The 57,671-nt window shown below is 42.2% G+C and carries 62 protein-coding genes (2 of these 62 only partly in view); all 62 read left to right on the top strand.

What is annotated here, in order from left to right; translation table 11 throughout:
• Nucleotides 1-514, top strand: the 3' portion of a protein-coding gene (gene xerC, locus BSI_RS11555) for a tyrosine recombinase XerC (RefSeq protein ID WP_003238557.1). Its footprint begins 401 nt before the window's first position; 514 of the gene's 915 nt are visible here — the last part of the coding sequence; the start codon falls outside the window, past its left edge; its stop codon occupies nucleotides 512-514.
• Between the two features lie 12 nt (nucleotides 515-526).
• Nucleotides 527-1,072 (top strand): ATP-dependent protease subunit ClpQ, encoded by a 546-nt coding sequence (gene clpQ / locus BSI_RS11560; RefSeq protein ID WP_003238555.1) that lies wholly within the window; start codon nucleotides 527-529, stop codon nucleotides 1,070-1,072.
• A 16-nt stretch (nucleotides 1,073-1,088) separates the two neighbouring features.
• The gene (gene hslU, locus BSI_RS11565; RefSeq protein ID WP_003238553.1) at nucleotides 1,089-2,492 is read left to right on the top strand and encodes an ATP-dependent protease ATPase subunit HslU; all 1,404 of its coding nucleotides are present in this window, start codon (nucleotides 1,089-1,091) and stop codon (nucleotides 2,490-2,492) included.
• Nucleotides 2,493-2,531: 39 nt separating this feature from the next.
• Nucleotides 2,532-3,311, top strand: coding sequence for a GTP-sensing pleiotropic transcriptional regulator CodY (gene codY, locus BSI_RS11570; protein ID WP_003238551.1), 780 nt, complete (start codon nucleotides 2,532-2,534; stop codon nucleotides 3,309-3,311).
• 380 nt (nucleotides 3,312-3,691) lie between these two features.
• Nucleotides 3,692-4,081 (top strand): flagellar basal body rod protein FlgB, encoded by a 390-nt coding sequence (gene flgB / locus BSI_RS11575; RefSeq protein WP_003238548.1) that lies wholly within the window; start codon nucleotides 3,692-3,694, stop codon nucleotides 4,079-4,081.
• Nucleotides 4,081-4,533 (top strand): flagellar basal body rod protein FlgC, encoded by a 453-nt coding sequence (flgC, locus tag BSI_RS11580; protein ID WP_003238546.1) that lies wholly within the window; start codon nucleotides 4,081-4,083, stop codon nucleotides 4,531-4,533. The genes flgB and flgC overlap by 1 nt, the downstream gene beginning before the upstream one ends.
• A gap of 11 nt (nucleotides 4,534-4,544) precedes the next feature.
• Entirely contained in the window at nucleotides 4,545-4,865 is a 321-nt protein-coding gene (fliE, locus tag BSI_RS11585) for a flagellar hook-basal body complex protein FliE (RefSeq protein ID WP_003238544.1), read from the top strand.
• A 45-nt stretch (nucleotides 4,866-4,910) separates the two neighbouring features.
• Nucleotides 4,911-6,521 (top strand): flagellar basal-body MS-ring/collar protein FliF, encoded by a 1,611-nt coding sequence (gene fliF, locus BSI_RS11590; protein WP_080030825.1) that lies wholly within the window; start codon nucleotides 4,911-4,913, stop codon nucleotides 6,519-6,521.
• Between the two features lie 12 nt (nucleotides 6,522-6,533).
• A complete protein-coding gene (gene fliG, locus BSI_RS11595; RefSeq protein ID WP_003231981.1) occupies nucleotides 6,534-7,550 on the top strand; it encodes a flagellar motor switch protein FliG in 1,017 nt (338 codons plus the stop codon).
• Nucleotides 7,543-8,295 (top strand): flagellar assembly protein FliH, encoded by a 753-nt coding sequence (gene fliH, locus BSI_RS11600; RefSeq protein WP_003238540.1) that lies wholly within the window; start codon nucleotides 7,543-7,545, stop codon nucleotides 8,293-8,295. Before fliG ends, fliH begins: the two co-directional genes overlap by 8 nt.
• A complete protein-coding gene (gene fliI / locus BSI_RS11605; protein ID WP_032732054.1) occupies nucleotides 8,292-9,608 on the top strand; it encodes a flagellar protein export ATPase FliI in 1,317 nt (438 codons plus the stop codon). The genes fliH and fliI overlap by 4 nt, the downstream gene beginning before the upstream one ends.
• Nucleotides 9,609-9,610: 2 nt before the next feature.
• Entirely contained in the window at nucleotides 9,611-10,054 is a 444-nt protein-coding gene (fliJ, locus tag BSI_RS11610) for a flagellar export protein FliJ (protein WP_003238536.1), read from the top strand.
• Between the two features lie 11 nt (nucleotides 10,055-10,065).
• Nucleotides 10,066-10,680, top strand: coding sequence for a MotE family protein (locus BSI_RS11615; RefSeq protein WP_003238534.1), 615 nt, complete (start codon nucleotides 10,066-10,068; stop codon nucleotides 10,678-10,680).
• Nucleotides 10,681-10,692: 12 nt separating this feature from the next.
• The gene (locus tag BSI_RS11620) at nucleotides 10,693-12,150 is read left to right on the top strand and encodes a flagellar hook-length control protein FliK (protein ID WP_003238532.1); all 1,458 of its coding nucleotides are present in this window, start codon (nucleotides 10,693-10,695) and stop codon (nucleotides 12,148-12,150) included.
• Entirely contained in the window at nucleotides 12,147-12,569 is a 423-nt protein-coding gene (gene flgD, locus BSI_RS11625) for a flagellar hook assembly protein FlgD (RefSeq protein WP_003238531.1), read from the top strand. The genes BSI_RS11620 and flgD overlap by 4 nt, the downstream gene beginning before the upstream one ends.
• 20 nt (nucleotides 12,570-12,589) lie before the next feature.
• On the top strand, nucleotides 12,590-13,384 hold the full coding sequence (gene flgG, locus BSI_RS11630) for a flagellar basal body rod protein FlgG (RefSeq protein WP_003238530.1): 795 nt from the start codon (nucleotides 12,590-12,592) through the stop codon (nucleotides 13,382-13,384).
• 39 nt (nucleotides 13,385-13,423) lie between these two features.
• Nucleotides 13,424-13,639 carry a swarming motility protein SwrD gene (gene swrD, locus BSI_RS11635; protein WP_003220876.1) on the top strand — a complete coding sequence of 72 codons (216 nt, stop codon included), beginning with the start codon at nucleotides 13,424-13,426 and terminating at the stop codon, nucleotides 13,637-13,639.
• On the top strand, nucleotides 13,636-14,058 hold the full coding sequence (fliL, locus tag BSI_RS11640) for a flagellar basal body-associated protein FliL (protein WP_003238529.1): 423 nt from the start codon (nucleotides 13,636-13,638) through the stop codon (nucleotides 14,056-14,058). Before swrD ends, fliL begins: the two co-directional genes overlap by 4 nt.
• Nucleotides 14,059-14,091: 33 nt before the next feature.
• Complete coding sequence (fliM, locus tag BSI_RS11645; protein ID WP_003220879.1) at nucleotides 14,092-15,090, top strand: flagellar motor switch protein FliM; 999 nt, start codon at nucleotides 14,092-14,094, stop codon at nucleotides 15,088-15,090.
• The gene (gene fliY, locus BSI_RS11650) at nucleotides 15,080-16,213 is read left to right on the top strand and encodes a flagellar motor switch phosphatase FliY (RefSeq protein ID WP_003238528.1); all 1,134 of its coding nucleotides are present in this window, start codon (nucleotides 15,080-15,082) and stop codon (nucleotides 16,211-16,213) included. Before fliM ends, fliY begins: the two co-directional genes overlap by 11 nt.
• Before the next feature lie 25 nt (nucleotides 16,214-16,238).
• A complete protein-coding gene (cheY, locus tag BSI_RS11655; protein WP_003220882.1) occupies nucleotides 16,239-16,601 on the top strand; it encodes a chemotaxis protein CheY in 363 nt (120 codons plus the stop codon).
• Nucleotides 16,602-16,615: 14 nt separating this feature from the next.
• The gene (fliZ, locus tag BSI_RS11660) at nucleotides 16,616-17,275 is read left to right on the top strand and encodes a flagella biosynthesis regulatory protein FliZ (protein ID WP_003238527.1); all 660 of its coding nucleotides are present in this window, start codon (nucleotides 16,616-16,618) and stop codon (nucleotides 17,273-17,275) included.
• Nucleotides 17,268-17,933, top strand: a complete 666-nt coding sequence (gene fliP, locus BSI_RS0121135; RefSeq protein WP_019258404.1) for a flagellar type III secretion system pore protein FliP — start codon at nucleotides 17,268-17,270, stop codon at nucleotides 17,931-17,933. Before fliZ ends, fliP begins: the two co-directional genes overlap by 8 nt.
• A gap of 14 nt (nucleotides 17,934-17,947) precedes the next feature.
• Nucleotides 17,948-18,217: a flagellar biosynthesis protein FliQ gene (gene fliQ / locus BSI_RS11665; protein WP_014113798.1), complete on the top strand. Its 270-nt coding sequence runs from the start codon at nucleotides 17,948-17,950 to the stop codon at nucleotides 18,215-18,217.
• A 7-nt stretch (nucleotides 18,218-18,224) separates the two neighbouring features.
• Nucleotides 18,225-19,004 (top strand): flagellar biosynthetic protein FliR, encoded by a 780-nt coding sequence (gene fliR / locus BSI_RS11670; protein WP_003238525.1) that lies wholly within the window; start codon nucleotides 18,225-18,227, stop codon nucleotides 19,002-19,004.
• Nucleotides 19,004-20,086, top strand: a complete 1,083-nt coding sequence (gene flhB / locus BSI_RS11675) for a flagellar biosynthesis protein FlhB (RefSeq protein WP_003238523.1) — start codon at nucleotides 19,004-19,006, stop codon at nucleotides 20,084-20,086. The genes fliR and flhB overlap by 1 nt, the downstream gene beginning before the upstream one ends.
• 32 nt (nucleotides 20,087-20,118) lie before the next feature.
• Nucleotides 20,119-22,152 (top strand): flagellar biosynthesis protein FlhA, encoded by a 2,034-nt coding sequence (gene flhA / locus BSI_RS11680; protein ID WP_003238521.1) that lies wholly within the window; start codon nucleotides 20,119-20,121, stop codon nucleotides 22,150-22,152.
• A complete protein-coding gene (flhF, locus tag BSI_RS11685; protein WP_003238520.1) occupies nucleotides 22,152-23,252 on the top strand; it encodes a flagellar biosynthesis GTPase FlhF in 1,101 nt (366 codons plus the stop codon). Before flhA ends, flhF begins: the two co-directional genes overlap by 1 nt.
• Complete coding sequence (gene flhG / locus BSI_RS11690) at nucleotides 23,243-24,139, top strand: flagellum location/number ATPase FlhG (protein WP_080030824.1); 897 nt, start codon at nucleotides 23,243-23,245, stop codon at nucleotides 24,137-24,139. The genes flhF and flhG overlap by 10 nt, the downstream gene beginning before the upstream one ends.
• Nucleotide 24,140: 1 nt before the next feature.
• On the top strand, nucleotides 24,141-25,211 hold the full coding sequence (gene cheB, locus BSI_RS11695; RefSeq protein ID WP_003238518.1) for a protein-glutamate O-methylesterase CheB: 1,071 nt from the start codon (nucleotides 24,141-24,143) through the stop codon (nucleotides 25,209-25,211).
• Nucleotides 25,212-25,216: 5 nt separating this feature from the next.
• A complete protein-coding gene (cheA, locus tag BSI_RS11700) occupies nucleotides 25,217-27,226 on the top strand; it encodes a chemotaxis protein CheA (RefSeq protein WP_032732053.1) in 2,010 nt (669 codons plus the stop codon).
• A 21-nt stretch (nucleotides 27,227-27,247) separates the two neighbouring features.
• On the top strand, nucleotides 27,248-27,718 hold the full coding sequence (gene cheW, locus BSI_RS11705) for a chemotaxis protein CheW (protein ID WP_003238516.1): 471 nt from the start codon (nucleotides 27,248-27,250) through the stop codon (nucleotides 27,716-27,718).
• Nucleotides 27,719-27,736: 18 nt separating this feature from the next.
• Nucleotides 27,737-28,366 carry a CheY-P phosphatase CheC gene (cheC, locus tag BSI_RS11710; RefSeq protein WP_003220907.1) on the top strand — a complete coding sequence of 210 codons (630 nt, stop codon included), beginning with the start codon at nucleotides 27,737-27,739 and terminating at the stop codon, nucleotides 28,364-28,366.
• Complete coding sequence (cheD, locus tag BSI_RS11715; RefSeq protein ID WP_003238513.1) at nucleotides 28,363-28,863, top strand: chemoreceptor glutamine deamidase CheD; 501 nt, start codon at nucleotides 28,363-28,365, stop codon at nucleotides 28,861-28,863. Before cheC ends, cheD begins: the two co-directional genes overlap by 4 nt.
• Before the next feature lie 22 nt (nucleotides 28,864-28,885).
• Nucleotides 28,886-29,650 carry an RNA polymerase sigma-28 factor SigD gene (gene sigD / locus BSI_RS11720; RefSeq protein ID WP_003220911.1) on the top strand — a complete coding sequence of 255 codons (765 nt, stop codon included), beginning with the start codon at nucleotides 28,886-28,888 and terminating at the stop codon, nucleotides 29,648-29,650.
• 28 nt (nucleotides 29,651-29,678) lie between these two features.
• On the top strand, nucleotides 29,679-30,182 hold the full coding sequence (locus tag BSI_RS11725) for a hypothetical protein (RefSeq protein ID WP_003238512.1): 504 nt from the start codon (nucleotides 29,679-29,681) through the stop codon (nucleotides 30,180-30,182).
• Between the two features lie 143 nt (nucleotides 30,183-30,325).
• Nucleotides 30,326-31,066 carry a 30S ribosomal protein S2 gene (gene rpsB, locus BSI_RS11730; protein ID WP_003220918.1) on the top strand — a complete coding sequence of 247 codons (741 nt, stop codon included), beginning with the start codon at nucleotides 30,326-30,328 and terminating at the stop codon, nucleotides 31,064-31,066.
• 100 nt (nucleotides 31,067-31,166) lie between these two features.
• The gene (gene tsf / locus BSI_RS11735) at nucleotides 31,167-32,048 is read left to right on the top strand and encodes a translation elongation factor Ts (RefSeq protein WP_003238511.1); all 882 of its coding nucleotides are present in this window, start codon (nucleotides 31,167-31,169) and stop codon (nucleotides 32,046-32,048) included.
• Between the two features lie 145 nt (nucleotides 32,049-32,193).
• On the top strand, nucleotides 32,194-32,916 hold the full coding sequence (gene pyrH, locus BSI_RS11740) for a UMP kinase (protein WP_003238510.1): 723 nt from the start codon (nucleotides 32,194-32,196) through the stop codon (nucleotides 32,914-32,916).
• 1 nt (nucleotide 32,917) lies between these two features.
• On the top strand, nucleotides 32,918-33,475 hold the full coding sequence (gene frr, locus BSI_RS11745) for a ribosome recycling factor (RefSeq protein ID WP_003238508.1): 558 nt from the start codon (nucleotides 32,918-32,920) through the stop codon (nucleotides 33,473-33,475).
• Nucleotides 33,476-33,605: 130 nt separating this feature from the next.
• A complete protein-coding gene (uppS, locus tag BSI_RS11750) occupies nucleotides 33,606-34,388 on the top strand; it encodes an undecaprenyl pyrophosphate synthase (RefSeq protein ID WP_003238507.1) in 783 nt (260 codons plus the stop codon).
• A 3-nt stretch (nucleotides 34,389-34,391) separates the two neighbouring features.
• Nucleotides 34,392-35,201: a phosphatidate cytidylyltransferase gene (gene cdsA, locus BSI_RS11755; RefSeq protein WP_080010796.1), complete on the top strand. Its 810-nt coding sequence runs from the start codon at nucleotides 34,392-34,394 to the stop codon at nucleotides 35,199-35,201.
• Nucleotides 35,202-35,262: 61 nt separating this feature from the next.
• A complete protein-coding gene (gene dxr, locus BSI_RS11760) occupies nucleotides 35,263-36,414 on the top strand; it encodes a 1-deoxy-D-xylulose-5-phosphate reductoisomerase (RefSeq protein WP_003238505.1) in 1,152 nt (383 codons plus the stop codon).
• A 6-nt stretch (nucleotides 36,415-36,420) separates the two neighbouring features.
• The gene (rseP, locus tag BSI_RS11765) at nucleotides 36,421-37,689 is read left to right on the top strand and encodes an RIP metalloprotease RseP (protein WP_080030823.1); all 1,269 of its coding nucleotides are present in this window, start codon (nucleotides 36,421-36,423) and stop codon (nucleotides 37,687-37,689) included.
• 32 nt (nucleotides 37,690-37,721) lie between these two features.
• On the top strand, nucleotides 37,722-39,416 hold the full coding sequence (gene proS, locus BSI_RS11770; protein WP_003238503.1) for a proline--tRNA ligase: 1,695 nt from the start codon (nucleotides 37,722-37,724) through the stop codon (nucleotides 39,414-39,416).
• Between the two features lie 108 nt (nucleotides 39,417-39,524).
• Nucleotides 39,525-43,838, top strand: coding sequence for a PolC-type DNA polymerase III (locus BSI_RS11775; RefSeq protein ID WP_003238501.1), 4,314 nt, complete (start codon nucleotides 39,525-39,527; stop codon nucleotides 43,836-43,838).
• Nucleotides 43,839-44,168: 330 nt separating this feature from the next.
• Complete coding sequence (gene rimP, locus BSI_RS11780) at nucleotides 44,169-44,639, top strand: ribosome maturation factor RimP (RefSeq protein WP_003220940.1); 471 nt, start codon at nucleotides 44,169-44,171, stop codon at nucleotides 44,637-44,639.
• A gap of 34 nt (nucleotides 44,640-44,673) precedes the next feature.
• Entirely contained in the window at nucleotides 44,674-45,792 is a 1,119-nt protein-coding gene (gene nusA, locus BSI_RS11785; protein ID WP_003220941.1) for a transcription termination factor NusA, read from the top strand.
• Between the two features lie 13 nt (nucleotides 45,793-45,805).
• Nucleotides 45,806-46,081, top strand: coding sequence for an RNase P modulator RnpM (gene rnpM / locus BSI_RS11790; protein ID WP_010334283.1), 276 nt, complete (start codon nucleotides 45,806-45,808; stop codon nucleotides 46,079-46,081).
• A 1-nt stretch (nucleotide 46,082) separates the two neighbouring features.
• Nucleotides 46,083-46,385 (top strand): YlxQ family RNA-binding protein, encoded by a 303-nt coding sequence (locus BSI_RS0121130; RefSeq protein ID WP_003220946.1) that lies wholly within the window; start codon nucleotides 46,083-46,085, stop codon nucleotides 46,383-46,385.
• 19 nt (nucleotides 46,386-46,404) lie between these two features.
• Nucleotides 46,405-48,558 (top strand): translation initiation factor IF-2, encoded by a 2,154-nt coding sequence (gene infB / locus BSI_RS11795; RefSeq protein WP_003238494.1) that lies wholly within the window; start codon nucleotides 46,405-46,407, stop codon nucleotides 48,556-48,558.
• Nucleotides 48,555-48,833, top strand: a complete 279-nt coding sequence (locus BSI_RS11800; RefSeq protein ID WP_003238492.1) for a DUF503 domain-containing protein — start codon at nucleotides 48,555-48,557, stop codon at nucleotides 48,831-48,833. The genes infB and BSI_RS11800 overlap by 4 nt, the downstream gene beginning before the upstream one ends.
• 16 nt (nucleotides 48,834-48,849) lie before the next feature.
• Nucleotides 48,850-49,203 carry a 30S ribosome-binding factor RbfA gene (gene rbfA / locus BSI_RS11805; protein ID WP_019258420.1) on the top strand — a complete coding sequence of 118 codons (354 nt, stop codon included), beginning with the start codon at nucleotides 48,850-48,852 and terminating at the stop codon, nucleotides 49,201-49,203.
• 83 nt (nucleotides 49,204-49,286) lie between these two features.
• Nucleotides 49,287-50,216, top strand: a complete 930-nt coding sequence (truB, locus tag BSI_RS11810; RefSeq protein WP_003238488.1) for a tRNA pseudouridine(55) synthase TruB — start codon at nucleotides 49,287-49,289, stop codon at nucleotides 50,214-50,216.
• Nucleotides 50,217-50,234: 18 nt separating this feature from the next.
• The gene (gene ribF / locus BSI_RS11815) at nucleotides 50,235-51,185 is read left to right on the top strand and encodes a bifunctional riboflavin kinase/FAD synthetase (protein WP_003238486.1); all 951 of its coding nucleotides are present in this window, start codon (nucleotides 50,235-50,237) and stop codon (nucleotides 51,183-51,185) included.
• Between the two features lie 156 nt (nucleotides 51,186-51,341).
• Nucleotides 51,342-51,611, top strand: coding sequence for a 30S ribosomal protein S15 (gene rpsO / locus BSI_RS0121125; RefSeq protein WP_003154182.1), 270 nt, complete (start codon nucleotides 51,342-51,344; stop codon nucleotides 51,609-51,611).
• Between the two features lie 172 nt (nucleotides 51,612-51,783).
• Nucleotides 51,784-53,901 (top strand): polyribonucleotide nucleotidyltransferase, encoded by a 2,118-nt coding sequence (gene pnp / locus BSI_RS11820; RefSeq protein WP_003238484.1) that lies wholly within the window; start codon nucleotides 51,784-51,786, stop codon nucleotides 53,899-53,901.
• A gap of 116 nt (nucleotides 53,902-54,017) precedes the next feature.
• Nucleotides 54,018-54,977, top strand: coding sequence for a polysaccharide deacetylase family protein (locus BSI_RS11825; protein ID WP_003238482.1), 960 nt, complete (start codon nucleotides 54,018-54,020; stop codon nucleotides 54,975-54,977).
• 39 nt (nucleotides 54,978-55,016) lie between these two features.
• Nucleotides 55,017-56,246 carry a M16 family metallopeptidase gene (locus BSI_RS11830; protein ID WP_003238480.1) on the top strand — a complete coding sequence of 410 codons (1,230 nt, stop codon included), beginning with the start codon at nucleotides 55,017-55,019 and terminating at the stop codon, nucleotides 56,244-56,246.
• Nucleotides 56,247-56,323: 77 nt separating this feature from the next.
• Nucleotides 56,324-56,581: a YlmC/YmxH family sporulation protein gene (locus tag BSI_RS11835; RefSeq protein WP_003238478.1), complete on the top strand. Its 258-nt coding sequence runs from the start codon at nucleotides 56,324-56,326 to the stop codon at nucleotides 56,579-56,581.
• Between the two features lie 189 nt (nucleotides 56,582-56,770).
• Nucleotides 56,771-57,664, top strand: coding sequence for a dipicolinic acid synthetase subunit A (dpaA, locus tag BSI_RS11840; protein WP_003238474.1), 894 nt, complete (start codon nucleotides 56,771-56,773; stop codon nucleotides 57,662-57,664).
• Between the two features lie 2 nt (nucleotides 57,665-57,666).
• Nucleotides 57,667-57,671, top strand: the beginning of a protein-coding gene (gene dpaB / locus BSI_RS11845) for a dipicolinate synthase subunit B (protein ID WP_003238472.1). Its footprint extends 598 nt past the window's final position; the window shows 5 of its 603 coding nt (coding positions 1-5); the start codon lies at nucleotides 57,667-57,669; its stop codon lies off the right edge, out of view.

Below are 57,671 nucleotides of genomic sequence, written 5' to 3'. Positions count from 1 at the left end.
GAGGGATCAAGCGCTGTTAGAGCTTCTCTATGCCACCGGAATGAGGGTCAGTGAATGTTGTTCCATAAGTGTCAACGATATCGATTTATTTATGGACACTGTACTTGTTCACGGTAAAGGCAAGAAGCAGCGCTATATCCCCTTTGGGTCTTACGCCCGCGAAGCATTGAAGGTATATATGAATAGCGGAAGACAGTGCTTGCTGATGAAAGCAAAAGAACCTCATGATCTATTATTCGTGAATCAAAGAGGCGGACCGCTTACAGCCCGAGGCATCAGACATATTTTAAGCGGGCTTGTTCAAAAAGCGTCCGGCACTTTACATATCCATCCGCATATGCTTCGACATACGTTCGCTACTCATCTGTTAAACGAAGGAGCAGATTTGAGAAGCGTTCAAGAACTGCTCGGGCATTCCAATCTGTCTTCGACACAGATATACACGCACGTTTCGAAGGAAATGTTGAGAAACACATATATGTCTCACCATCCAAGAGCTTTTAAGAAAAATTAAAGGAGGCCCTTTATGTCATCTTTTCATGCGACCACAATATTTGCCGTCCAGCATAAGGGACGAAGCGCAATGTCCGGAGACGGCCAAGTGACATTTGGTCAGGCTGTTGTCATGAAACACACTGCGAGAAAAGTGAGAAAACTGTTTAACGGCAAGGTTCTTGCTGGGTTTGCGGGTTCTGTTGCAGACGCTTTCACTTTATTCGAAAAGTTTGAAGCTAAGCTTGAAGAGTATAACGGCAACTTAAAACGAGCAGCTGTTGAGCTTGCAAAGGAATGGCGCAGCGATAAAGTGCTTAGAAAGCTTGAAGCCATGCTGATTGTGATGAACCAGGATACTTTGCTTCTCGTATCGGGAACAGGCGAGGTGATCGAACCAGATGACGGCATTCTCGCGATTGGATCAGGAGGCAATTATGCTTTGGCAGCCGGAAGAGCTTTGAAAAAGCATGCCGGTGAAAGCATGTCTGCAAGTGAGATTGCTAGAGCCGCGTTAGAAACAGCAGGCGAAATTTGTGTTTACACGAACGATCAAATCATACTGGAAGAGCTTGAATAGAAAGGACTTGAGGCGCATGGAAAAAAAACCGTTAACACCTAGACAGATAGTAGATCGGTTAGACCAATATATTGTCGGTCAGCAAAACGCTAAAAAAGCTGTCGCCGTGGCATTAAGAAACCGCTATAGAAGAAGTCTTCTGGATGAAAAGCTGAAGGACGAGGTCGTTCCGAAAAACATTTTAATGATGGGGCCTACCGGCGTTGGAAAAACTGAAATTGCCAGACGTATCGCCAAGCTTTCAGGTGCGCCATTTATTAAAATTGAAGCAACAAAATTCACCGAAGTCGGTTATGTAGGCAGAGATGTTGAATCAATGGTCAGAGACCTTGTGGAAACTTCTGTTCGGCTTATAAAAGAAGAGAAAATGACTGAAGTAAAGGAGCAGGCAGAAGAAAATGCAAACAAACGCATTGTTCGTCTGTTAGTTCCTGGGAAGAAAAAACAATCAGGCGTGAAAAATCCGTTTGAAATGTTTTTTGGCGGCAGCCAGCCGAATGGCGAAGATGAGGCGGAGAGCCAGGAAGAAGCAAACATTGAAGAAAAAAGAAAACGCATGGCCCATCAGCTGGCTTTAGGAGAGCTCGAAGACTATTATGTAACAGTAGAAGTCGAAGAGCAGCAGCCTTCTATGTTTGACATGCTGCAAGGCTCGGGTATGGAGCAGATGGGCATGAATATGCAGGACGCGCTGAGCGGATTAATGCCAAAGAAAAAGAAACGGCGCAAAATGACAGTCAGAGAAGCCAGAAAAGTCCTGACAAATGAAGAAGCAAGCAAACTCATCGATATGGATGAAGTCAGCCAGGAAGCTGTTCAGAGAGCAGAAGAGAGCGGCATTATCTTTATCGACGAGATCGATAAAATTGCAAAAAACGGAGGCGCGTCATCATCTGCCGATGTATCAAGAGAAGGCGTTCAGCGGGATATCCTCCCAATCGTTGAGGGTTCTACCGTTGTTACTAAATATGGTTCGGTAAAAACAGACCATGTGTTATTTATTGCAGCAGGAGCGTTTCATATGGCCAAACCGTCTGATTTAATTCCTGAGCTGCAGGGACGTTTCCCGATTCGTGTAGAACTGAGCAAACTCACGGTAGACGACTTCGTGAGAATTTTGGTTGAGCCGGATAATGCGCTGCTGAAACAATATCAGGCTTTATTGCAGACAGAAGGTATATCTCTTGAATTTTCTGACGAAGCTATTCATAAGATTGCTGAAGTTGCTTATCATGTGAACCAGGACACAGATAATATCGGTGCGAGACGCCTTCATACAATACTCGAACGCCTATTAGAAGATCTGTCGTTTGAGGCTCCTGATGTAACAATGGAGAAAATAACGATTACACCACAGTATGTCGAAGAAAAGCTCGGAACGATAGCCAAAAATAAAGATTTAAGTCAATTTATATTGTGAAAAATTTAATAAGAGGAATGTTTAGGAGGATTATTTATCATGGCTTTATTACAAAAAACAAGAATTATTAACTCCATGCTGCAAGCTGCGGCAGGGAAACCAGTAAACTTCAAGGAAATGGCGGAGACGCTGCGGGATGTAATTGATTCCAATATTTTCGTTGTGAGCCGCAGAGGCAAACTCCTTGGATATTCTATTAACCAGCAAATTGAAAATGATCGTATGAAAAAAATGCTTGAGGATCGTCAATTCCCTGAAGAATATACGAAAAATCTGTTTAACGTCCCTGAAACATCTTCTAACTTGGACATTAATAGTGAATATACTGCTTTTCCTGTTGAGAATAGAGACCTGTTCCAAGCTGGTTTAACAACAATTGTACCGATCATCGGAGGCGGAGAAAGATTAGGAACCCTCATTCTTTCACGTTTACAGGATCAATTTCATGATGATGATTTAATACTCGCTGAATACGGCGCTACAGTTGTCGGCATGGAAATTCTGAGAGAAAAAGCAGAAGAAATCGAAGAGGAAGCGAGAAGCAAAGCTGTCGTACAAATGGCTATCAGCTCTCTTTCTTACAGTGAGCTTGAAGCAATTGAGCACATTTTTGAAGAGCTTGACGGAAACGAAGGCCTTCTCGTTGCAAGTAAAATCGCAGACCGTGTCGGCATTACCCGCTCTGTGATTGTTAATGCACTCAGAAAGCTGGAAAGCGCCGGTGTCATCGAGTCAAGATCATTAGGAATGAAAGGTACTTATATCAAAGTTCTTAACAACAAATTCCTAATTGAATTAGAAAATCTAAAATCTCATTAATCACCGAAAGAACCCCTTAAAAAGGGGTTCTTTTTTATACTCAAATAAAGGAAATTGATAAGCTTTATTTCCTGGGTTGAAAGTCTTTCGTTGTAATAATTTTAATAAAATTTACATTTTTCTTCAAATAGACATAAAAATGACGAAAATAATGAAGAAAAAACAGAAATTCTGCTATTTTCAGGCTTATATCAAAGTGAAAACATAGTTCAAATAATCTAGGACTATATGCCTAGTTGTAAAATAGATAATTGTGAGGACATTTTTTTACACGAACTTCATAGACTTTATGCCTGTTATTTCTTACAATAAGCATATAGTTTTACAATTCTCGACAAGGATATTGAGGGTGAAAAAAACTGAAATGGAGGTAAGTGGATTTGAGCTTATTTTCTGGAACGATACAAAATCTTGAAAATGCCTTGAGCAGAGCGGATATTAAGCAAAAAGTCATAACTAATAATATCGCCAATATAGATACACCGAACTATAAGGCAAAAAAAGTCTCTTTCCAAAATTTATTAGATCAAGAATCCTCACGTCTTGATGCGACAAAAACAGACTATCGTCATATTGATTTTTCTGATACTAATTCGAATTATTCAATTGTAACAAGCGGGAATACATCGTATCAGCAAAATGGAAACAATGTTGATGTTGACAAAGAGATGACGGAATTAGCACAAAACCAAATCAACTATCAAGCTTTAGTTGAAAGAATGAACGGTAAATTTAATTCGCTGAAGACCGTATTAACAGGAGGAAAATGATGACAGCTTTTCATAGCTTAAATGTTTCAGCATCAGCTTTAACAGCTCAGCGTGTCAGAATGGACGTTGTATCGTCTAACTTGGCTAATATGGATACGACAAGAGCTAAGCAAGTGGATGGAGAGTGGGTGCCTTACAGAAGAAAAATGGTTTCCCTTCAGTCAAAAGGTGAATCGTTCTCTTCCATTCTCAATTCACAAATGAGCGGAAGCGGCAATGCAGGAAACGGTGTAAAGGTTTCAAAAATCACGGAAGATGATTCGGATTTTAATCTTGTCTATGATCCGACAGACCCTGATGCAAACGCTGAAGGATATGTACAAAAGCCTAATGTTGATCCATTAAAAGAAATGGTTGACCTTGTCAGCAGCACAAGATCATATGAGGCGAATGTGACAGCGATGAATGCCACAAAGGGAATGCTGATGAAGGCGTTAGAAATCGGAAAGTAAGGTGAATGAATGTGATTAATGCAATTTCTCCTTTTCAGGTTCAAAATACTCAAAACACTCAAAATGCAACAAATCAAGTAAACAATAGCCAAAAAACAGATTCTTCAAATCAAACAAGCTTTTCGGAGCTTTTAAAAAACTCTATTAGTTCGTTAAATGAGTCCCAAGTAGCTTCTGACAACATGACTAATGCCTTGGCAGCAGGAAAAGATGTAAATCTTGATGAGGTCATGATCGCCGCTCAAAAAGCAAGCATCTCTCTAACTGCAGCAACAGAGTTCCGCAATAAAGCTGTGGAAGCTTATCAGGAGATTATGAGAATGCAAATGTAGGGGGTCTGACGATTAAGAGAAAGAGTGGAATGACCGGGGGTTAACATGAATCGTACTCTAATGCAAATGAAAAACAAAACGAGTGAGTTTTGGAAAAATAGATCTAAGTTACAAAAGATTTTAATGATTAGTGCTTTAGCGGCAATTATTATTATTGGAATTATTATTAGTGTTTTTGCTTCCAGCACAAAAATGGCGCCGCTGTACAAAGATTTGTCTGCCGAAGAAGCAGGGCAAATCAAAGAAGAACTCGATGCGAAAAAAGTGCCAAACGAACTTTCAAACGGCGGTACAGTGATTAGCGTTCCGGAGGATCAGGTTGATTCATTGAAAGTGCAGATGGCTGCAGAAGGACTTCCTAAAACCGGATCAATTGATTATTCGTTTTTTGGGCAGAATGCCGGTTTTGGTTTGACAGACAATGAGTTTGATATGGTCAAAGTGAAAGCAACACAGACAGAACTATCAAATTTGATCAATGAAATGGACGGTATCAAAAATTCAAAAGTAATGATTAACCTCCCGAAAGACGCTGTTTTTGTCGGTGAGGAGCAGTCTGCAGCATCTGCGTCAATCGTTCTGCAGATTCAACCGGGCTATACACTTGATCAAAGCCAGATCAACGGATTGTATCATCTGGTATCGAAAAGCGTGCCGAACTTAAAAGAAGATAACATCGTCATCATGGACCAAAATTCTACATACTACGACAAGTCAGACAGCGATGCAGGGTCCTACGCGGATAGTTATTCTTCTCAGCAAGGAATTAAGTCCCAAGTTGAAAAAGATATTCAAAAACATGTTCAGTCATTGCTTGGAACGATGATGGGACAAGATAAAGTCGTTGTCTCCGTGACAGCTGACATTGATTTCACAAAAGAAAATCGCACAGAAGACATTGTTGAACCTGTTGATAAAGAAAACATGGAAGGTATTGCAGTCAGCGCGGAAAAGGTTTCTGAAACATACCAGGGTGATGGTGCAGCCAATGGCGGAACTGCCGGAACCGGCGACGAAGATATAACAAACTATAAAGCTGACGGCGAAAATACCGAAAGCGGGAACTACGAAAAGAGCAGTAATAAAATCAATTACGAAGTTAACCGCATCCATAAAGAAATCGCTGAAAGCCCTTATAAGGTCAGAGATTTAGGGATTCAAGTCATGGTAGAGCCGCCTGATGCCAAAAACACAGCGTCGCTATCAACTGAAAGACAAGATGATATACAAAAAATCCTTTCAACTGTTGTCAGAACATCACTGGATAAGGATGCAACACAAAACCAGAACCTTTCTGATGAAGATATCAATAATAAAATTGTGGTCTCCGTTCAGCCATTTGACGGAAAAGTCAACTTGGATACAAATACGGAAAAATCCTCAGGTATCCCGCTGTGGGCATATATCGTAGGCGGTGTTTTAATCGCAGCGATCATTGTTCTCATCATTATGCTAGTCAGAAAGAAACGGGCGCAAGAGGATGAATATGAGGAATATGAATATGAGGTTCCTCAAGAACCGATCAATCTGCCTGATATCAACGAAGAGGAAAATGAAACAGCGGAAACAGTCAGACGAAAACAGCTTGAAAAGATGGCGAAAGACAAGCCAGAAGATTTTGCAAAACTGCTGAGAAGCTGGCTGGCCGAGGATTAGGAGGAATTAGAAATGGCGAGACGTGATCAAGATAAGCTTACAGGAAAACAAAAAGCAGCCATTCTCATGATTTCCTTGGGGTTAGATGTGTCAGCTTCTGTATATAAGCACTTAACCGATGAAGAAATTGAAAGGCTTACCCTGGAAATATCGGGTGTTCGAAGTGTTGATCATCAAAAAAAGGATGAAATTATAGAAGAATTTCATAATATAGCCATTGCGCAAGATTATATTTCTCAGGGCGGTCTAAGCTATGCAAGACAAGTTCTTGAGAAGGCGCTTGGAGAGGATAAGGCGGAAAACATTCTAAACAGGCTGACTTCATCTTTACAGGTTAAACCATTTGATTTTGCCAGAAAAGCGGAGCCAGAACAAATTTTGAATTTTATACAGCAAGAGCATCCGCAGACGATGGCTTTAATCTTGTCTTATTTAGATCCTGTGCAAGCCGGGCAAATTTTATCCGAGCTGAATCCTGAGGTACAGGCTGAGGTCGCAAGAAGAATCGCGGTCATGGACAGAACGTCACCTGAAATTATTAATGAGGTAGAACGGATTCTGGAACAAAAATTATCTTCTGCATTTACTCAAGATTATACACAAACAGGCGGAATTGAAGCTGTTGTTGAAGTGTTAAACGGGGTAGACAGAGGAACAGAGAAGACGATCTTAGATTCATTGGAAATTCAGGATCCTGATCTTGCTGAAGAAATTAAAAAGCGGATGTTTGTCTTCGAAGATATTGTTACACTTGATAACCGCGCAATTCAGAGAGTCATTCGCGATGTTGAAAACGACGATCTGCTCCTTTCATTAAAGGTTGCGAGCGAGGAAGTCAAAGAAATTGTATTCAACAATATGTCACAGCGTATGGTTGAAACCTTTAAAGAAGAAATGGAATTCATGGGCCCTGTACGCTTGAAAGATGTAGAAGAAGCTCAATCAAGAATTGTAAGCATCGTCAGAAAGCTTGAAGAAGCCGGTGAAATTGTGATAGCAAGAGGCGGAGGGGACGATATTATTGTCTAATATCATTAAACAAGAATCATCTTTTTCTCCACAAAAGGAAAGAAGAAAACTCTCTGTACAAGAGGTGCGAATCGATCATTCTCACCTTTTGCAGGCTGAAGAGAATCCGGAAGCGCTTATCGCCCGAGTGAAAGAGGAAGCTGACCGGATTTCAGAGCAGGCCAACAGCCATATAGAAACTATTCGCCGTCAAATTGAGCAGGAAAAAAATGATTGGGCAGCTGAAAAACAAAAGCTTATTGAGGAAGCAAAAGCCGAGGGTTTTGAACAAGGTGTGGCATTAGGCAAAGCGGAGGCGCTTCAACAGTATTCCGAGCTGATCGACCAAGCAAACAGCATAACTGAAATGTCCAGAAAAGCTGTTGAGGACAAGCTTGAAGACGCTTCTGAAGAAATCGTTGAGCTTGCCGTTGCACTGGCTAAAAAAGTATGGCAGCAAAAATCTGATGATAAAGAGGCTTTTCTCCTGCTAGTGAAACAGGTTGTAAACGAAGTAAAGGAATATGACGATATCTCAATATATGTAGACCCATATTACTATGAGACAGTCTTTCAGCAAAAAGATGAAATTCTGCAGCTTCTTTATAAAGAATGCCGGCTTGGCATATATGCTGATGAAAAAGCTCAAAAAGGATCTTGTTATATAGAAACTCCTTTTGGCAGAGTGGATGCGAGTGTTGACACACAACTAATACAATTGAAAGATAAACTTCTGACAGTGCTGGAAGCGGGTGCAGCTGAATGAAGACACAGAGTCTGATAGATTGTATAGAAATGACGGACTCGTATAAACGGTACGGAAAAGTCAAGCGGGTGATCGGCCTGATGATTGAATCAAAAGGGCCTGCAAGCTCAATTGGCGACGTGTGCCTGATTTATGCAAAAGGACAATCTGGTAAAGTCATTAAAGCTGAGGTTGTCGGCTTCCAGGAAGAAAATATTTTGCTTATGCCTTATTTAGAGGCTGCAAGCATTGCGCCCGGCAGTATTGTAGAAGCCACTGGTGAATCTCTTCGGGTTAAAGTCGGAGCAGGACTGATCGGACAGGTTATCGATGCTTTTGGCGAGCCGCTTGACGGAAAACTGCTGCCGAAAGGGCTCTCGCCTGTATCGACGGAGCAATCACCGCCCAACCCGATGAAACGGCCGCCTATCCGTGAAAAGATGGGTGTAGGAGTCAGATCAATTGACAGCTTGCTGACAGTCGGTAAAGGCCAGCGGATTGGCATTTTTGCAGGAAGCGGTGTCGGAAAAAGTACATTAATGGGGATGATCGCCAAGCAGACAGAGGCTGACTTAAACGTCATTGCACTTGTCGGAGAACGCGGGCGAGAGGTTCGGGAGTTTATTGAAAAAGATCTTGGGGAAGAGGGGCTTAAACGATCGATTGTGGTCGTTGCCACCTCAGATCAGCCAGCATTAATGAGATTGAAAGCGGCATATACAGCGACGGCAATTGCCGAGTATTTCCGCGATAAAGGCAAAAATGTCATGTTTATGATGGATTCTGTTACAAGGGTGGCAATGGCACAGCGTGAGATTGGACTGGCTGCCGGAGAACCTCCGACGACAAAAGGCTATACACCTTCTGTGTTCGCTATTTTACCTCGTTTATTAGAGCGAACAGGTGCAAATGAGCACGGAACCATTACGGCGTTTTATACAGTATTGGTAGACGGGGATGACATGAATGAGCCGATTGCGGACACTGTTCGCGGAATTTTAGACGGACATATTGTGTTGGACAGGGCGCTTGCCAATAAAGGCCAGTTTCCTGCAGTTAATGTACTAAAAAGCATCAGCAGGGTGATGTCAAACATATCGACAAGACAACATCTGGAAGCAGCAAATAAATTCCGTGAACTTTTATCAACATATCAAAATTCGGAAGATCTCATTAATATCGGAGCTTACAAAAGAGGATCCTCAAGAGAAATTGATGAAGCGATACAATTTTATCCGCAGCTTATTCAATTTTTAAAACAGGGAACAGACGAATCAGCATTATTGGAAGAAAGCATTGCTGCATTAACTAGTTTGACAGGAAATGAGGAATAAACGTGGCTTATCAATTTAGATTCCAAAAGCTGCTGGAACTAAAAGAAAATGAGAAAGATCAATCCTTATCCGAGTATCAGCAATCAGTTTCTGAATTTGAAAATGTTGCTGAAAAATTATATGAGAATATGAGCAAAAAGGAATTGCTTGAACAAAATAAGGAAAAGAAATTGAAAAGCGGCATGAGTGTACAAGAAATGAGGCATTACCAGCAATTTGTCTCAAACCTTGAAAATACGATCTATCACTATCAAAAGCTTGTCATTATGAAAAGAAATCAAATGAATCAAAAACAAGAAATTTTGACAGAGAAAAATATAGAAGTAAAAAAGTTTGAAAAAATGCGTGAAAAACAGTTTAAAATGTTTGCTCTTGAAGACAAAGCTGCAGAGATGAAAGAAATGGACGATATTTCGATCAAGCAGTTTATGATTCAAGGCCATTAGGAGCGAATGTAATGTCCGGCAAAAAGAAAAAATCAGGTAAGTTCCGTTCGGTTTTGCTTATCATTATCCTTCCGTTGATGTTTCTTCTAATCGCTGGGGGGATTGTTCTTTGGGCTGCTGGTGTCAATGTCTTAAAGCCGATACAGGAAGCTGCGGCAAAAACGCCGGTTCTTAAAGAATTGGTTCCTGAAACCGAAAATAAAAAAGACACAGCATCAAATAAGGATAGCAGTAATACGGCAGCTCTGGAAAAGACCATTAAGGACCAAAAAAGTGAAATCAGTATATTGAATAAAGATTTAGAAACAAGTAAATCTGAAATCGACAGGCTCAATCAAAAGATCCGTTCACTTGAAAAGACGGCGGAGGATCAAAAAAAGTCATCAGAAGATAATCCTGAAGAAACATCAGGTTCGAATTCTTCTTCTAAGGATGACAAAGTGATCAGTGTATATAAAAGCATGGACAGCGGAAAGGCTGCTAAAATTATTGCCCAATTAAAGGAGCAAGAAGCGCTGAAAATATTGAATGGTCTAAGCAAAAAGCAGCTTGCTGACATCTTGGCAAAAATGACTCCTGAGCAAGCAGCAACCTATACAGAAAAAATTGCTGCCAGCCAAGAATAGGGGGAATTGAAGGTGAAGCTGCTTGAATTGGCGGGACCTTTGCTGCAAACCACAGCGGGTACTGCTGCTAAAACCATGAAAAGTAACCAGGGAGTTTTTCAAAACTGGCTGATGTCTGAGGCCGGATTGAAGGAAATCTCAGAACAAGGAAGTGGAACTCCTACTTCCGGTCATCTTTTGGCAGATGCGCTTAAAAAGATCAGTGATTGGCTAAATGCAAGTCCTGAAGATCAAGACAAACAAAAAGCGGAACTTCTGCAAACATTAAACAAACTAACAGGGGAGCAGTTGGATGAAACTGCTCAGCGAATGCTGCAGAATCTGTTGCAAGCAGTTGAATCAAAAGTGTCCGGCGGGACAGATCAATTACTCGTAGAAGCAGACAAAATCATTTCAGAAAGTAAAACGGCTTTGGCAACCAATGATTCTGCTGCTGACATTAATGGAGAACTGAAGTCTGATACAGAGCAATCAAATCAGGAGAATGAAGGATCTGAGGATGATAAAGAACTTATCCTTATCCAGATGTTCATTAGTCAGCTGCTAGAAGGGAATAAGCTAGCTGACCGCGGGAAGGGAAATGAAGCTCATGTCATTTACCAGAATGGTGATCAATTTCTTTCTGCATTAGAAAAAAAGGGCGTATCTCAACAGCTCATTCAGGATCTTAAACAGCAAATATTCACTAAAGATGAGTCTAGTTCAAAACTTTATTCGATGACAGCGTCAGAGCTGAAAAGCTTTCAAAGCTTAATGGAACAAATGTCTATGCTTCCTCAAAAAGGGACCAAAGAATGGAATTTAGCTGAAAGTCAGCTGAAAGCTTTCCTGTTATCGAAATCATCCGAATCATCGCAAGACTTTGGAAAGCGTGCCCTCTCACCGCTCTCACAGAGTTCATCCAGCAAAAGTGGACCGGATGCTTCTGGAAGTATTCAGCCTGTAGATAGTAAATCAGGACTCCAAATGCTGTTTTCAGGATACCGGAACACTGGAGTTCAAACACTGGATCTGCAGCAGCTCTCAACTGATTTACCGACTGCTGAAACAAAAACGGTGGCTGATCAAGTGATCAATGCATGGAAGCAGATGAAATATACGCCTTTCGGCAGATCGACGGGAAGTTTCACCATTCGGCTGAACCCTGAACATTTAGGATTTGTCACAATCAAGCTGACAAATGAAAATGGGATCTTTCAGAGTAAAATCATTGCATCGAGCCAATCAGCAAAGGAACTGCTTGAACAGCATCTTCCTCAGCTGAAGCAATCATTGCCGAATATGGCCGTTCAAGTTGACCGTTTTACTCTCCCGGTCCAAACCGGAGATCAGCCGATATACGGTCAGCTTGCTGATGAACAGAAACAGCAGCAAGAGGGGCAGAGACAGCAAAGACAGAAAAAGCAATCAAATGATTTCGGCGATCTGCTCGATGAAGTGTCGATGGTTGAAATGGAGGAAGAAGAATGACTTCTATAAGTTCAGAATATAAACTGCCTGAAAAAACAAGCACTGTGACGACTAGCAATAGCAGCTTGGGGAAAGATGAGTTCTTAAAGATATTAATGACTCAAGTCCAAAATCAAGATCCGCTCAACCCGGTTGATGACAAAGAATTTATCAGCCAGATGGCGACTTTTTCAAGCTTGGAGCAAATGATGAACATGAATAAGACCATGACTCAATTTGTTGAAAATCAAGATCCGTTTACTTCGTATGTTGATTGGTTGGGAAAAGAAGTATCTTGGACTGATGGTCAAAGTACAACAGATAAAACTGGCACAGTAAGCTCTGTTAAACATTCTCAAGGAAACTATTATCTCATTCTTGATGATGGGACCGAGATCAATCCGTGGAATGTAATGTCTGTAGCACAGTCTTCGAAATAAAAAATCTGGGGGAATTTATTATGTTACGTTCACTTTATTCTGGAATCAGCGGTATGAAAAACTTTCAAACAAAGCTTGACGTTATCGGCAACAACATTGCCAACGTGAATACAGTAGGATTCAAAAAGAGCCGTGTTACCTTTAAAGATATGGTAAGCCAAACAATTGCCGGCGGTTCTGCGGCTGGTGCAACTATCGGCGGTACGAACTCTAAGCAGATCGGTTTAGGTTCATCTTCTGGCACAATTGATACAATTCATTCAACAAGCGCAACACAAAGCACAGGGCGAACACTTGATTTAGCGATTGACGGCGATGGTTACTTTAGAATTGATACAGGCGACGGAACAGCTTATACAAGAGCAGGAAACTTCTATTTAGATAATACCGGAACACTGGTTACCGGTGATGGCTATCATGTGTTAAATATGACTGGTGGAACAATTCAAATCCCTCTTGATGCACAAAGCTTCAGCATTGGTTCTGATGGAAAGGTGTCAATTGTTGATGCGGGCGGTCAAACACAAGACGGCGGACAAATCGGGATTGTTACTTTTGCAAACAGTGACGGTCTGGATAAAATCGGAAGCAACTTATACCGTGAGTCTTTAAACTCTGGGACTGCCAGTGCAGCCAACCAGCCTGGTGATGGCGGTACAGGTTCCCTTAAATCAGGTTTTCTCGAAATGTCTAACGTTGATTTAACTGACGAATTTACTGAAATGATCGTTGCCCAGCGCGGATTCCAATCAAACTCGAAAATTATTACAACATCTGATGAAATCCTTCAAGAACTGGTTAACCTTAAACGTTAAGGAGGGAGGGGAGGCGAGTAATCGCTTCTCCGCTGTTTTATGATTAAAGTAACCCGTTTGAATGGGCAGCCCTTTACACTGAATGCGCTGTTTATTGAACAGATTGAATGCTTTCCGGATACTACAATCACTCTGTCAAATGGTAAGAAGTTTGTAGTAAAAGAAGATGAAGAAGCTGTTCTGGAAAAGATCGCATCTTTCTACCGAAAAATACAAATATTTTCAATGGATCAAGGAATAGAGGAACCGGAATGAAGAAAAAATTAATGATCATTTTACTAATTATTCTTATCATAATTGGTGCTCTCGGGGCGGCGGCTTATTTTGTTTTAGGCGGAAAGTCCGAAAAAAGTGAAGCGAAAAAAAGTATTGATGAAATCGTTGCATCTTCTGTTGATGTAGAAGAGATCACAACAAATTTAAAGTCTGATAACATTATCCGGCTTGCTATTAAACTTGAAACTGACTCTGATAAATCAAAAGAAGAACTTGAAAAACGTGATTTTCAAGTGAAGGACGCTGTAATATCACTGCTGGCTGATACGAATGCTAATGAGATTGAGGGAGACAAGGGAAAAGAAACCTTTAAGAAGGAACTAAAAGATAAAATAAATAGCTACCTCCAAAAAGGAAAAGTAGAAAAAGTGTATATTACCTCCTTTAATCTGCAATAAAGCATAATTTGACAGAATACGGAGGTGAGGAAAATGTCAGGAGAAGTTCTCTCCCAAAATGAAATAGATGCACTGCTTTCTGCAATATCAACTGGTGAAATGGACGCTGAAGAGCTGAAAAAAGAAGAAAAAGAGAAGAAAGTGAAGGTTTATGATTTCAAACGTGCGCTGCGGTTTTCTAAGGATCAGATCCGCAGTTTAACGAGAATTCATGACAATTTTGCAAGACTTCTTACTACTCACTTTTCTGCTCAGCTCAGAACCTATATTCACATATCTGTCAGTTCTGTTGACCAAGTCCCGTATGAGGAATTTATCAGATCTATACCGAACATGACGATCCTGAATCTGTTTGATGTCCATCCGATGGAAGGCAGGATTATGATGGAGGTTAACCCGACGATTGCTTATACGATGATGGATCGGGTAATGGGAGGTATTGGAATCAGCCATAATAAGGTTGATAGCTTGACAGAAATTGAAACAAAAATCATTTCTAATTTATTTGAAAATGCACTGGGAAATTATAAAGAAGCTTGGCAGTCAATTGCTGATATTGAACCGGAAATGACTGAGTTTGAAGTAAATCCGCAATTCGTTCAGATGGTATCTCCTAATGAAACAGTCGTGGTAATTTCACTCAATACTCAAATCGGTGAAATCAGCGGTGTCATAAATCTCTGTATCCCGCATATCGTCCTCGAGCCGCTCATACCGAAACTTTCAGTCCACTATTGGATGCAATCAGATAGAAATGAGCCGAAGCCTGAGGAAACAAAATCGCTTGAAAAACGTATCATGACAGCACAAATACCTGTCGTGGCCGAGCTCGGCACATCTGAACTGACAATAGAAGAGTTTTTAAGTTTAGAAGTCGGAGACTGCATAACTTTGGACAAATCAGTCACGGATCCTCTTACTGTATTGGTCGGAGATAAGCCGAAATTTTTAGGACAAGCCGGCCGGGTGAATCGAAAACAGGCAGTGCAAATTTTAGATCACGACATAAGAGGTGAACAAGATGGAGAATAATAGATTATCTCAAGATGAGATTGACGCGCTTCTTAACGGCACTGGCAGCACGCCGGATGAGCCAGAGGTTCCGGAAGTACTTGACTTATCGGAAATGGAGCGTGATGCGATCGGTGAAATCGGAAATATTTCATTCGGCAGTTCTGCAACAGCGCTGTCAACGCTTTTAAACCAAAAAGTCGATATTACGACTCCGAGCGTAACTGTCATACCTAAAAGTAAAATCAGCGATGCGTTTCCTGAACCGTATGTAGCGATTGAAGTAAATTATACGGAGGGCTTCAGCGGCAGCAACCTGTTGGTCGTGGAACAAAATGACGCGGCGATCATTGCTGACTTAATGATCGGGGGAGATGGGAAAGGTGCGGACCCTTCACTCGGTGAAATCCATTTAAGTGCGGTTCAAGAAGCAATGAACCAAATGATGGGATCGGCAGCCACATCAATGTCTACTGTATTCAGTAAAAAAATTGATATTTCACCGCCTCGGGTTGAATTGCTCGATGTCACTGAAGAAAAGGGAACAGACCGTATTCCTGATGATGAAATGCTGGTGAAAGTTTCTTTCAACTTAAAGGTGGGAGAATTAATAGACTCCAGCATTATGCAGCTTTACCCACTGACATTTGCGAAAGATTTAATTTCAAGCCTTATGAACACAGGAAATGCAGAGGGAGAAACAACGCCGCAGCCTGATGTTACATATGAGCAGCCGAAAGAGCCTGTGGCACCAGAGCCGCGTATTGAACCGCAGCAGCAACAGCCGCCAAAAAGGCAGGGAACGCCGAAAAAAACAGCGCCAGTTCAGGTTTCACCGGTGGAATTTTCCGCGTTTGACCCAAATGAGGCTTCGCAAGCCCCTATAAACAACCTGGATATGCTTTTGGATATCCCGCTTTCGATTACTGTTGAGCTTGGCAGAACGAAAAGAAGCGTAAAAGAGATTTTGGAGCTTTCTGCCGGAAGTATTATTGAGCTTGATAAATTAGCCGGTGAGCCGGTAGATATTTTAGTTAATCAGCGTATTGTTGCCAAAGGCGAGGTCGTTGTGATTGAAGAAAACTTCGGTGTAAGAGTCACTGACATTTTAAGCCAGGCAGAGCGCATTAATAATTTAAAATAACGAAACACAAGGAGAGAGATTGATTATGGCACACAGAATTTTAATTGTAGATGACGCAGCATTTATGCGAATGATGATTAAAGATATTTTGGTGAAAAACGGTTTTGAAGTAGTAGCGGAAGCTGAAAATGGAGCACAAGCAGTAGAAAAGTATAAAGAGCATTCTCCTGATCTTGTTACTATGGATATCACGATGCCAGAAATGGATGGGATTTCAGCATTAAAAGAAATTAAACAAATTGATGCACAGGCAAGAATCATTATGTGTTCTGCTATGGGACAGCAATCAATGGTTATCGATGCCATTCAGGCCGGCGCTAAGGATTTTATCGTAAAACCTTTCCAGGCAGACCGTGTGCTTGAAGCAATCAACAAAACATTAAGTTAAAGGGTGTACGACTGTTGAAAAAGAGTCAATATTTCATCGCTTTTATTTGTTTTTTCGTTTTATTCAGTGTACATCCGATTGCTGCTGCCGCAGCAGACTCTGATAATTCAACTGTAAACGAATGGTTTCAAAAGAAAGATGAAAAAACTGCAGATAAGTCAGAGCAAAAGGAAGAAAAAACAACACAAACTGCTGATGAGACGGAGGGAGCGGCGGCTCCTTCTGTCTCAGCTTTTGATTTTGTAAAGATGATTTTCGCTTTACTGTTTGTTATCGTGCTGATTTACGGGCTGGTTAAGCTCATGAACAAAAGAAATCGGCTCCTAAAGCCTTTTCAATATGTTGAAAATATTGGCGGCACATCGGTCGGCCAAAACAGATCTATCCAATTGATCAAAGTCGGAAAAAGTGTGCTCGTCGTCGGTGTTGGAGAGACGATCCAGCTGCTGAAAGAAATTGAGGATGAAAAAGAGATTGAAGTCATTCTCAGCCAGCATGAAGAGGCAATGTCAAGCAAGATAGAGTGGCAAAAGTTTGTGAAGCCGCTGAAGGGCTCTGAACATCAGCCGCAGCAAAAACTGCCTTCATTTTCAAAAGCTTTAAAAGAGCAGCTTGAAGAGTTAAAACAAAACCGTTCTGAAGGAAAGAAGAAAGGCCCACGTCATCATGAATGAGTTTATAAATATTTTCAATTCAAGCGATCCGGAAAACGTTAGTTCAACTGTTAAATTACTATTATTGTTAACTGTATTTTCAGTGGCGCCTGGAATATTGATTCTTATGACTTGTTTTACGCGCATCGTCATTGTTCTGTCATTTGTCAGGACTTCACTGGCGACGCAATCTATGCCGCCAAACCAGGTTCTTATCGGGCTTGCGCTGTTTTTAACGTTTTTTATTATGGCTCCTACTTTTTCAGAGATTAATAAAGAAGCGCTGACGCCATTGATGGACAACAAAATCAGCTTGGACGAAGCGTATACGAAAGCTGAGGAACCAATTAAAGAATTTATGAGTAAACACACAAGGCAGAAGGATCTGGCGCTGTTTATGAATTACGCGAAAATGGATAAACCGGAATCATTAAAGGATATTCCACTAACGACAATGGTTCCCGCTTTTGCCATATCGGAGCTCAAAACAGCGTTTCAAATAGGTTTTATGATTTTTATCCCATTTTTAATTATAGATATGGTAGTGGCGAGCGTCTTAATGTCAATGGGAATGATGATGCTCCCTCCAGTTATGATTTCTCTGCCCTTTAAAATATTACTTTTTGTTTTAGTAGACGGCTGGTATTTAATTGTGAAATCTTTGCTTCAGAGCTTTTAGGGTAGGTGCTAAACGTGAGTTCAGAATTTGTAATTTCTATGGCGGAAAAAGCCGTATACGTAACGCTGATGATCAGTGCGCCATTGCTGGCTATTGCTTTACTGGTCGGTTTAATCGTCAGCATATTTCAGGCGACAACTCAAATCCAGGAACAGACTTTGGCGTTTATTCCGAAAATCGTGGCAGTTCTTCTGGCCTTGATTTTTTTTGGTCCATGGATGCTGTCGACCATTCTTTCGTTTACAACAGAGCTGTTTTCTAATTTAAATCGTTTTGCAGGGTAATGTAGAGATGAATTCGATTATTGATTTATTTCCTGCCTTCTTATTGGTTTTTATTAGAATTTCTGCTTTTTTTGTAACGATTCCGCTATTCGGACACCGGAATGTCCCAGCTGTTCATCGTATTGGATTTGCTTTTTTTCTCGCGGTCATTTGTTTCAGCACCATTGATAAACCTCCCTCTTTGGAGATAGATGGGCAATATATGCTCTTGGCGTTTAAGGAAGCTTTGGTTGGTCTTTGTCTAGGCTTAATTGCTTATATGATGATTGCCGCAGTTCAAATTGCCGGCTCTTTTATTGATTTTCAAATGGGATTTTCAATTGCGAATGTTATTGATCCGCAAACTGGTGCACAAAGTCCGTTGATCGGCCAGTTTATCTATACGATGGCACTTTTGTTTATGCTGAGTGTCAATGCCCACCATTTGCTGCTTGACGGTATTTACTACAGCTTTCAGTATATTTCAGTTGATCAGGCATTTCCGAATTTCGGCGATGAAAAGTTTGCTTATTTTATCGCGAAAAGCTTTAATGCGATGTTTATTATTGCTTTTCAAATGTCAGCGCCGGTTGTGGCCAGTTTGTTTCTTGTTGATTTAGCATTAGGTATCGTGGCTCGAACTGTTCCGCAATTAAATGTATTTGTTGTCGGTCTGCCTTTAAAGATCGCTGTCAGTTTCATCATGCTCATTGTGTGTATGTCCGTTATCTTCGTCGTTGTGCGGAATGTCTTTAGTTTAACGATTGAAACGATGCGGAATCTTTTAGCATTGGTCGGTGTTTCTTAATGAAGCTTAGAATTGACCTGCAGTTTTTTGCGGGAGAAAAGACAGAGAAAGCCACTCCGAAAAAACGGAAGGATACGCGAAAAAAAGGGCAGGTAGCAAAAAGCGCGGATGTCAATACCGCCATTTCTTTATTGGTAGTATTCCTTTCGCTTATTGCGATTGGTCCGTTTATGAGAGACAGGCTGCTGTCATTTATAGAAACTTTTTATACCGAGTCGCTCACAATGAAGCTCTCAGAATCAAATGTGCACACACTGTTTATCAGCTTATTAGAGGATACGGGCATCATACTTGCACCGATCTTGCTTGTCGCTCTTGTTGCAGGGGTCGTAAGCAACTATATGCAGGTTGGGTTCTTGTTTTCTGCTGAAGTGATACAGCCTAAGCTTGAAAAACTGGACCCGATCAAAGGATTTAAACGAATATACAGTATGAGGGCGATTGTAGAGCTGATTAAATCGATATTGAAAATTACGGTTGTCGGTTTTGCGGCCTTCGCTGTTCTTTGGCTGCATTATGGAGAAATTCTCCGGCTCCCGCTCCTGACACCAGAAGAGGCCCTTTCTTTTGTTTCAAAGCTCACACTGTGGATGGGGCTGAGCGGTGCAGTCGCTTTGTTGATTCTTGCTGGTCTCGATTATTTATATCAGAGATTTGACTATGAGAAAAATATCAAAATGTCAAAACAGGATATAAAAGATGAGTACAAAAAATCTGAAGGAGACCCGATTATCAAGTCTAAAATTAAACAAAGACAGCGGGAAATGGCGATGAGGCGGATGATGCAGGAAGTTCCAAAAGCGGATGTCATTATCACAAACCCTACTCACTATGCGATTGCCCTGAAATATGACGAAGAAAAAATGGACGCTCCTTATATTGTTGCAAAAGGTGTTGACCACCTGGCGTTAAAAATCAGGAAAATTGCTAAAGAGCATGATGTCATGATGGTAGAAAACAGACCGCTTGCCCGTGCGTTATATGATCAGGTAGAAATTGACCAGGCAGTGCCGGAAGAATTTTTTAAAGTCTTGGCAGAAATTCTAGCTTACGTATATAAAACAAAACAAAAAGTATATTGAACTTTTCGATTTAAAAGGAGAGAAAAAACAGCATGTCAACAAGAGATTTATCCGTTTTAATAAGTGTGGTCCTCATTGTGGCGATGCTGGTGATTCCATTTCCTCCATGGCTGTTAAGTATTTTGATCATTATAAATATTTCTCTTGCGTTGATCGTGCTTCTCACCACAATGAATATGCAGGAAGCGCTTCAGTTTTCGATTTTTCCGTCACTGTTGCTACTTTTAACCCTATTTCGTTTGGGCTTGAACGTCTCAACTACCCGTTCAATTCTTTCACATGGTGAAGGAGGAAAAGTCGTCGAGACTTTCGGAAATTTCGTTGTCGGCGGAAATGTATTAGTTGGACTTGTTGTATTTATCATCCTGATTATTATTCAGTTTATCGTCATTACGAAAGGTGCTGAACGTGTTTCTGAGGTTGCAGCAAGGTTTACGCTGGACGCAATGCCCGGGAAGCAGATGAGTATTGATGCTGATTTAAACGCAGGGATGATTACCGAACAGGAAGCGAAGCACCGCCGCGAAAAAGTGGCAAGAGAAGCAGACTTTTATGGAGCAATGGACGGTGCCAGTAAATTTGTAAAAGGCGACGCGATTGCCGGAATCATCATTGTGATGATCAATATTATTTTCGGTATCATTATCGGAATGCTTCAGCAGGGCATGTCTATTCAAGAGGCCGCTTCACACTTTACGATGCTGACTGTAGGGGATGGAATTGTTTCGCAAATTCCGGCGCTGTTAATTTCTACAGCTACGGGTATTGTCGTGACAAGAGCTGCCTCTGAAGGAAACTTAGGGCATGACATTACAGGTCAGCTGTTTGCTTATCCAAAGCTTTTATACGTCGCAGCAGCTACGATTCTGCTTCTTGGTATTTTCACTCCGATTGGCATTTTTCTGACGGGGCCGCTTGCGGGGCTGCTTGCTTTCGGTGCTTATACGCTATCTAAATCAGGTAAGGAAAAAGAAGAAGTGGATGAGATTCTTGAGGAAGAGGCTGAGGTTGACGAGCTTAAAAGCCCTGAGAGCGTTGTTCAGCTTCTGCACATAGATCCGATAGAATTTGAGTTTGGTTATGGTCTGATACCGCTTGCTGATGCCAATCAAGGCGGTGATTTATTAGACCGGATTGTTATGATTCGCCGCCAGTTGGCTCTGGAACTAGGGCTTGTCATTCCTGTCGTGCGCATCAGAGATAATATAGCACTGCAGCCTAATGAATACCGATTGAAAATTAAAGGAAACGAAGTAGCAAAAGGCGAGCTGCTCCTTGATCATTATTTAGCGATGTCGCCTACGCCTGAAGACGATCTCATAGAAGGGATTGAAACAGTGGAGCCGTCATTCGGACTGCCGGCCAAATGGATTGGCGAATCGGTAAAGGATGAGGCTGACATGCTTGGTTATACAGTTGTCGATCCTGCTTCAGTCGTTTCAACCCATATTACGGAGAAAATTAAGCAGTATGCCCACGAATTGATCGGAAGACAGGAGACGAAACAGCTCATCGATCACTTGAAAGAAACGTATCCAGTCCTTGTGGAAGAGGTTACGCCGAATCCGTTGTCTGTTGGTGATATTCAGAAGGTGCTGGCTAAGCTTTTAAAAGAAAAAGTTTCAATCCGAAACTTAGTAACGATTTTCGAAACGCTTGCTGACTATGGAAAATTAACAACAGATTCTGATCTTTTGACAGAGTATACAAGACAGGCACTGGCAAAACAAATTACAGCCCAGTTTGCTAAAGAAAATGAAGTGTTGAAGGTTGTTACTTGTTCGGGCCGTGTAGAAAAGGCAATAGCAGACGGTGTACAGCAAACGGAACACGGGAATTATTTGTCGCTTGAACCAGATATTTCAGAAAGTATTGTGCGCTCTGTCGCTAAAGAAGCCGAACAGCTCTCATTGCGTCAGGAAACTGCGATTCTTCTTTGCTCGCCGCCTGTCAGAATGTATGTGAAACAGCTTCTGGAACGATACTTCCCTGATCTTCCGGTACTCTCTTATAACGAACTTGAGGCGAATGTTGAGGTACAAAGCATTGGAGTGGTGGATATTTAATGAAAATCAAAAAATTTACTGCTGCTTCAATGCAAGAAGCGGCACTTCTCATCAGAAAAGAGTTGGGTAATGAAGCGGTCATCTTAAATTCGAAAAAAATTAAAAAGCGAAAATGGTTTGGACTCGTCAACAAGCCTGCTGTTGAAGTAATTGCCGTATTGGATCAAGACTTTCTTGAGAAAAAATCGCCTCAGAAGGCAGCTGAGCCGAAACAAACATTAAAAACTCCGGTCAGCAGTCCGAAAATAGAGGAGAGGACATACCCCCCTCAATTTCCGGCGCAACATGAACCCGGTGATTTTTCAGCTTATCAATCTGTACTTCCTGAGCCGCTGCGAAAAGCAGAAAAGCTTTTGCAAGAAACGGGGATTAAAGAGGCAACGAAGATGAGCGCTCTGAAAAAATTGCTGCGCTGCTCTGTGGAAGCGGGCGGTCTTACGGAAGAAAACGTGGTCAGTAAACTTCAGGATATCCTATGTGATACGCTGCCTTCAGCAGACAAGTGGCAGGAGCCTATTCATTCAAAGTATATCGTGCTGTTTGGTTCAACAGGGGCTGGTAAAACAACAACGCTTGCTAAGCTCGCAGCCATATCTATGCTTGAAAAACAGAAAAAAATTGCTTTTATTACAACAGATACGTATCGTATTGCAGCTGTTGAACAGTTGAAAACATACGCCGAACTGCTGCAGGCTCCTCTGGAAGTTTGCTATACAAAAGAAGAATTTCAGCAGGCGAAAGAGTTATTTTCTGAGTATGATCATGTGTTTATTGATACAGCCGGAAGAAACTTTAAGGAGCAGCAATACATTGATGAATTGAAAGAGACGATTCCTTTTGAGAGCAGCATTCAGTCATTTCTCGTTTTATCCGCGACTGCAAAATATGAAGATATGAAGCATATTGTCAAACGGTTTTCATCTGTCCCTGTCAATCAGTTCATTTTTACAAAAATAGATGAGACTTCTTCTTTAGGTTCTGTATTTAATATACTGGCAGAATCAAAAATAGGTGCCGGGTTTATAACAAACGGCCAGAATGTGCCGGAGGATATACAGACTGTATCACCTCTTGATTTTGTAAGGATGCTGTGCAGATGAACAGATATGACCAAGCAGCAACTTTACGGGCGAAAATGGAAAAGCGTCAGCGTGTTCTGCCAATGGTTTATTCTCAAAAAGCGAAGACACTTGCTGTCATCAGCGGCAAGGGCGGTGTCGGAAAATCCAATATTACCTTAAACATGGCTCTTGCGCTGCAGGATAAAGGTAAGAAGGTACTGCTCATCGATCTTGATATCGGGATGGGGAACATTGATATATTAATGGGAAATTTATCGTCTTCCACGATTATCGATGTATTAACCGATCGCAAGCCTTTGATGCAGTTATTATCTGTTGGGCCAAAGGGTTTGCGGTACATATCAGGGGGAACCGGTCTTGATGTGATATTTCAGCTGGATCAGAGAAAATGGGCGTTTTTTGCCAATGAACTATCTCATGCGTTAAGCCAGTTCGATTATGTACTGTTTGACATGGGAGCGGGCTTATCAAAAGATCAGCTGCCTTTTATTTTATCGGCAGAAGATATTTTGATCATAACAACTCCCGAACCTACGGCCATCATGGACGCATATAGCGCTGTCAAGCACTTGGTTTTGACGGAAAATAAGCTATCAATGAGGGTCGCTGTCAATCGGTGCCGTGATCAAAAAGAAGGGCTGGACGCTTTTACCCGCCTTTCCCGCACGATTCATATGTTTTTGGATGTTCAGGTTCAGTTTGCTGGTTCCGTTTCTGACGATCCGATCGTAAGCAAAGCAGTTGTCGAACAGGTTCCTTTTTTCATAAAAAGTCCTCAGGCAAAAGCCAGCCGGTCAGTCCGTCTTTTAGCGGACGCCTTGTTTGAAAGAGAAGAAACAAGACACAAAGTAGAAAAACAGACATTTATTGAGAAGTTATCTTCTTTTTTAATGAGGAGGGCTTAATTTGATTCGTGTGCTTGTAGTTGATGATTCAGCTTTCATGAGAAAAATGATAAGTGATTTTCTAACCGAGGAAAAGCAGATAGAAGTAATCGGAACTGCGAGAAACGGAGAAGAAGCGCTTAAGAAAATTAAATTACTAAAGCCGGATGTTGTTACTCTTGATGTTGAAATGCCGGTCATGAATGGGACAGACACACTGCGCAAAATCATTGAGATTTATAACTTGCCGGTCATCATGGTGTCAAGCCAGACCGAGAAAGGAAAAGAGTGCACAATTAATTGTTTAGAGATCGGTGCCTTTGACTTTATCACAAAGCCATCAGGCTCAATATCTCTGGATTTGTACAAAATTAAAGAACAATTAGTTGAGCGTGTCGTCGCGGCTGGACTTTCCGGCAAGCGGAAACATCCTGCTTCACAGGCAGTTCGGCCTGACCCTATAGTACGTGCTGTAAAGCCTGAATTAAGCAAACCGAAACCCGGCACAGGCAGACAAATTGTATGCATCGGCACATCAACAGGCGGGCCAAGGGCTTTACAAAAGGTGATACCGAAGCTCCCTAAGGATTTGAACGCACCAGTGGTTGTTGTTCAGCACATGCCTGAAGGCTTTACTGCTTCTTTGGCTGAGCGGCTGAATCATTTATCCGACATTCAAGTAAAAGAAGCAAAAGATGGCGAAACAGCTCTTAACGGCTGTGTTTACATAGCACCGGGCGGAAAAAACATATCCGTTATCAAAAATAGCGGAGGACTCCAGATCGTTCTTGATAATCTCGATACGCCAAGCCGTCATAAGCCATCAGCCGATTATTTATTCCGTTCTGTCGGTAAACTGGCAGACTATGAAAAAGTAGCGGTCATCATGACCGGAATGGGCAGTGACGGCACTGCCGGCCTAAAGGACATGCTTACGGCCGGCAATGTGAAAGCCATTGCGGAGTCTGAAGAATCTTGTGTCGTATATGGGATGCCGAAAGCTGCTGTTAAAGCGGGCCTCATTCATGAGATTAAACATGTGGAAGATATCGCAGCATCCATCACAAGCTGTGTGAAAAAAGAGAGGGTGTGATTCAAATGGATATGAATCAGTATTTAGATGTCTTTATTGATGAGAGTAAAGAACATTTACAAACATGTAATGAAAAGCTTCTCCTTTTAGAGAAAGACCCGACTGACCTTCAGCTCGTTCATGATATTTTCAGGGCTGCCCATACATTAAAAGGAATGAGCGCAACGATGGGCTATACGGATTTAGCACATCTAACCCACCTGCTTGAAAACGTGCTGGATGCAATCCGAAACGGAGATATGGCAGTTACCTCAGACTGGCTGGATATCTTGTTTGAAGCTCTGGATCACCTGGAAGCTATGGTTCAGTCCATTATTGACGGCGGGGATGGTAAAAGAGATATCTCAGAAGTGAGCGCAAAGCTTGATGTAAATGGTGCGCACGCTGAAACGGCTGCCTCTGGGGAACCTGCAGTAGCAGAAAATTTAGCATCTGATTGGGGATATGACGAATTTGAACGGACTGTCATACAAGAAGCGGAGGAGCAAGGCTTCAAACGATATGAAATCAAGATTTCTCTGAACGAAAACTGTATGTTAAAAGCAGTTCGTGTATATATGGTGTTTGAAAAGCTTAATGAAGTCGGAGAAGTAGCGAAAACAATCCCAAGTGCGGAAGTGCTTGAAACCGAAGATTTCGGCACTGACTTTCAAGTTTGCTTCTTAACACATCAATCAGCGGAAGAGATTGAACAATTGATCAATGGCGTTTCAGAAATTGAGCATGTTGAAGTCATTCAAGGGGCTCCTTTAACATCAGCAGAAAAGCCGGAAGAATCTAAGCCGGCAGATTCACCAGCAGCTGTACCTGTGAAGCAGGAGAAACAAAAACAGCCTGCTAAAAACGATGAACAGGCGAAGCACGGCGGATCTAAAACAATTCGTGTCAACATTGACAGACTTGATTCTTTAATGAACTTATTTGAAGAGCTTGTCATTGACCGCGGGCGTCTCGAGCAGATTGCAAAAGAGCTTGAGCACAATGAATTGACTGAAACGGTTGAACGAATGACGAGAATTTCCGGAGATTTGCAATCGATTATTCTTAATATGAGAATGGTTCCGGTTGAAACCGTTTTTAACCGGTTCCCGAGAATGATTCGCCAGCTTCAAAAAGAGCTGAATAAAAAAATCGAACTCTCGATCATCGGTGCGGAAACTGAACTGGATCGAACAGTAATTGATGAAATCGGAGATCCTCTCGTTCACTTGATCAGAAACAGTATTGACCATGGTATCGAGTCGCCGGAAATACGTTTGCAAAAGGGAAAACCAGAATCAGGAAAAGTTGTGCTTAAAGCCTATCACAGCGGCAACCATGTCTTTATTGAAGTAGAGGATGACGGTGCAGGCCTTAATCGCAAAAAAATTCTTGAAAAAGCGCTTGAGCGCGGGGTCATTACGGAAAAAGAAGCTGAAACCTTAGAAGACAATGAAATTTACGAATTGATTTTTGCTCCAGGGTTCTCAACTGCTGATCAAATTTCTGATATTTCCGGACGCGGTGTCGGACTTGATGTTGTGAAAAATAAACTGGAGTCTCTTGGCGGTTCAGTCAGTGTGAAATCTGTAGAAGGTCAAGGCTCTTTGTTCAGCATCCAGCTTCCGCTTACATTGTCCATTATTTCAGTACTGCTGATTAAATTGGAAGAAGAGACATTTGCCATTCCGATTTCTTCAATCATTGAAACAGCAGTTATTGATAGAAAAGACATTTTGCAAACGCATGACCGTGAAGTGATTGACTTTAGAGGACACATTGTCCCTGTCGTTTATTTAAAAGAAGAGTTTAAAATAGAAGATTCAAGACAAGATGCGGAACAGCTCCATATCATTGTCGTGAAAAAAGGCGACAAACCTACTGCATTTGTGGTGGACTCCTTTATTGGCCAGCAGGAAGTTGTGCTGAAATCACTCGGAGATTATTTAACAAACGTCTTTGCAATTTCCGGAGCTACTATTTTAGGAGACGGAGAAGTAGCGCTTATTATTGATTGTAATGCACTGATTATTTAACCATTCGAGGAGGTGTCTCACATGACTGCAGAAATTAAAACAGGCGAAAAAATGATTGTCTTTGTGGTAAATGGCAAAGAATATGCTATTTCTGTCACTCAGGTGAAATCAATTGAAAAATGGCAAAAACCAACGAGAGTGCCTGGCGTCGAACCATATATTTGCGGGGTAATCAATTTGCGCGGAGTGGTGACTCCGGTTATTGATTTAAGAAAGCGCCTGAATTTGCCAGAGTATGAAATTACGGATGAAACACGAATTATCATTATTGCTTATCGCGATACTGAAGTCGGCTGGATTGTGGATGAAGCCAATGATGTGATCACCGTACACGAAAGTGAAATAGAATCCGCTCCAGAAAGCATCCAGAAAGATACGGATGTGTCGATCAAACAGATTGTGAAGCAAGAGAACAGGCTATTAAATATTATTGATGCGAACGCGGTTTTGGATAAAGAATCATCTCAGTCCGCTGTGCCCGATCAAGCTTAATCTTAAAGGGGTTATGACATGAGTATTTTTAATGGAATCAAAGAAGAGCAGATGGACATTTTGCGGGAAGTCGGCAATATTGGCGCCGGCCACTCCGCCTCTGCAATGGCCCAGCTGTTAAATAGAAAGATAGATATGGAAGTCCCGTTTGCAAAGCTGCTGTCTTTCGATGAGCTTGTCGATTTTTTCGGCGGCGCTGATATCCCGGTTGCCAGCATCTTTTTAAGAATGGAAGGCGATTTAACGGGTTCGATGTTCTTTATAATGCCTTTTTATCAGGCGGAGCAGTTTATCAGAGAGCTGATTGGAAACCCCGATTTTGATATAGAGGACTTAGGCGAAGATCATATGAGTTCATCCGCTTTGCATGAACTGGGCAATATTTTAGCAGGATCATATTTAACGGCCTTGGCGGATTTGACGAAACTACAGCTTTATCCTAGTGTTCCTGAAGTTTCATTGGATATGTTCGGCGCTGTGATCAGCGAAGGGCTGATGGAGCTCAGTCAGGTTGGAGAACACGCTATTGTTGTCGACACGTCGATTTTTGACCAAAGCCATCAGCAGGAGCTGAAAGCGCATATGTTTATGCTGCCGGACTATGATTCATTTGAAAAGCTCTTTGTCGCCTTGGGTGCATCATTATGAGTACAACTGATGCTGTTGTTGTAAAGGTAGGAATTGCTGACGTGAAGATCGCCCGCTTCCCGGACACCATCCGGACCTCTGGTTTGGGATCGTGTGTGGGGCTGGTGCTTTATGATAAAGAAAAGCAAACGGCGGGCCTTGTCCATGTTATGCTGCCGGATTCAACGTTATCTAAAACTGCCGAACTCAATCGGGCTAAATATGCTGACACCGCCGTAAAGACCACGATTGATATGCTGGTAGAAGCGGGTTGCCGGAAATTTGCATTAAAAGCAAAGCTTGCGGGCGGGTCAGAGATGTTTAAGTTTAAATCGACAAATGATTTGATGAAGATCGGACCGAGAAATGTATTAGCGATAAAGGAACAGCTGTCTTTATATAATATTCCTATTATGAGTGAAGATACGGGCGGCTCAAGCGGCCGGACGATAGAATTTGAACCGAAGTCCTGCATGCTGCATATTCGAACTGTTAAACAAGGTGAAAAAACGATTTAATTAAGGTATTAGGGGGATAACAATGCAATCCTTGAATTATGAAGATCAGGTGCTTTGGACGCGCTGGAAAGAGTGGAAAGATCCTAAAGCCGGTGACGATTTAATGCGCCGTTACATGCCGCTTGTCACATATCATGTAGGCAGAATTTCTGTCGGACTGCCTAAATCAGTGCATAAAGACGATCTTATGAGCCTTGGTATGCTTGGTTTATATGATGCCCTTGAAAAATTTGACCCCAGCCGGGACTTAAAATTTGATACCTACGCCTCGTTTAGAATTCGCGGCGCAATCATAGACGGGCTTCGTAAAGAAGATTGGCTGCCCAGAACCTCACGTGAAAAAACAAAGAAGGTTGAAGCAGCAATTGAAAAGCTTGAACAGCGCTATCTTCGGAACGTATCGCCCGCAGAAATTGCAGAGGAACTCGGAATGACGGTACAGGATGTAGTGTCAACAATGAATGAAGGTTTTTTTGCAAATCTGCTGTCAATTGATGAAAAGCTCCATGATCAAGATGACGGTGAAAACATTCAGGTCATGATCAGAGATGACAAAAATGTGCCGCCTGAAGAAAAGATTATGAAGGATGAACTGATTGCACAGCTTGCTGAAAAAATTCACGAACTCTCTGAAAAAGAACAGCTGGTGGTCAGTTTGTTCTACAAAGAGGAGTTGACATTGACAGAAATCGGACAAGTATTAAATCTATCTACGTCCCGCATATCACAGATCCATTCAAAGGCACTATTTAAATTAAAGAATCTGCTGGAAAAAGTGATTCAATAATGAATTTCATGGTTAGCGAGTGAAAAACATGTCAACACTATTATGGCTTTTAAGCTTTACGCTCCACGGCGCTCTTTTGTACGCTGTCATTATTCTGTATACGAGGCTCGCGGCTGTGAAAGAAACAGAAAAACAGCAAAAGAAGATACTTGAAGAGACGGAAAACACCTTGGCGGCATTTCTTCTTGAATTAAAAGAAGAAAATGAGAAACTGATAGAAAATACCGGTCCACCTTCAAGTCAAACTGAGGAAGAAACCAAAAAGCCAGACCTTCAGCACTCTGAAAAATATTCAGAGCGGGATGCAGTTCAAGAAGAAGAGAATCTTCCTGAACATATTGAAGGTCTGATTACTGCGGTTGAGCTTCAGGAAGAGAGCGTAAACAGCGATGTCCAATCATTTGAAGACCAGGTCATAGAATTATATGAGCAGGGGTATTCGGCCAGTCAAATTGCCCAGAAACTGAAGAGTGGGAAGACAGAAATCGAGCTATTTTTAAAATTTCGCTCCAAAGGTGTAAAGGATTCTTGATTGTCGGATAAAGCTGTGTTATATTATGTCTTGGTGTTAAATACACACGCTTAACGATTTATGCAGAGGGTGCTGCAGGCGGCAGTTCTGCACAAAAATGACCTAAGCGGAGGAAAAAAACCATTATATTAGGAGGAAATAACATGTCAGTCATTTCTATGAAGCAATTGCTTGAAGCTGGTGTTCACTTCGGTCACCAAACACGCCGTTGGAACCCAAAAATGAAGCGTTACATTTTCACGGAGCGTAACGGAATCTACATCATTGACCTTCAAAAAACAGTCAAAAAAGTAGAGGAAGCTTACAACTTCACTAAAAATCTTGCTGCTGAAGGCGGAAAAATCCTTTTCGTCGGAACAAAAAAACAAGCTCAAGATTCTGTTAAAGAAGAAGCTCAGCGCTCTGGCATGTACTATGTCAACCAACGCTGGTTGGGCGGTACATTAACAAACTTTGAAACAATCCAAAAACGTATTAAACGTCTTAAAGACATTGAAAAAATGCAAGAAAACGGTACGTTTGATGTACTTCCTAAAAAAGAAGTCGTTCAATTGAAAAAAGAATTAGAGCGTCTTGAAAAATTCCTAGGCGGAATTAAAGATATGAAGGATCTTCCTGATGCATTATTCATCATCGATCCTCGCAAAGAGCGCATCGCTGTTGCGGAAGCTCGCAAATTAAACATCCCTATCATCGGTATCGTAGATACTAACTGTGATCCAGATGAAATCGATGTTGTAATCCCAGCGAACGATGACGCTATCCGCGCTGTTAAACTTCTAACTTCTAAAATGGCAGATGCAATCTTAGAAGCGAAGCAAGGCGAAGAAGAAGCGGAAGTTGCTGAAGAAACTGCACCAGAAACAGAAACAACAACTGCGTAACCTATTCAAAAGGTGATAAGAGGGACTGCCTTTTATCACCTTTTTTCAAGAAAAATGTGTAAGATACATACTCTTGTTTAACATATAAGGAGGAATACAAATGGCAATTACTGCACAGCAAGTAAAAGAACTGCGTGAAAAAACTGGCGCGGGCATGATGGATTGTAAAAAAGCGTTAACTGAAACTGACGGAGATATGGACAAAGCAATTGACCTTTTAAGAGAAAAAGGGATTGCGAAAGCAGCGAAAAAAGCTGACCGTATCGCAGCAGAAGGGTCTACTCTTATTAAAACTGACGGCAACAAAGGTGTTATCTTAGAAGTAAACTCTGAAACTGACTTCGTTGCGAAAAACGAAGGCTTCAAAGAGCTTCTTAACACTTTAGCTGATCACCTTCTTGCAAATACTCCAGCAGATGTTGAAGAAGCAATGGGTCAAAAAATGGAAAACGGCTCTACTGTTGAAGAGTACATCACAAGCGCAGTTGCTAAAATCGGTGAGAAAATCACTCTTCGCCGCTTTACAGTTCTTACAAAAGACGAAAACTCTGCATTCGGTGCTTACCTTCACATGGGCGGCCGCATCGGCGTATTAACTGTTCTGAACGGTACAACTGACGAAGAAACTGCGAAAGATATCGCAATGCACGTTGCCGCGGTTAACCCTCGTTACATTTCTCGTGATCAAGTATCTGAAGAAGAAGCAAACCATGAGCGTCAAATCTTAACTCAGCAAGCCCTTCAAGAAGGCAAACCTGAAAACATCGTAGCGAAAATGGTTGAAGGCCGTCTGAACAAATTCTTCGAAGAAATTTGTCTTTTAGACCAAGCGTTCGTTAAAAACCCAGATGAAAAAGTAAAACAAGTTGTTGCAGCGAAAAACGCAACTGTTCAAACTTATGTCCGCTATGAGGTTGGAGAAGGCATCGAAAAACGTCAAGAAAACTTTGCTGAAGAAGTAATGAACCAAGTGAAAAAATAATGGCGAAAAGATTTCGCGGCCAAATCGCGTCTTTTCAGGCAGTATAGGGGACACACTTTGTGTTCCCTATTTTTAAAACTATATTTACAAACTTTTTTTTCTCTTGCATAATAGAAAACGGCAATGTTTACACTTGGAGGTTATCATGGAAAAACCAAAATACAAACGAATCGTATTAAAGCTTAGCGGGGAAGCATTGGCAGGAGAACAGGGTAACGGAATTAACCCAACTGTCATTCAATCCATTGCAAAGCAAGTGAAAGAAATCGCTGAGCTTGATGTCGAAGTGGCTGTTGTAGTAGGCGGCGGCAACTTATGGCGCGGAAAAACAGGAAGTGACCTGGGCATGGACCGTGCAACTGCTGACTATATGGGAATGCTGGCGACAGTTATGAATTCGCTTGCTCTTCAAGACAGCTTGGAAACACTCGGAATCCAGTCCAGAGTGCAAACATCCATTGAAATGAGACAAGTTGCTGAACCGTACATAAGAAGAAAAGCGATACGCCACTTAGAGAAAAAACGTGTCGTTATTTTCGCTGCGGGCACAGGAAACCCATATTTCTCAACTGATACGACAGCTGCACTGCGGGCTGCTGAAATTGAAGCAGACGTTATTTTAATGGCGAAAAATAATGTTGACGGTGTGTATAATGCTGATCCTAGAAAAGATGAATCAGCTGTTAAGTATGAATCACTTTCTTATCTTGACGTTCTAAAAGACGGCCTGGAAGTCATGGATTCAACAGCATCATCTTTATGCATGGATAATGACATTCCGCTTATCGTCTTTTCTATTATGGAAGAAGGAAATATCAAACGTGCCGTTATCGGTGAATCAATCGGAACGATCGTGAGGGGGAAATAACGTGTCAAAAGAAGTATTAACTCAAACAAAAGAAAAAATGGAAAAAGCAATTGCTGCTTATCAGCGCGAATTGGCTACAGTACGTGCAGGCCGTGCAAATCCATCTTTATTAGATAAAGTAACGGTTGAATATTACGGAGCACAGACACCTTTAAATCAGCTGTCTTCTATTAACGTGCCTGAAGCTCGTATGCTCGTTGTAACGCCATATGATAAATCAGCAATCGGCGATATCGAAAAAGCGATTTTAAAAGCTGATTTAGGCCTTACGCCAACAAGTGACGGCAACATGATTCGAATTGCGATTCCGGCATTAACAGAAGAAAGACGCAAGGAATTAGTAAAAGTTGTGAAAAAATATGCTGAAGAAGCGAAAGTAGCTGTCCGTAACGTTCGCCGTGATGCTAACGATGATCTCAAAAAACTTGAGAAAAACGGAGACATTACTGAGGATGAACTGCGTGCTTCAACTGAAGACGTTCAAAAACTGACAGATGAATATGTGTCAAAAATTGACAGTGTCACAAAAGACAAAGAAAAAGAAATCATGGAAGTTTAATGAAAAACTATGTACAATAGATAATAGTGAAAAGACCCTCTCATGTTTACAGGGGGTTTTTTTGTTAATACTGTTGATTACATCGGTTATCAGCAGGGAATGCAACCTTTTTGGGTGACGGAGGAATCTCATGCTCAACATACTCAAAAATTGGAAGAACCAGCAAACTGCGGCTTCCAACTTAGAACGTTATACAAAAGAAGACATACTTAAGGGAGAAATTCCCGAACACATCGCCATTATCATGGATGGAAATGGCCGTTGGGCTAAAAAACGCTCTCTTCCCCGAATTGCAGGCCACCATGAAGGAATGAAGGTGGTAAAAAGGACAACGAAGCTTGCGAACGAACTAGGTGTCAAAGTATTGACATTGTATGCATTTTCAACAGAAAACTGGAAGAGGCCGAAAATGGAAGTCGATTTTTTAATGAAGCTTCCAGAAGAATTTTTAAATACGTATCTTCCAGAGCTTGTAGAGGAAAATGTACAGGTTCGGATCATAGGAGATGAAACGGCTTTGCCGGCGCACACATTACGTGCGATTGAAAAGGCTGTAGAGGATACGGCGCAAAACGACGGAATGATCCTTAATTTTGCTCTCAATTATGGAGGCCGTACTGAAATTGTCACTGCTGCAAAAGCACTCGCGGAAAAAGTGAAGGAAGGCTCTTTGGATATTGAAGACATTGATGAATCGCTTTTTTCTAATTATTTAATGACTGAATCTTTGCAGGATCCTGAACTTTTAATTCGAACGAGCGGCGAGATTAGACTGAGCAATTTTATGCTATGGCAGGTTGCCTACAGTGAATTTGTCTTTACTGACGTCTTGTGGCCTGACTTTAAAGAAGATCACTTCTTACAGGCGTTAGCAGAATATCAGCAGAGGGGCCGGAGGTTTGGCGGAATTTAGAGGATGGTGGACATGAAACAAAGAATTTTGACAGGTGTTCTGGCAGCAATTGTATTTTTATTTTTGGTTATTGTCGGGAAATTGCCGTTCACCATATTAATTTATGCTATGGGCAGTGTGGCGCTTTTTGAGCTTTTACGGATGAAAAAGCTGAAGCTGGTTTCACTGCCGGGTTTGATCAGTCTTTTATTATTGTGGATGTTCTTATTGCCAAGCCAGTATTCGTTTTTTGAAGCGAATGGTATTTCAAAAATGGAAATCGCTTTGTTTGCGGTACTGCTTTTGCTGACTTACACAGTGTTGGTGAAAAACACCTTTACTTTTGATGAAGTCGGGTTTATTACGCTTGCAGCAATTTACATCGGAATGTGTTTTCATTATTTTATAGAAATCAGAAATCTTGACCAATACGGGTTAACATACATTTTTTACGCGTGTGTTGTGATTTGGTCCACTGATTCCGGTGCATATTTTGTCGGGAAAGCGCTTGGTAAGCGAAAACTGTGGCCTGAAATCAGTCCGAACAAAACAGTGGAAGGCTTTGCAGGCGGAATTGTCATCGCACTTGTACTGGCGACGATTTTTCAGCTTTTTGCACATCTTCCGATCCCGTATATCTATCTGCTTTTGATCACGCTGTTTTTGTCTGTTTTCGGACAACTTGGAGATTTAGTGGAATCCGCCTTGAAAAGACATTACGATGTAAAGGATTCTGGGAAGATTCTTCCCGGGCATGGCGGTATATTAGACCGTTTTGACAGTTTCTTGTTTGTCATGCCTTTCTTGTACTTTCTGCTTGCCCTTTTTTCATAAAAAAGTCTAATATGAATATGAGACTGATCATGCAGCAAAAAGAATAGGAGTAGTGGCAGCTTTGAAAAATATTTGTCTTTTAGGAGCAACAGGATCAATCGGCGAACAGACTCTTGACGTATTGCGTACGCATCAAGATCAATTTCAGCTGGTATCTATGTCGTTTGGCAGAAATATTGATAAGGCCGTACCAATGATTGAGGCCTTTCAGCCAAAGTTTGTCTCTGTCGGTGATCTGGATACATATCATAAATTAAAACAAATGTCTTTTTCTTTTGAGTGCCAAATCGGGCTGGGAGAAGAAGGACTGATAGAAGCAGCAGTGATGGAGGAGGTTGACATTGTTGTCAACGCCTTGCTCGGAAGCGTCGGTCTTATCCCGACGTTAAAGGCAATTGAACAGAAAAAAACAATTGCGCTTGCAAATAAGGAAACTCTTGTCACTGCAGGGCATATAGTAAAAGAACATGCTAAGAAATATGATGTTCCGCTGCTGCCTGTTGACAGTGAGCATTCGGCAATTTTTCAAGCCCTTCAAGGCGAACAGGCTAAAAACATTGAACGCCTCATCATTACGGCATCCGGCGGAAGCTTTCGGGACAAGACGCGGGAGGAGCTCGAATCAGTAACAGTTGAGGATGCATTAAAACACCCGAATTGGTCAATGGGTGCAAAAATTACGATTGATTCGGCTACAATGATGAATAAGGGATTAGAGGTGATCGAGGCACATTGGCTATTCGATATACCATATGAACAAATTGATGTAGTTTTACATAAGGAGAGCATCATCCATTCAATGGTTGAGTTTCATGACAAAAGTGTGATCGCACAGCTCGGAACTCCGGATATGAGAGTACCAATCCAATATGCGCTCACTTATCCTGACCGGTTGCCATTACCAGATGCGAAAAGGCTTGAATTATGGGAAATCGGCAGCCTCCATTTTGAGAAAGCTGATTTTGACAGGTTCCGATGCTTACAATTTGCTTTTGAATCAGGTAAAATAGGAGGAACAATGCCGACAGTGCTAAATGCGGCAAATGAAGTAGCTGTCGCTGCCTTTTTAGCCGGCAAGATACCGTTTTTGGCTATTGAAGACTGTATCGAAAAGGCACTATCCCGCCATCAGGTAATGAAAAAACCGAGCCTGGCGGACATTCAAGAAGTGGACAAAGATACCCGGGGATACGTCAATTCAATACTCACATAAGGTGGTATGTTCGTGAATACAGTTATAGCGTTTATCATTATTTTCGGAACGCTCGTTTTCTTCCATGAACTGGGCCATTTATTGCTAGCCCAAAGAGCGGGAATTCTCTGCCGTGAATTTGCGATCGGCTTCGGTCCAAAAATTTTTTCTTTCAAAAAAAATGAAACAGTTTATACGATCAGGCTGCTTCCGGTCGGCGGATTTGTCCGTATGGCAGGCGAAGACCCGGAAATGATTGAGGTGAAACCCGGTTACACGGTCGGGCTTCTCTTTAATAAAGATGATCAAGTTGAGAAAGTCATCATCAATCAAAAGGAAAAATACCCGGATGCTTTAGTCATTGAAGTGGAAACAGCGGATTTAGAGCATGACATGAAGATCACCGGCTATGAACAGGGGAAAGAGGATGAGCTTTCCAGCTTTACTGTCAGCGAAACATCCTTTTTCATTGTAGACGGAGAAGAGGTACAGATTGCGCCGTATAATCGCCAATTTGGTTCCAAACCTGTGTGGCAGCGGATTAAAGCGATTGCTGCAGGGCCGATTATGAACTTTATTTTAGCTTACGTCATTTTAGTAATGCTTGGACTTGTTCAAGGCGTGCCGTCAAATGAGCCTGTGCTCGGGCAGCTGACTGACAATGGAAGGGCGGCCGAGGCAGGGCTAAAAGAAGGGGATTACATTCAAAGCATTAACGGTGAGAAAATGAGGTCTTGGACTGACATTGTCTCCGCTGTAAAAGAAAACCCGGAAAAAGAAATGGACGTTGCAGTAAAAAGAGATAACAAAACGCTTCATATTTCAGTGACTCCGGAAGCTGTGAAAGATGAGAGCAAAAAGACAATCGGACGTTTCGGTTCCTATGCGCCGACTGAAAAAGGCGTTCTCTCAGCAGTTGCTTACGGCGCGACATCAACAGTTGATGTCACCAAAGCCATTTTAACCAACTTAAGCAAATTAGTAACAGGCCAATTTAAACTTGATATGTTGTCAGGTCCTGTCGGCATATATGATATGACAGACCAAGTGGCGAAAACGGGGTTAGTTAACTTATTCCAGTTTGCTGCGTTTTTAAGCATTAACCTTGGGATTGTCAACTTGCTTCCGATTCCGGCACTTGACGGAGGAAGGCTGTTATTTCTATTTATTGAAGCGATTCGGGGCAAACCGATTAACAGAGAAAAAGAAGCATTTGTTGTGTTTATCGGGGTAGCTTTCTTAATGCTTCTTATGCTGGTCGTCACATGGAACGATATCCAGCGGCTGTTCTTGTAAATGAAAAGTAAATCAATCAGAGGTGCGAAGAAATGAGACAAAGCTTGACGCTTATTCCTACGCTCCGTGAAGTTCCAGCTGATGCCGAAGCAAAAAGTCATCAGCTTCTTCTGAGAGCAGGATTTATCAGACAGAATACGAGCGGGGTATACAGCTATATGCCTCTTGCGTATAAGGTGATTCAAAACATTCAGCAGATTGTTCGTGAAGAAATGGAGAAAATTGATGCCGTAGAAATGCTTATGCCCGCATTGCAGCAGGCTGAGACATGGCAGGAATCAGGCAGATGGTATACGTATGGTCCTGAACTGATGAGACTAAAAGACCGTCATGGCCGTGAGTTTGCTTTAGGGGCAACGCATGAGGAAGTTATCACTTCACTTGTTCGCGATGAGGTTAAATCCTATAAGCGTCTCCCTCTGACTCTGTATCAAATTCAGTCTAAGTTCAGAGATGAAAAACGTCCTCGCTTTGGTTTGTTAAGAGGCCGCGAATTTATTATGAAGGATGCGTATTCTTTCCATGCATCTGAAGAGAGCCTGGATGAAACGTATCAAAAAATGTACGAGGCCTATTCTAATATTTTTGTCCGCTGCGGCATTAATGTAAGACCTGTCATCGCCGATTCAGGCGCAATGGGAGGAAAGGATACGCACGAGTTTATGGCACTGTCTGCAATCGGAGAGGATACAATTGCGTATTCTGATGAATCACAGTATGCGGCGAATATCGAAATGGCTGAAGTTCTTTATCAAGAGGTCTCTTCTGATGAAGAGCCTAAAGCTTTAGAGAAAATTCACACGCCTAACGTGAAAACAATCGAAGAACTGACTGCGTTTTTACAGGTTTCCGCTGAAGCCTGCATTAAGTCAGTATTGTTTAAAGCAGATGACCGTTTTGTCTTAGTGCTTGTAAGAGGCGACCATGAAGTCAACGATATTAAAGTGAAAAACTTGCTTCATGCAGAAGTTGTGGAGCTTGCCTCACATGAAGAGGTCATTCAGCAGCTCGGAACAGAGCCAGGATTTGTCGGCCCTGTCGGTGTCAATCAAGATGTTGAAGTTTATGCCGATCATGCTGTGAAAGCAATGGTCAATGCTGTTGCCGGTGCGAATGAAGGAGATCATCATTATCAAAATGTCAACGTGAACCGTGATGCGCAAATTAAAGAATTTGCCGATCTTCGATTTATTAAAGAAGGTGATCTTTCACCAGACGGTAAAGGCACAATCCGCTTTGCGGAAGGAATCGAAGTCGGACAAGTCTTTAAGCTCGGAACACGCTATTCAGAAGCGATGAATGCGACATACTTAGACGAAAACGGACGCGCGCAGCCAATGCTGATGGGCTGTTACGGAATCGGTGTGTCAAGAACGCTTTCTGCTATTGCTGAACAGCATCACGACGAAAAAGGGTTAATCTGGCCAAAAAGCGTTGCGCCGTACGATCTTCATATTCTTGCTTTGAACATGAAAAACGATGCCCAAAGAGAGCTTGCTGAAAAGCTGTATGCCGATTTAAAAGCGGAAGGCTATGGAGTGCTCTATGACGATCGTGCTGAGCGCGCCGGCGTAAAATTTGCTGATTCAGATCTAATCGGACTTCCAATCCGCATCACTGTCGGAAAACGGGCTGACGAAGGAATTGTCGAAGTGAAAATCCGTAAAACGGGTGAGTCAACTGAGATTTCAGTAGACGAATTATCTGCTTTTATCAGCAAGCAGTAATCACCATAACGATTTATTAAAAAACATGTTAAAATAGAAATAATAGAAGGTACCTCATTGCCTGAGGTACCTTCACTTATGATGTTTTTAGGGAGGGATACTGTCTGAATGGAACAGTTATCAGTAAACAGAAGGCAGTTTCAAATTCTTCTGCAGCAGATTAATATGACAGATGATACCTTCATGACATACTTTGAAGATGGCGAGATTAAAAAGCTGACGATACACAAAGCGACAAAGTCTTGGCATTTTCATTTTCAATTTAAATCTTTGCTGCCTTTTCAAATATATGACACATTAACAATGAGGCTGACGCAATCGTTTGCCCACATAGCAAAAGTTACATCATCAATCGAAGTGCAAGATGCAGAGGTCAGCGAAAGTCTTGTACAAGACTACTGGTCACGCTGCATTGAAGAACTGCAAGGCATTTCGCCGCCGATTATCAGTCTATTAAACCAGCAAAAACCGAAGCTGAAGGGTAATAAACTGATTGTCAAAACAAAAACGGATACGGAAGCTGCTGCACTTAAGAACAAATATAGTTCCATGATTCAAGCAGGCTACCGTCAATTTGGTTTCCCGGACCTTCAGCTTGATGCCGAAATATTTGTATCCGAGCAAGAAGTTCAAAAGTTTCGGGAACAAAAGCTTGCAGAAGACCAAGAGCGGGCCATGCAAGCGCTGATTGAAATGGAGAAGAAAGACAAAGAAAGTGATGAAGATCAAGCGCCATCTGGGCCTCTTGTCATCGGTTATCAAATTAAAGATAACGAAGAAATCCGGACACTTGACAGCATCATGGACGAAGAACGGAGAATTACGGTTCAGGGTTATGTGTTTGATGTGGAGACCCGAGAGCTGAAAAGCGGGCGCACGCTATGCATCTTCAAAATTACAGACTACACAAATAGTATTTTAATCAAAATGTTTGCACGTGAAAAAGAAGATGCGGCACTGATGAAGTCTCTGAAAAAAGGAATGTGGGTAAAAGCACGCGGAAGTATTCAAAATGACACTTTCGTCAGAGATCTCGTCATGATCGCAAATGACGTAAATGAAATGAAAGCGAAAACCCGCGAAGATACGGCTCCTGAAGGAGAAAAAAGAGTGGAATTGCACCTGCATTCCCCGATGAGCCAAATGGATGCTGTGACGGGGATTGGAAAGCTTGTCGAACAGGCGAAAAAGTGGGGGCATGAGGCCATTGCTTTGACTGACCATGCTGTCGTTCAATCCTTCCCTGATGCGTATTCTGCCGCCAAGAAGCATGGAATTAAAATGATCTACGGGATGGAAGCGAATCTTGTTGATGACGGCGTGCCAATTGCTTATAACGCTGCACATCGTCTGCTTGAGGAAGAAACATATGTTGTTTTTGACGTCGAGACGACAGGACTGTCTGCTGTATACGATACCATTATTGAGCTGGCTGCAGTAAAAGTAAAAGGCGGAGAAATTATTGATAAATTTGAGGCGTTTGCGAACCCGCATCGTCCGCTTTCAGCCACAATCATAGAGCTTACTGGCATCACCGATGATATGCTTCGCGACGCTCCGGATGTCGTAGACGTGATAAGAGATTTCAGAGAATGGATCGGCAATGATATCCTTGTCGCTCATAATGCGAGCTTTGATATGGGATTCTTAAATGTAGCCTATAAAAAGCTTCTTGAAGTCGAAAAAGCTAAAAACCCAGTCATTGATACGCTTGAGCTAGGCCGTTTTCTCTATCCGGAATTTAAGAACCACCGTCTGAACACACTCTGTAAAAAGTTTGATATCGAACTCACACAGCACCACCGTGCGATATACGATACTGAAGCGACGGCTTATTTGCTCCTGAAAATGCTGAAGGACGCAGCTGAAAAAGGCATTCAGTACCATGATGAGCTGAATGAAAATATGGGACAGTCCAACGCTTATCAAAGATCAAGACCGTATCATGCAACATTACTTGCTGTGAACAGCACGGGGCTTAAAAATTTATTTAAGCTTGTGTCACTTTCTCATATTCATTATTTTTACAGAGTGCCTCGTATTCCGAGATCTCAACTTGAGAAATACAGGGAAGGGCTTCTGATCGGTTCGGCCTGTGACAGGGGAGAGGTTTTTGAAGGGATGATGCAAAAATCGCCTGAAGAGGTTGAAGATGTCGCGTCATTCTATGATTATCTTGAGGTTCAACCGCCTGAAGTGTACCGTCACTTGCTAGAGCTTGAGCTGGTCCGTGATGAAAAGTCGCTGAAAGAAATTATTGCGAATATCACGAAACTGGGTGAAAAGCTTAATAAACCGGTTGTTGCTACGGGAAATGTTCATTACTTGAATGATGAGGATAAAATCTACAGAAAGATTTTAATATCCTCTCAAGGCGGGGCCAATCCGCTGAACAGGCATGAACTGCCGAAAGTGCATTTCAGAACGACAGACGAAATGCTTGAAGCATTTTCTTTCTTAGGCGAAGAAAAAGCGAAGGAAATCGTTGTCACCAATACCCAAAAGGTTGCTTCTTTAATTGATGACATCAAGCCGATTAAAGATGATTTGTATACACCGAAAATCGAAGGCGCTGATGAAGAGATCAGAGAAATGAGCTATCAGCGTGCAAGAAGCATTTACGGCGAACAGCTGCCTGAAATTGTGGAAGCGCGGATTGAAAAAGAATTAAAGAGTATCATTGGCCACGGCTTCGCTGTTATTTATTTGATCTCTCACAAACTTGTAAAACGTTCACTAGATGACGGGTATCTTGTAGGTTCCCGTGGTTCCGTAGGATCTTCATTAGTTGCGACGCTTACTGAGATCACTGAAGTGAACCCGCTACCGCCGCACTATGTATGCTCTGAGTGCCAGCATTCTGAGTTCTTTAATGATGGTTCTGTCGGTTCCGGTTTTGACCTGCCTGACAAGACATGTCCTCATTGCGGAACGCCTTTGAAAAAAGACGGACATGATATTCCGTTTGAAACGTTCTTAGGATTTAAAGGGGACAAAGTACCTGATATCGATTTGAACTTCTCAGGAGAATATCAGCCGCAAGCACACAATTACACAAAAGTATTGTTCGGAGAAGACAACGTATATCGTGCGGGAACAATAGGCACTGTTGCAGAAAAAACAGCTTATGGTTATGTAAAAGGCTATGCCGGAGACAATAACCTTCACATGCGCGGGGCCGAAGTAGATCGGCTCGTACAGGGATGTACAGGTGTTAAACGGACGACTGGACAGCACCCTGGGGGTATTATCGTCGTTCCGGATTATATGGATATTTATGATTTTTCACCGATTCAGTTCCCGGCAGATGCCACGGGTTCAGAGTGGAAAACGACTCATTTTGATTTCCACTCCATCCATGACAACCTGTTGAAACTCGATATTCTCGGACACGATGACCCGACCGTCATTCGGATGCTTCAGGACTTAAGCGGAATTGATCCGAAAACAATTCCAACAGATGATCCTGAAGTGATGAAGATCTTCCAGGGAACCGAATCACTCGGTGTTACAGAAGAACAGATCGGCTGTAAAACGGGCACTCTTGGAATCCCTGAATTCGGAACCCGATTTGTCCGGCAGATGCTTGAAGACACAAAGCCGACAACTTTTTCCGAGCTCGTTCAGATTTCGGGCTTGTCTCACGGAACTGATGTATGGCTCGGCAATGCGCAAGAGCTCATCCACAATAATATTTGTGAGCTGAGTGAGGTTATCGGCTGCCGTGATGACATTATGGTTTACTTAATCTATCAGGGCCTTGAGCCGTCCCTTGCCTTTAAAATCATGGAATTTGTGCGTAAAGGAAAAGGATTAACGCCTGAATGGGAAGAAGAAATGAAAAATAACAATGTCCCAGACTGGTATATTGATTCTTGTAAAAAGATTAAATACATGTTCCCGAAAGCCCACGCCGCAGCTTATGTATTAATGGCAGTCCGCATTGCTTACTTTAAAGTCCATCACGCGCTTTTGTATTATGCGGCTTATTTTACTGTTCGTGCAGACGATTTTGATATTGATACAATGATCAAGGGTTCTACAGCAATCAAGGCTGTAATGGAGGATATTAACTCTAAAGGACTTGATGCTTCACCGAAGGAAAAAAACCTTCTGACTGTTTTAGAATTAGCGCTTGAAATGTGTGAAAGAGGCTATTCATTCCAAAAAGTCGATTTATATCGCTCCAGCGCTACAGAGTTTATTATTGACGGCAACAGTCTTATCCCGCCGTTTAACTCCATTCCTGGATTAGGGACGAACGCCGCTCTGAACATTGTAAAGGCTCGTGAAGAAGGTGAATTCCTCTCGAAAGAAGATTTACAAAAGAGAGGGAAAGTGTCAAAAACGATTCTAGAGTATTTAGATCGTCATGGCTGCTTGGAATCACTGCCTGATCAAAACCAATTGTCACTGTTCTAACATGGAAAGCAGAATTTCTCTGGAAATTCTGCTTCTATGCATACATAGGCGTAAAAAGTGCCATCGTAACATTAGAGTCTCTGTCATTTGCTTAGGTATGAAGGTAAGCGTATATCCATTTGCAATAAAAATATGGTTATGGTATAGTTTTATTGGAAATGCTAACGATTACCGAGGCAAAGAGTGGGGAAACCCGCTCTTTTGTATTGAACAAGAGAATTTTGTCTCGACATGTTCATCGTTTACTTTTTAGCCCCTGCTCTTTTGAAGCAGGGTTTTTATGCAGAGTGACGAGACGAATATGAGATCGACAGCACAAGGAGGAAGAACATGAGCAAAAAAGTGACTGACACCGTTCAAGAAATGGCTCAGCCAATCGTAGACAGCCTTCAGCTTGAACTCGTTGACATTGAATTTGTCAAAGAGGGTCAAAGCTGGTTCCTTCGCGTGTTTATTGATTCCGATGACGGTGTGGATATTGAGGAATGTGCCAAAGTAAGCGAAGCTTTAAGCGAAAAGCTTGATGAGGCAGATCCAATCAGCCAAAATTACTTTCTTGAAGTTTCATCTCCGGGAGCTGAGCGTCCGCTAAAGAAAAAGGCCGATTTCGAAAAATCACTTGGAAAAAATGTGTACATTAAGACGTATGAGCCTATTGAGGGCGTTAAAGTGTTTGAAGGTGAACTGGCTGAATTTGATGGACAAACAGTGACAGTTGAGATCACGATCAAAACAAGAAAGAAACGGATCAATATTCCGTATGAAAAGATAGCTAATGCAAGATTAGCTGTTACATTCTAATGAATACAAATGTTTTAAGGGGGGAGACCGTTAAATGAGCAGTGAATTATTAGATGCTCTCACGATTCTTGAAAAAGAAAAAGGCATCAGTAAAGAAATTATCATTGAAGCAATCGAAGCTGCCTTAATTTCTGCTTATAAGCGGAATTTTAATCAAGCGCAAAATGTACGGGTGGATTTAAACCGTGAAACAGGCTCCATCCGTGTATTTGCAAGAAAAGATGTCGTTGACGAAGTATACGACCAAAGACTGGAGATCTCTATTGAAGAGGCGCAGGGCATCCATCCGGAATATATGGTCGGCGATGTCGTCGAAATCGAAGTAACACCTAAGGATTTTGGGCGCATAGCTGCTCAAACAGCGAAGCAGGTCGTCACACAGCGTGTGCGCGAAGCTGAGCGCGGTGTGATTTATTCTGAATTTATCGACCGTGAAGAAGACATCATGACAGGTATTGTCCAGCGTCTGGACAATAAGTTTATCTACGTGTCTTTAGGCAAAATTGAAGCCTTGCTGCCGGTTAATGAGCAAATGCCGAATGAGAGCTACAAGCCTCATGACCGCATTAAGGTATATATCACAAAAGTAGAAAAAACGACGAAGGGTCCGCAGATTTATGTGTCAAGAACACATCCAGGCCTGTTAAAGCGTTTGTTTGAAATTGAAGTGCCCGAAATTTATGATGGAACTGTCGAGCTGAAATCTGTTGCCAGAGAAGCCGGCGACCGTTCAAAAATTTCTGTCCGCACAGATGATCCTGACGTGGATCCTGTCGGCTCATGCGTAGGCCCTAAAGGCCAGCGTGTTCAGGCGATCGTCAATGAATTAAAAGGTGAAAAAATTGACATTGTCAACTGGTCCAGTGATCCTGTAGAATTTGTCGCGAATGCGCTCAGCCCTTCGAAAGTGCTGGATGTCATCGTTAATGAAGAAGAAAAAGCGACAACTGTTATCGTTCCTGATTACCAGCTGTCTCTGGCGATTGGCAAAAGAGGACAAAACGCACGCTTAGCTGCTAAACTGACAGGCTGGAAGATTGATATTAAGAGCGAAACGGACGCAAGAGAACTTGGAATCTATCCGAGAGAACTTGAAGAAGAAGACGATGAGCCGCTCTTTACGGAGCCTGAAACTGCTGAATCGGATGAATAAGAGGTGACCTTAGGTGAATAAACACAAGAAGATCCCGTTACGCAAATGTGTAGTGACTGGGGAAATGAAGCCTAAAAAGGAACTGATCCGAGTTGTACGTTCGAAAGAAGGCGAAATCTCAGTAGACCCGACCGGAAAAAAGAACGGGCGGGGTGCTTATTTAACGCTGGATAAAGAGTGCATCTTAGCAGCAAAAAAGAAAAACACTTTACAAAATCAATTTCAATCACAAATCGATGACCAGATTTTCGAAGAATTGCTGGAGCTGGCGGAAAAGGTGAAAAAATAAAATGTCTGGAATGGAATGGTTTCCCTTGCTGGGTCTGGCCAATCGAGCTCGTAAGGTCGTGTCAGGCGAGGACTTGGTAATTAAAGAAATCAGGAATGCGCGTGCAAAGCTTGTCCTGCTTACAGAGGATGCATCATCTAATACAGCAAAAAAAGTAACCGACAAGTGCAATTATTATAAAGTCCCTTATAAAAAAGTCGAGAGTCGCGCGGTTCTTGGACGCTCTATCGGTAAAGAAGCCCGTGTCGTTGTCGCCGTCACTGACCAAGGTTTTGCGAATAAGCTGATCAGCTTGCTCGATTAATATTTTTGGGGGTGAACGAATGGCTAAAATGAGAGTATACGAATATGCAAAAGCGTTAAATGTTTCAAGTAAGGAAATTTTGACCGCACTGAAAAACATGGATTTAGAAGTGAATAATCATATGGCCATGCTTGAAGAAAAGGCCATTAAACAGCTTGATGCCAAATATAAAAAAGGCGGCGCAAGCGCAGCCGCTAAATCTCAAAAGCCTGCAGAAACGAACAAAAACAAACAGCCGCAAGGGGTTAATCAGCAATCAGCTGGAAATCAACCAAATAAAATTCGAGACGGAAAGAAGAATGACGTGCAGAATAATCAATTTAACAAAAACAAGAAGAATAACAACAACAAAAAAAATAAACGTAACAACAACAATAAAAATCAATATCAGCAAAAGCCTGTAAAGCCGAAAAAAGAGCTTCCTGAGAAAATTACGTTCTCCGGTACTTTAACAGTCGGCGCACTGGCTGAAGAGCTTGGCAAAGAGCCTTCAGAAATCATTAAAAAGCTGATGCTTCTTGGTGTAATGGCAACCATCAACCAAGAGCTTGATAAAGATACAATTGAACTCATTGCATCAGAATATGGTGTTGAAACAGAAGAAGTCATTGTGCTTGAAGAAACAGAGCTGGAAAAATACGAAGAGCCTGATAATGAAGAGGATCTCGAAATTCGTCCTCCTGTCGTTACGATCATGGGTCACGTTGACCATGGGAAAACGACGCTTCTTGACAGTATCCGTAAAACGAAGGTTGTTGAAGGAGAAGCAGGCGGAATCACTCAGCATATCGGTGCTTACCAAATTGAAGAGAACGGCAAGAAAATTACGTTCTTGGATACTCCGGGTCACGCCGCATTTACAACAATGCGTGCACGCGGTGCAGAAGTAACTGATATTACAATTCTCGTTGTTGCTGCTGATGATGGTGTAATGCCGCAAACAGTAGAAGCGATTAACCATGCAAAAGCAGCTGAGGTTCCCATTATCGTTGCTGTGAATAAAATTGATAAAGAATCCGCAAATCCTGACCGTGTGATGCAAGAACTGACGGAATACGGGCTTGTCCCTGAAGCTTGGGGCGGAGAAACAATTTTTGTTCCGCTTTCCGCTTTAACTGGAAAAGGCATTGATGAACTCGTTGAAATGATTTTGCTTGTCAGTGAAGTAGAGGAACTGAAAGCGAACCCGAATCGCCAGGCAAAAGGAACGGTTATTGAAGCGGAACTCGATAAAGGCAGAGGATCAGTTGCGACATTGCTCGTACAGACTGGAACACTGCATGTCGGTGATCCGATCGTAGTCGGCAACACATTCGGCCGTGTCCGTGCAATGGTTAACGACATTGGACGCCGTGTGAAAACTGCCGGCCCGTCAACTCCGGTTGAAATTACCGGTTTGAATGATGTCCCTCAAGCGGGAGACCAATTCCTTGTCTTTAAAGATGAAAAAACAGCTCGTTCTGTCGGGGAAGCCCGTGCTTCGAAACAGCTTGAAGAGCAGCGCAGCGATAAAGCAAAGCTCAGTCTTGATGACTTATTCGAGCAAATTAAACAAGGTGATGTAAAAGACATCAACATCATCGTAAAAGCTGACGTTCAAGGATCTGCTGAAGCTTTAACAGCCGCACTTCAAAAAATTGAAGTAGAAGGCGTTAAAGTGAAAATCATCCATACGGGCGTTGGTGCGATTACTGAATCTGACATTATCTTGGCATCTGCTTCCAATGCAATTGTTATCGGGTTTAATGTGAGACCGGACGGAAATGCTAAGAGTACGGCTGAAGCTGAAAATGTAGATATTAGACTTCACCGTATCATTTACAAAGTAATCGACGAGATTGAAGCTGCCATGAAAGGTATGCTTGATCCTGAATATGAAGAAAAAGTAATTGGTCAAGTAGAAGTGCGACAAACATTCAAAGTATCTAAAATCGGTACAATTGCCGGCGGATATGTTACTGAAGGAACTATTACGCGCGACAGCGGCCTCCGTTTAATTCGTGACGGCGTCGTCATCTTCGAAGGCGAAGTAGACGTTCTGAAACGCTTTAAAGACGATGTGAAAGAAGTTTCACAAGGCTATGAATGTGGTATTACAATTAAGAAATACAATGACATTCGTGAAGGTGACATCCTTGAAGCGTTTGTCATGCAAGAAATTGAAAGAACGTGATCGGATTTGCGGAGTGTGAATGCATCATTTATGACGCAGGATCGCTAAAAGAAAAGCGTGCCGTTCTGAAGCGGATCGTAACCAGGGTTCAAAATAAGTTCAATGTTTCGATTTCGGAGATTGGCTTTCAAGACACTTGGCAAAGAACCAGCTTTGGAATCGCCGCTGTTTCTTCCTCTCGCGTTCAAACAGAAAAAGAGCTGCAGCGCGTTTTGGCGTTTATCGATTCTTTTCCTGAAATTGAACGGACGATCACTAGAACAGAGTGGTTTTAACTTAGAGGTGATTGAATTGAGTATGAGAGCAAACCGTGTCGGCGAGCAAATGAAAAAAGAACTCGGTGATATTATCAGCCGCAAGCTGAAAGACCCGAGAATTGGTTTTCTGACAGTAACGGATGTACGTGTATCAGGTGATTTGCAAATTGCAAAGGTGTATATCTCGGTTCTCGGTGACGAGAAAAAACGGGAGGAAGCGCTGAAAGGGCTGGCTAAAGCGAAAGGATTTATCCGATCCGAAATTGGCAGCCGTATCAGACTTCGAAAAACGCCTGAAATTGAATTTGAGTTCGATGAATCAATCGATTACGGAAATCGTATCGAAACATTGATTCACGAAATACATTCAGAGAAACCATCTGAATAAAAATGGAGAGGATAGGCGTATATCGTCTGTCCTCTTTTCTGCGTTTTAAAGAGAAAAGCTCAAAAGAAGGAGTGAAAGGACAAATGGTTAACGGAGTTCTCCTTTTACATAAACCAGTTGGCATGACATCGCATGACTGTGTCATGAAGATCCGAAAACTGTTAAAAACAAAAAAAGTAGGGCATACGGGAACGCTCGATCCAGAAGTGTCAGGCGTGCTTCCGATTTGTGTGGGAAGGGCGACAAAAATTGTCGAATATTTAACTGAAAAGTCTAAAACGTATGATGCGGAAATAACACTTGGCTTTTCAACGACAACAGAGGATCAAACCGGAGAAACAGTTGAAACAAAGCCTGTCAGTCAAGATATTGATAAAGCCGATGTAGAAAAGGTGTTAAACAGTTTAAAGGGTAAACAGGAACAAATTCCTCCCATGTATTCCGCTGTAAAAGTAAACGGCAAAAAATTATACGAGTACGCAAGAGCAGGCATTGAAGTAGAACGTCCGAAACGCATGATTACCATTGAAGACATTGCCCTGACTACAGAGATTAAACATAACGGAGAAACCGCGAGTTTCCGGTTTACGGTAACATGCTCCAAAGGGACCTATGTAAGGACGCTGGCGGTCATGATCGGAGAAAAGCTCGGATTTCCGGCTCATATGTCTCATTTAATCCGTACGGCATCCGGAGACTTTTCTCTTGACGAATGCTTTACCTTTGAAGAACTGGAAGCACAGGTCCAGTCCGGAACCGTAGGAGAGTATACAGTTCCTATTGAACGTGCGCTCAATCATTTGCCGAAATGGATCATAAGTGATACATTAGCTAAGAAAGTAGAAAATGGGGCTTTGCTTGAGACGCCCGAGCAGTTTTCTGAAATGACAGGCGAAGACCGCATTGCCGTCTTTACTGAATCCGGAAGCTGTTTGGCGATCTATTTCCCCCATCCTGCAAAAAATGGGCTGTTAAAGCCGGCAAAAGTATTGATGCAAAAAAGCGAACAATAGAAAAAAGGTGACCGTTCTGTGAAGACGATACATATTACACATCCTCATCATTTAATCAAAGAGGAGCAGGCAAAGTCTGTGATGGCGTTAGGGTATTTTGACGGCGTTCATCTTGGACATCAAAAGGTAATCGGCACAGCGAAGCAAATAGCTGAAGAAAAGGGCTTGGCATTAGCTGTGATGACCTTTCACCCTCATCCTTCTCATGTATTGGGCAGGGAGCAGGAGCCAAAGGATCTGATTACGCCTCTGGAAGATAAAATAAACCAAATTGAACAATTAGGCACAGAGATTCTGTATGTCGTTAAATTTAATGAAGTATTTGCTTCTCTTTCTCCTAAGCAGTTTGCAGACCAGTATATTATCGGCCTTAATGTGCAGCACGCAGTGGCGGGCTTTGACTTTACGTACGGGAAATACGGCAAGGGAACAATGGAGACCATGCCGCATGATTTAGAAGGAAAAGCTGAGTGCACAATGGTAGAAAAATTAACGGAGCAGGATAAAAAAATCAGTTCCTCGTATATCCGTACCGCGCTTCAAAACGGAGACGTTGAATTGGCGAATGTCTTGCTCGGACAGCCTTATTTTATTAAAGGAATTGTCATTCACGGTGATAAAAGAGGGCGGACCATCGGGTTTCCGACAGCAAATGTCGGTTTAAATAACAGCTATATCGTTCCGCCGACGGGTGTATATGCCGTAAAAGCGGAAGTGAACGGCGAAGTCTACAATGGCGTTTGCAATATCGGCTATAAGCCGACGTTTTATGAAAAACGTCCGGAGCAGCCTTCAATTGAAGTCAATCTGTTTGATTTCGATCAGGAGGTATACGGAGCCGCTATAAAGATCGAATGGTATAAACGGATTCGGAGCGAGCGAAAATTCAATGGCATCAAAGAATTAACAGAGCAAATTGAGAAAGATAAGCAGGAAGCCATCCGTTATTTCAGCAATCTGCGGAAATAACATGCAATGCACACAAATTTTATTCTAAAATATTTGCATATAGGCCCGATTTTTAGTATGATAGTTTTCGTAGTCTTAAAACCATTGCTTGGCAATCCGAAGTCACCGACGGTTGCTAGGTAACTGGGGCTAAATATGATTTGGAGGTGAAACAGGATGGCAATTACTCAAGAGCGTAAAAACCAACTCATCAGCGAGTTCAAAACACACGAATCTGATACTGGATCTCCAGAAGTTCAGATCGCTATCCTAACTGACTCAATTAACAACTTGAACGAGCATTTACGTACTCACAAGAAAGACCACCATTCACGTCGCGGTCTTCTTAAAATGGTAGGTAAGCGTCGTAATCTTCTTACGTATCTACGTAATAAAGACGTAACTCGTTACCGTGAGTTAATTAACAAACTAGGCTTACGTCGATAATCGTAAAAAGCGGGAGGATTCCCGCTTTTTTATCGTATTAAAGCGAAATTTCTTATAACAAATCATTGAAATCCTTTTACATACTACTTTGACATTGATATGTTCAATTCATTTCGTTCATAATAGGAGTAATTGATTATTTCACACAACGAAGAGAGGAGTTCGTAATCGTATGGGACAAGAAAAACATGTCTTTACCATAGATTGGGCCGGAAGAACGCTTACAGTTGAAACCGGCCAGCTTGCCAAACAGGCAAACGGTGCTGTGATGATCCGCTACGGTGATACAGCAGTGCTTAGTACAGCAACCGCTTCAAAAGAACCAAAACCGCTTGATTTCTTCCCGCTTACTGTAAACTATGAGGAAAGATTATATGCGGTAGGAAAAATTCCGGGCGGATTTATTAAAAGAGAAGGACGCCCAAGTGAAAAAGCGGTTCTTGCCAGCCGTTTAATCGACCGTCCGATCCGTCCTTTGTTTGCAGATGGATTCCGTAATGAAGTTCAAGTCATCAGCATTGTCATGAGTGTTGACCAAGACTGCTCTTCTGAAATGGCTGCTATGTTCGGTTCATCTCTTGCTCTTTCTGTATCGGATATTCCGTTTGAAGGACCGATTGCAGGGGTAACTGTCGGACGCATTGATGATCAATTTATCATTAACCCAACAGTCGATCAGCTTGAGAAAAGCGACATCAATCTTGTCGTTGCCGGCACGAAAGATGCCATTAACATGGTAGAAGCGGGAGCGGAAGAGGTTCCTGAGGAAACCATGCTTGAAGCCATTATGTTCGGCCATGAAGAGATTAAACGCCTGATTGCATTCCAAGAAGAAATTGTTGCAGCAGTCGGCAAAGAGAAATCAGAAATTACGCTCTATGAAGTTGATGAAGAGCTTAGTGAAAAAGTAAAAGCTTTAGCAGAAGAGGACCTGCTGAAAGCCATCCAAGTTCATGAAAAGCATGCCCGCGAAGATGCCATTAATGAAGTGAAAAATGCAGTGGTGGCAAAATTCGAGGATGAAGAGCATGATGAAGACACAATCAAGCAAGTGAAGCAGATTTTATCCAAGATGGTGAAAAATGAAGTGCGCCGCCTGATTACTGAAGAAAAAGTAAGACCGGACGGCCGCGGTGTCGATCAAATCCGCCCGCTTTCTTCAGAGGTTGGCCTCTTGCCAAGAACGCACGGATCAGGTCTGTTTACAAGGGGACAAACTCAGGCTCTCAGCGTATGTACGTTAGGTGCTCTGGGAGATGTGCAAATCCTTGACGGCTTAGGTGTAGAAGAGTCGAAACGGTTTATGCATCACTACAACTTCCCGCAATTCAGCGTTGGGGAAACAGGACCGATGCGTGGACCGGGACGCCGTGAAATCGGACACGGAGCACTGGGTGAGCGTGCGCTTGAGCCAGTTATTCCGTCTGAAAAAGATTTCCCTTACACTGTCCGTCTTGTATCAGAAGTGCTTGAATCAAACGGTTCTACGTCTCAAGCAAGTATTTGCGCAAGCACACTTGCAATGATGGATGCCGGTGTACCGATTAAAGCTCCAGTTGCTGGTATCGCGATGGGCCTCGTCAAATCAGGCGAACATTACACTGTTCTGACTGACATTCAAGGCATGGAAGATGCGCTTGGAGACATGGACTTTAAAGTAGCTGGGACTGAAAAAGGCGTAACGGCGCTGCAAATGGACATTAAAATCGAAGGCCTTTCCAGAGAGATTCTTGAAGAAGCGCTACAGCAGGCGAAAAAAGGGAGAATGGAAATCCTTAACAGCATGCTTGCGACATTAAGCGAATCAAGAAAAGAGCTTTCTCGATATGCGCCTAAGATTTTAACAATGGCCATTAATCCTGATAAAATCCGCGATGTCATCGGGCCAAGCGGAAAACAAATCAATAAGATCATCGAAGAAACCGGTGTTAAAATTGATATTGAGCAGGACGGCACAATCTTTATTTCTTCAACAGATGAAAGCAGCAACCAAAAAGCGAAAAAAATCATCGAAGACCTTGTCAGAGAAGTTGAAGTTGGCCAGCTTTACTTAGGTAAAGTAAAACGAATCGAAAAATTCGGGGCTTTCGTTGAAATTTTCAGCGGAAAAGACGGTTTGGTGCACATTTCAGAGCTTGCGCTTGAACGCGTAGGAAAAGTTGAAGATGTTGTAAAAATCGGAGACGAAATTCTTGTCAAGGTCACTGAAATTGATAAACAAGGACGAGTCAATTTGTCTCGTAAAGCGGTGCTCCGTGAAGAGAAAGAAAAAGAAGAACAACAATCTTAAATGAAAACATAAAAGGAGCCTGGGAGACCCGGCTTCTTTATTTTGAAGCTTTTAAAGCGCAGGCGGGTTCTACCTTGTCCTTCTCCTTCATAATGTGAGGTGAGGGGGGACAGAACATGTACAAAAAATTTGTACCGTTTGCCGTTTTTCTATTTCTTTTTTTTGTCTCATTTGAGATGATGAAAAATCCGTACGCACTTGATTATATAGGGGCAATGAAAAAAGATACGGTAACTGTCACGGCGTCCAAAGACCCGTTATATGAAGAATTGCTTCAAAAAGCGCCAGAGTACGAAGTCAAGCCCCAGAATGCCAGAATAGATAAAGTGTGGAAAAGCATTCCCGGCTATAATGGATTGAAGGTCAATATTGAAAAATCATATAAAAAAATGAAAAAGCACGGCGAGTTTCGCGAAAACGATCTGGTATACAGCCAAGTAAAACCAAGCGTTCATCTTGAGTCTCTTCAGCCTGAGCCTATTTATAAAGGAAATCCTGATAAACCGATGGTGGCTTTTTTAATTAATGTGGCATGGGGAAATGAGTATTTGGAAAAAATGCTCCCTATTCTGCAAAAGCACCAAGTCAAGGCTACGTTCTTTTTAGAAGGCAATTGGGTGAGAAACAATGAACAGCTCGCTAAGAAGATTGCAGAAGACGGACATGAAATCGGAAATCATTCATACAATCATCCGGATATGAGCAAACTGACTACAGGAAGAATTTCCGAGCAGCTTGACAAGACAAATGAGCAAATAGAACAAACAATCGGCAATAAGCCGAAGTGGTTCGCTCCGCCGAGCGGAAGTTTCAGAAAAGCGGTTGTCGACATTGCAGCTGAGAAACAGATGGGAACAGTTATGTGGACAGTTGATACGATTGATTGGCAAAAACCGGCTCCTTCTGTACTCCAAACGAGAGTGTTAAGCAAGATACATAATGGTGCCATGATTTTAATGCATCCGACCGAACCCACGGCGGAAAGTCTTGAAGCGCTGATTACAAAGATAAAAGATAAAGGATACGCGCTTGGAACAGTCACTGAACTAATGGATGAAACCAGACTGTTGAAGTAACAGATGCAGGCAGCTTGTCTTTGAATAGGAGGAACAAATTTGATAAAACGATATACGTGTCAAAATGGTGTAAGAGTTGTGCTGGAAAATAACCCGACAGTCCGTTCTGTTGCGATCGGCGTGTGGATCGGCACAGGTTCACGGCACGAAACGCCGGAGATAAACGGGATTTCTCACTTTTTAGAGCACATGTTCTTTAAAGGGACGAGCACAAGATCTGCACGCGAGATAGCAGAATCTTTTGATCGTATTGGCGGTCAGGTCAATGCGTTTACCTCAAAGGAATATACCTGCTACTATGCAAAGGTGCTTGACGAGCATGCGAATTACGCGCTGGACGTATTAGCAGATATGTTCTTTCATTCAACATTTGATGAAAACGAGCTGAAAAAAGAAAAAAATGTAGTATATGAAGAAATTAAAATGTACGAAGATGCACCGGACGACATTGTGCATGATTTACTGAGCAAAGCCACTTACGGCAATCATTCTTTAGGCTACCCAATTCTTGGCACGGAAGAAACGCTTGCTTCTTTCAATGGTGACTCTCTCAGACAATACATGCATGATTATTATACACCGGACAGAGTGGTGATTTCGGTAGCGGGCAATATATCTGACAGTTTTATCAAAGATGTAGAAAAATGGTTCGGGTCATACGAGGCGAAGGGCAAAGCGACAGGTCTTGAGAAACCCGAGTTCTACACGGAAAAACTGACAAGAAAAAAAGAAACAGAGCAGGCTCATTTGTGCCTTGGATTTAAAGGCCTTGAGGTTGGCCATGAACGCATTTATGATTTAATCGTCCTAAATAATGTGCTCGGAGGCAGTATGAGCAGCCGGCTGTTCCAAGATGTCCGCGAAGATAAAGGCCTCGCTTACTCTGTTTACAGCTATCACAGCTCTTATGAGGACAGCGGAATGCTTACCATTTATGGCGGAACCGGTGCAAATCAGCTTCAGCAGCTGTCAGAAACAATTCAAGAAACCCTTGCGACATTAAAACGTGACGGCATTACCTCGAAAGAGCTGGAAAACAGCAAAGAGCAAATGAAGGGAAGCTTGATGCTGAGCTTAGAGAGCACAAACAGCAAAATGAGCCGAAACGGGAAAAATGAACTGCTGCTCGGCAAACATAAAACATTAGATGAGATCATCAATGAATTAAACGCCGTGAACTTAGAGCGTGTCAACGGTCTTGCCAGACAATTGTTTACTGATGACTATGCATTGGCACTCATCAGCCCTTCCGGCAATATGCCGTCTTAAAAGGAAATGCCTGCCCTATAACGGAGCAGGCATTTTTTTATCCTTTTGAACATACATAGTACAAGGGGGTGACAGACATGCGGCTCAGTGAATTATCAGGAAAGGAAATTGTAGACATCAAAAGAGCTGAACGGCTGGGAGTGCTTGGCCAGACCGATTTAGAAATCAATGAACAGGATGGCCAGATTACAGCACTCCTCATTCCGACAGTTAAGTGGTTTGGTTTGAGAAAACACGGTCAAGACATTCGTGTCCCCTGGCATCATATTCAAAAGATCGGATCAGATATGATCATATTAGACGTACCTGAGGAAATGTCTCCTCGACAAGAGTAAATGAAAAAAGCCCAAAGTGACTGTGATGCGGGCTCTAAAGTAAACATGAAACATCGGCTCCGGCAGCCGATGTTTTTTTATATGAAAAAAGCGCATGTTTTAATTCACCGGTATTTCCTTTTGATCATAAGATGAAGGGGAGCTTAACAACTAGAGATCCAGTATATACAAAGAAGGTGAACGTTTAGAATGTTAACCGGATTGAAAATTGCAGTTATCGGCGGTGACGCAAGACAGCTCGAAATTATAAGAAAGCTCACTGAACAGCAGGCTGACATCTATCTTGTCGGTTTTGACCAATTGGATCATGGTTTTACCGGAGCAGTAAAATGCAATATTGATGAAATTCCTTTTCAGCAAATAGACAGCATCATTCTACCAGTGTCTGCGACAACAGGGGAAGGTGTCGTATCGACTGTATTTTCGAATGAAGAGGTTGTGTTAAAACAAGAACATCTCGACAAAACGCCTGCACACTGTGTCATTTTCTCAGGAATTTCTAACGCCTATTTAGAAAACATTGCAGCACAAGCAAACAGAAAACTTGTTAAGCTGTTTGAGCGGGATGACATTGCGATATACAATTCTATTCCGACAGTAGAAGGAACGATCATGCTGGCTATTCAGCACACGGATTATACGATACACGGATCTAAGGTGGCCGTTCTAGGTCTGGGGCGCACCGGGATGACGATTGCCCGTACATTTGCCGCGCTCGGGGCGAATGTAAAAGTGGGGGCAAGAAGTTCAGCACATCTGGCACGTATCACTGAAATGGGGCTCATTCCTTTTCATACCGATGAGCTGAAAGAGCATGTAAAAGATATAGATATTTGTATTAATACCATACCAAGTATGATTTTAAATCAAACGGTACTTTCTAGCATGACACCAAAAACCTTAATATTGGATCTGGCCTCACGTCCCGGGGGAACGGATTTTAAATATGCCGAAAAACAGGGGATTAAAGCACTTCTTGCCCCAGGTCTTCCAGGGATTGTCGCTCCTAAAACAGCCGGACAAATCCTCGCAAACGTCTTGAGCAAGCTTTTGGCTGAAATACAAGCTGAGGAGGGAAAATAAGCATGTC

The organism is Bacillus inaquosorum KCTC 13429, from assembly GCF_000332645.1.
Lineage (GTDB): Bacteria > Bacillota > Bacilli > Bacillales > Bacillaceae > Bacillus > Bacillus inaquosorum.
This window is presented reverse-complemented; position numbering and strand designations above follow the sequence as displayed.

Excerpts from the sequence above, each read along its gene's own strand:
- clpQ (WP_003238555.1), top strand. The coding sequence starts at position 527 with ATGTCATCTTTTCATGCGACCACAATATTTGCCGTCCAGCATAAGGGA.
- hslU (WP_003238553.1), top strand. The coding sequence starts at position 1,089 with ATGGAAAAAAAACCGTTAACACCTAGACAGATAGTAGATCGGTTAGAC.
- codY (WP_003238551.1), top strand. The coding sequence starts at position 2,532 with ATGGCTTTATTACAAAAAACAAGAATTATTAACTCCATGCTGCAAGCT.
- flgC (WP_003238546.1), top strand. The coding sequence starts at position 4,081 with ATGACAGCTTTTCATAGCTTAAATGTTTCAGCATCAGCTTTAACAGCT.
- fliF (WP_080030825.1), top strand. The coding sequence starts at position 4,911 with ATGAATCGTACTCTAATGCAAATGAAAAACAAAACGAGTGAGTTTTGG.
- fliG (WP_003231981.1), top strand. The coding sequence starts at position 6,534 with ATGGCGAGACGTGATCAAGATAAGCTTACAGGAAAACAAAAAGCAGCC.
- fliI (WP_032732054.1), top strand. The coding sequence starts at position 8,292 with ATGAAGACACAGAGTCTGATAGATTGTATAGAAATGACGGACTCGTAT.
- BSI_RS11615 (WP_003238534.1), top strand. The coding sequence starts at position 10,066 with ATGTCCGGCAAAAAGAAAAAATCAGGTAAGTTCCGTTCGGTTTTGCTT.
- flgD (WP_003238531.1), top strand. The coding sequence starts at position 12,147 with ATGACTTCTATAAGTTCAGAATATAAACTGCCTGAAAAAACAAGCACT.
- flgG (WP_003238530.1), top strand. The coding sequence starts at position 12,590 with ATGTTACGTTCACTTTATTCTGGAATCAGCGGTATGAAAAACTTTCAA.
- swrD (WP_003220876.1), top strand. The coding sequence starts at position 13,424 with ATGATTAAAGTAACCCGTTTGAATGGGCAGCCCTTTACACTGAATGCG.
- fliL (WP_003238529.1), top strand. The coding sequence starts at position 13,636 with ATGAAGAAAAAATTAATGATCATTTTACTAATTATTCTTATCATAATT.
- fliM (WP_003220879.1), top strand. The coding sequence starts at position 14,092 with ATGTCAGGAGAAGTTCTCTCCCAAAATGAAATAGATGCACTGCTTTCT.
- fliY (WP_003238528.1), top strand. The coding sequence starts at position 15,080 with ATGGAGAATAATAGATTATCTCAAGATGAGATTGACGCGCTTCTTAAC.
- cheY (WP_003220882.1), top strand. The coding sequence starts at position 16,239 with ATGGCACACAGAATTTTAATTGTAGATGACGCAGCATTTATGCGAATG.
- fliP (WP_019258404.1), top strand. The coding sequence starts at position 17,268 with ATGAATGAGTTTATAAATATTTTCAATTCAAGCGATCCGGAAAACGTT.
- fliR (WP_003238525.1), top strand. The coding sequence starts at position 18,225 with ATGAATTCGATTATTGATTTATTTCCTGCCTTCTTATTGGTTTTTATT.
- flhB (WP_003238523.1), top strand. The coding sequence starts at position 19,004 with ATGAAGCTTAGAATTGACCTGCAGTTTTTTGCGGGAGAAAAGACAGAG.
- flhA (WP_003238521.1), top strand. The coding sequence starts at position 20,119 with ATGTCAACAAGAGATTTATCCGTTTTAATAAGTGTGGTCCTCATTGTG.
- flhF (WP_003238520.1), top strand. The coding sequence starts at position 22,152 with ATGAAAATCAAAAAATTTACTGCTGCTTCAATGCAAGAAGCGGCACTT.
- cheA (WP_032732053.1), top strand. The coding sequence starts at position 25,217 with ATGGATATGAATCAGTATTTAGATGTCTTTATTGATGAGAGTAAAGAA.
- cheW (WP_003238516.1), top strand. The coding sequence starts at position 27,248 with ATGACTGCAGAAATTAAAACAGGCGAAAAAATGATTGTCTTTGTGGTA.
- cheC (WP_003220907.1), top strand. The coding sequence starts at position 27,737 with ATGAGTATTTTTAATGGAATCAAAGAAGAGCAGATGGACATTTTGCGG.
- cheD (WP_003238513.1), top strand. The coding sequence starts at position 28,363 with ATGAGTACAACTGATGCTGTTGTTGTAAAGGTAGGAATTGCTGACGTG.
- sigD (WP_003220911.1), top strand. The coding sequence starts at position 28,886 with ATGCAATCCTTGAATTATGAAGATCAGGTGCTTTGGACGCGCTGGAAA.
- BSI_RS11725 (WP_003238512.1), top strand. The coding sequence starts at position 29,679 with ATGTCAACACTATTATGGCTTTTAAGCTTTACGCTCCACGGCGCTCTT.
- rpsB (WP_003220918.1), top strand. The coding sequence starts at position 30,326 with ATGTCAGTCATTTCTATGAAGCAATTGCTTGAAGCTGGTGTTCACTTC.
- tsf (WP_003238511.1), top strand. The coding sequence starts at position 31,167 with ATGGCAATTACTGCACAGCAAGTAAAAGAACTGCGTGAAAAAACTGGC.
- pyrH (WP_003238510.1), top strand. The coding sequence starts at position 32,194 with ATGGAAAAACCAAAATACAAACGAATCGTATTAAAGCTTAGCGGGGAA.
- uppS (WP_003238507.1), top strand. The coding sequence starts at position 33,606 with ATGCTCAACATACTCAAAAATTGGAAGAACCAGCAAACTGCGGCTTCC.
- cdsA (WP_080010796.1), top strand. The coding sequence starts at position 34,392 with ATGGTGGACATGAAACAAAGAATTTTGACAGGTGTTCTGGCAGCAATT.
- rseP (WP_080030823.1), top strand. The coding sequence starts at position 36,421 with ATGTTCGTGAATACAGTTATAGCGTTTATCATTATTTTCGGAACGCTC.
- proS (WP_003238503.1), top strand. The coding sequence starts at position 37,722 with ATGAGACAAAGCTTGACGCTTATTCCTACGCTCCGTGAAGTTCCAGCT.
- BSI_RS11775 (WP_003238501.1), top strand. The coding sequence starts at position 39,525 with ATGGAACAGTTATCAGTAAACAGAAGGCAGTTTCAAATTCTTCTGCAG.
- rimP (WP_003220940.1), top strand. The coding sequence starts at position 44,169 with ATGAGCAAAAAAGTGACTGACACCGTTCAAGAAATGGCTCAGCCAATC.
- nusA (WP_003220941.1), top strand. The coding sequence starts at position 44,674 with ATGAGCAGTGAATTATTAGATGCTCTCACGATTCTTGAAAAAGAAAAA.
- BSI_RS0121130 (WP_003220946.1), top strand. The coding sequence starts at position 46,083 with ATGTCTGGAATGGAATGGTTTCCCTTGCTGGGTCTGGCCAATCGAGCT.
- infB (WP_003238494.1), top strand. The coding sequence starts at position 46,405 with ATGGCTAAAATGAGAGTATACGAATATGCAAAAGCGTTAAATGTTTCA.
- truB (WP_003238488.1), top strand. The coding sequence starts at position 49,287 with ATGGTTAACGGAGTTCTCCTTTTACATAAACCAGTTGGCATGACATCG.
- rpsO (WP_003154182.1), top strand. The coding sequence starts at position 51,342 with ATGGCAATTACTCAAGAGCGTAAAAACCAACTCATCAGCGAGTTCAAA.
- pnp (WP_003238484.1), top strand. The coding sequence starts at position 51,784 with ATGGGACAAGAAAAACATGTCTTTACCATAGATTGGGCCGGAAGAACG.
- BSI_RS11825 (WP_003238482.1), top strand. The coding sequence starts at position 54,018 with ATGTACAAAAAATTTGTACCGTTTGCCGTTTTTCTATTTCTTTTTTTT.
- BSI_RS11835 (WP_003238478.1), top strand. The coding sequence starts at position 56,324 with ATGCGGCTCAGTGAATTATCAGGAAAGGAAATTGTAGACATCAAAAGA.
- dpaA (WP_003238474.1), top strand. The coding sequence starts at position 56,771 with ATGTTAACCGGATTGAAAATTGCAGTTATCGGCGGTGACGCAAGACAG.